Genomic DNA, 57671 nt, shown 5'->3' with positions numbered 1-57671 from the left:
GTTCGCGTGCCCGGTTCGCTGCGGTAGCGCGAGGCCGACACCAGCAGCTGGCTGCCACCCGCGTCCAGGTACTGGCTGTAGGCCAGACGCTGGTAATGCACCTGGTCATTCCCCGGTGGCAGCAACAAGCTGGCCTCGATCTGTTCGGCAAAGCGGGTCTGGGCGTGGCTGATTGCCGTCAGCAGCGCCTGCGCATCGTCGCGGTTGCCATCAGTCACGGTAACAGCAGCGCTGAACGGCTTACGTCGCGCATGCACGGTCAACCGCGCGGCACCATCAGCGGTTTGCGCCACGGCCAGCTGCGGCTCTAACGTCACCCCTGGCAGGCGCTCGGCCAGGCCCAGGTAGCGCTCCAGCGTTTCCCGGGTCAGCGGGCGCTCGGCTGCAAGCCGTTGCAGGAGCTGCTGCAGATAGGCGCTGGCCGGGCCGATATCGCCGTCTACGTGGTAATCACGGATATAACCTTCGACCAGTACCACATTGACCCGGCCCTCGGTCACCTCCTGCGGCGGCAGGTAGGCGTACGACAACAGGTAGCCTTCCTGCCGATAGCGCTGGGTCAGGCGCGCGGTGTATTGCTGCAGCTCGCCCAACGTGGTCTGGTGCCCGATCAGCGGTTGGTAGTGTTCGCGCAGCTCGCTCAGGGGGAACACCGTGCCGCCCTCGAAGCGCACTTTATGCAGCACCAGCCGGGTATCGGCAGGCGCCCAGGCGGCGCTGCCGCCATCCACCGCGGCCATCTGCAGGTGAGCGCTGACCGGGCGGTAGGCGTCTATCGGCAGGTTGGCGGCGGGCAGGCGACGTTCGTACTCATGGCTGTCGAGAAAACCCGGCAAAGGTTCGGCATGGGCCGCAAGCGCCCAAGGCAGCAACAACAGGGGCACGGCCAGAGGACGCATAGGGCGCTCCATGTTCCCTGGGGCTGCGTTGCAGCCCTTCGCGGGCGCGCCCGCTCCCACAGAGATCGCGCTTTCCTGAACCCAGCGCCAAACCTGTGGGAGCGGGCGTGCCCGCGAAGGGCCGCAAAGCGGTCCCAAATTGCTTGACTGACAGGCATCAGGGGCGCCAGCCGGTCACACCCGTTACTTGCAAGCGTAGGTGCTGCCTCGGCCCTCGTCGAACGGCTACTCACTGACCTGGAACGCCACGCGCGCGGTCTCGCCGCTTTCATCCAGCGCGCTGATTTCGGCCTGGCCTACCTGCTGGAAGCGCACCAGCAGGCTGTCCTGCCCCTGGGTTTCGCCCAATGGCTGGCCGTTGAGGAACCACCAGCGCCGACCGCCGCCCCCCAGCGCCGACACATATAGCTGCAACGGTTCGCTGCTGGTGGCCGGACGGCGAAGGTTGTCGCCCGGGCGCACGCCCACGATCGAAAGCGGTGGAGCGCTGGCCGGCACCTGCGGCGGGCAGGTCGGGTCGATGGCCGGCAGGCGCGCCGCACGCCGCTCCACGCGTGGCAGCCAAGGCTCCAGCGGCGCGGGCCATAGAGCGATGTCGCGGGCCTTGGCGCCCGGGCAACTGCCATCGACGCGCAGCCCCTGGCCGTTGACCCATACGCTTTCACGCAGGCCCAGGCCGAGTGGCTGGTCGGCGGCCTGCAGGGTTGGCGGCGTAGTGCCGTCCAGAGTCCAGGCGAAACGCTGTCGCCGGCAATTGGGGTCCTGCTTGTTCATTGGCTGGCCCAGCGGCCAACAGATCGCCGCCACACCGACATTCGCCGGCACCCGCTCCACCGGCACGCTGATGCCACGCTGGCTGTCACGGTTGCTCAGCAGGTCGTGCACCTGCAGCATCAGCGGCGCTGCCGAAGCCAGCCCGAATTGGCCGGGTACCGGTGTGCCGTCGGGGCGGCCGATCCATACGCCGATCAGGTAGCGCGGGCCCACGCCGATCGACCAGGCGTCGCGAAAGCCATAGCTGGTGCCGGTTTTCCAGGCCAGTTGCGGGCGTTGCACCAGCTCGGCATGCGGGTCGCGGTCGGGGCGCGCCTGGCCGCTGAGGATGCGCCGGATGATCCACGCAGCCCCCGGTGACAACAGGCGCCGCTCCAGCAACGGATCCTGCGGTTGCAGGCGCACCCGCGCACTGTTGCCACCCCGCGCCAGCGCAGCGTAGCCACCCACCAGATCCTCCAGGCGGCTACCCGCGCCACCCAGGATCAACGACAGGTTGGGCTCGGCCAGGGGCGGCAGTATCAGCGGCATGCCCGCCGTGCGCAGTTGCGCGGCAAAGCGTTTCGGGCCGTAGGCCTCCAGCAGCTGCACCGCCGGCAGGTTGAGCGACAGCGCCAGCGCCGAACTGGCCGACACCGGCCCGCTGAAGCCCATGGAGAAGTTGCCGGGGCGGTAGTCGCCATAGCGTCGCGGCACATCCTGCAGCAGCGACTCGGAATGGATCAGGCCGTCATCCAGTGCCATGCCGTAGAGGAACGGCTTGAGGGTAGAGCCCGGCGAGCGCAAAGAACGCACCATGTCGACATGCCCGAAGCGGCGCTCGTCGGCCAGGTCGATCGAGCCGAGGTAGGCACGCACCGCCATGGTTTGCGCATCGACCACCAGTATGGCGGCGGAGGTGCGCTCCGGCAGCCGCGCGCGCCAGCCCAGCAGCAGGTCTTCAAGGCGCCGCTGCAACGCGGCGTCGAGCGTGGTGCGGATCAGCGGCGGGCTGTCGGCGCTGTTCAGGCGCCGGGCCAGCAGCGGCGCCAGGGTTGGTTCCTGACGTGGCGCCAGCACCAGCGGTTCTTCGCCAGCCTCACGGATTTGCCGAGCCGGCCACACCTGGTATTCGGCCAGGCGTTGCAGCACTTTGTCCCGGGCGCGCTGGGCTCGTTCGGGGTGGCGGTCCGGGCGCAGGCGGCTGGGCGCCTGGGGCAGCACGGCCAGCAGCGCCGCTTCGGACGGGGTCAGGTGCATGGGCGACTTGCCCAGGTAGGCCCAGCTGGCGGCTGCCACGCCCTGCAGGGTGCCGCCGAAGGGCGCACGGTCCAGGTAGATCTGCAGGATTTCGCGCTTGGACAGATGCCATTCCAGCTGCGCCGTGCGCCACAACTGGCGCAGCTTGCCGGCCAAGGTGCGCTCATGCGGGTCGAGCAGGCGCGCGACCTGCATCGACAGCGTGCTGCCACCCGACACCACACGCCCGCCACGCAGGTTCAGCCAGGCAGCGCGGGCCAGGGCCAGCGGATTGACCCCGGGGTGGCTGTAGAACCAGCGGTCCTCGTAGGTGAGCAACGCCTGCAGATACAGCGGCGAAACCTCGTCGGGGCTGACCGGGTAGCGCCACACGCCATCGGCATCGGCGAAGCGCCACAGCGGCGTGCCGTCCTCGGCCAGCACCACCCGGGCCAGGTCGTCGCCGGGCATGGGCAGCGGCCAGAGGCGGTCGGCCAGCCACAACAGGCCGAACAGCACCACCAAGCCGATCACTGTGGCGCGCAACAGCCTGCCCGCACGGGTACGCGGCCGCGTTAAGCTTGGCATCGGGAACCGACCTGGCCAGGTGATGGCCAAAGGCTTGGGAACGGCAACATCGCCGATTCGTTCATCAGGAAGCAACTATGCATGTAGAAGGTTTTTTCGAGTGGCTGGGCCAGGCGCTGGGGTCGTTGATCCGCTTCATCGTCGACGCATTGAGCGGGCTGTTCAACCTGCTGGCCAATGCCGGTGGCAATTTCATCGATGGCCTGGCGCGCACCTTGGGCATGGACACCTCACTGCTCAGCATCCTCGCCCTGATCGTCGGGTTGGCGCTGCTGTATTCGGCCATCCGTGCGTTCATGCGCGCCTCGATCATCCTCGGGATCATCTGGCTGCTGCTGGGGTTGTGGGTTATGAGCTGGGTGATTCACTGACATTGAACTGCCCGGCGCAGGCCTGTGGGAGCGGCCTTGTGTCGCGAAAGGGCTGCGCAGCAGCCCCAGGATCTCAGCTCCGCCGCTTGAAATGCCGGGGCCGCTTTGCGGCCCTTTCGCGACACAAGGCCGCTCCCACATAGTGCGCGCAAGGCAGGTGCTTAGCGGGCTTTTACGGTCATCTCCCCTTGCCCATCCCCCACGGCCTGCAGGTTTGGCCGGTACATCGATTCGACCTGCGGCGGCGGCACGCGGTAGGTGCCCGGGGTCACCGCCCGTGCCAGGTAAAGCAGGTGGGTGGTGCCGTAGCTGTCCAGCTTGAGCGCCGCGACGTAACGGTCATCGCGATATTCCTGGTGCACAACGCTGGCGTTCTGCATCGACTCGCGCCATTCCTTCACCGCACTGCTGGCGTTGTCCAGGCTGGCGGCACTCTGCGCCAGGTTCTGGTTTTCCAGCTCCAGGCCTGCCGGTAGCAAGTCCACCACCAGCGCATCCGGCACCCTGTCTTCAGCCTTGAGCGCCAGGTGCACCAACACCAGGTCGCCGCTGCGCAGGTTGTGCAGGTCCAACGGCTGGCCATTCATGCCCAGGTACTCACGGCGGATCTGCATGCCGTTGCCGCTGGCAGCAGGCGCCTGGCGTGGGTAACCCGACAAGGTCAGTTGCTGGTACAGCGTCTCGCTGCCTTGGTTCTGCACGCTCAGCGGCGAAGCCAGCAACGGGCCTTCGAGCTTCATGCCGGACTCGGCATTGTTGAACTCGCGAACTTCGCCCGCGCTGTCCAGGCGCGCCTGCCACTGGCCTTCCGGCTTGCCCAGCAGGCCACGGCCGGCCAGGAACAGCGCATTGCGCTCCTGGGTCGACAGCCAGCGGTTGGCCGCCAGCTCATCCGACAGGGCGAACAGGCGCTGGTCGACCTGACGGCTGGCCAGGTTGCTTTCCTGCAGCAGCGCCAGGATCAGTGCCTGGTCGCGCAGAGCGCTACCATAGTCGGCCATCCAGCCTTTACCGCGGCTGATGCCCAGGCCCGCCTGCAGGGCCTGCTCGGCACGCGGCTTGTCGCCCATCTTGTCCAGCGCCACCGCCAGTTGCACCAGCGGCAGGCCAGAGCGGGCGTCGGCGCGGCGTTCGAACAGGCCACGCAAAGCGCCCAACGGCGCCTGCTGACTGCGCGACAGCACCAACGCCGCATAAGCCTGCACGGCGAACCGGGTGTGTTCGGCGTTCTCGCTGTAGTCGACTTCGATCAGGTTGCGCTCCTGCAGGTAGCGCAACAGGCGTTCGCTGGCCTTCTTCAGCGCTTCGGCCGGCACACCATAGCCTTGGTCACGGGCGCGCAGCAGGAAGTCGGTGACATAGGCGGTCAGCCAGTACTCTTCTTCGCTGTCCGAGCTCCACAGGCCGAAGCTGCCGTTGTAGCGCTGCATGCCCAGCAGGTGCTCGATACCCATCTCGATCTTGCGCTTGCGCACATCGGCAGGCTCGCCCTTGATGCCCAGGCGCTTCAGGCTGTCGGCATCGGCATACAGCGACGGGTAGAGGCCGCTGGTGGTCTGCTCCAGGCAACCGTAAGGGTAGGCTTCGAGGGCACGGATCTGCTCGGCCAGGTTCAGCGGCGGCCGGCTCGACAAGGCCAGGCTGGCTTCAAGCCCGGCGGGTTCGAAGGCGGCCAGGTCTGCTTCAGGCAGGGTCCATGGCTGGTCCTTCAAGGCCACGCGGTAGTGCTTGAGCATCGCCGGGTAGGCCGGGCGCACGCCCAGCGTCCACTCGCGCTCGAACGCGCCGGTCGGCTCGTTGGGCAGCTGCAGGCCAGTGACCCGCACATGCATCTTGCCTTGCCCCAGGCCACCCTGGGCCTGTACCGGGATCATCAACGTCGAGCGCTGGCCTTCAGCCAGGGCAACGTTCTGCACGGCGTTGGCCGCCAGACTCAGCTGACCTTCGGTACCGATTTCGACGTTCAGCTGCTGGGCACGCCCTGACAGGTTGGCGAGGTCCAGCGCCAGGCTGGTGCGGTCGCCACCGGCCAGGAAACGCGGCGCCGAGAGCTCGGCGATCAGCGGCGCGGCGACCACGGTCTTGCCTTCGGCCATGCCGAACTGTTCCTCGGTCCAGGCCTGGGCCATGAGCCGCAGTTCGCCATTGAAGTCAGGGATATCGACCGTGGCCTGGCCCTCGCCCTTGTCGTCCAGGGTCACCGGCAGGCTCTGCTGGGCGACGATGGTCACAGTGGTGTTGGGGCGCTTGCCACCCTTGGCCATCGCCGCGTCACCGCCAAATGCCAGGCTGGCCAGGCGGCCCTGGCCGGCTTCGATCAACTGGCCGTAGATATCCAGCTGGTCAGCACCGTAGGCCTTGCGCCCGAACAGGCTGGCGAACGGGTCGGGGGTCTTGAAATCGGTAATGTTGAGGATGCCCACATCCACCGCCGACAACAGCACATGCACCTGTTTGGGCACGCTGCCATCGGCATTTGCAGCCTTGATCTTCACGGTCAGCGGCTGTTTCGGACGCATTTTCTCCGGTGCCTGCAGGCTCACCGCCAACTTGCGTTCGGCGCGGTTCAGCGGCAGGTGCAGCACGCCTACCGCGCGTTTCGGCGTGGCGTTGGCCTTGCGCTCACCCGGGCGGATCACCAGCGCGCTGATGTACAGGTCGTGGCGTGCCCACTGCTTGTCCAGCTCCACGTCGAACGTCTTGCCCTCGGCGGGTACGTCAATCTCCTGCCACCACAGCGGGCCATCGCTGGACTCGATCATCAGGTAGCCACTGCCGGCTGCGGGCGGGGTGACGGTAACCTTGGCGGTAGCGCCGTCGGCGTAGGCCGGTTTGTCTAGCGCCAGCTTGACCTGGTCCGGCCGCACCGCACCGCCTTCGGCGTTGTCCTGGGCGCGATAGCCGGCCCAGAAGCGCGCGCTGGACACCAGGCCAGTCTGCGGGTCTTCCACCTCGACACGGTACGGGCCCCATTCCACCTGGAAGCTCAGCTTGGCAGTGGAGCCGGCCTTGACGCTGACGGTCTCTTCGCTCTGGGTGAGGAACTTCTCGTTGTAGGCGTAGCTCCAGCCATCGCTCTGCGAGTAGTTCCAGTAGTAGTCACGGCGCTCGCGTACCAGCCGCACCTTGAGGTCGTTGGCCGCCAGCTTCTTGCCGTTGCGGTCGGCCACCAGGAACTCGAACTCCACCGGCCCGTCACTGTCGGTTTCCTCGCCGTCGAACAGGCCGCGCAGGCCCGGCAGTCGCTCGGCCGGCCAGATGGGTTGTTCCAGGCGCCGGGTGATCGGCCGGCCACCCGACTCCTGCAGGCTGGCCTGCACGGTCAGTTGCAGCGGCGAGCGGGCTTCGGCCCAGCGGCTTTCGATGTCGACCACGGCCTTACCGGCCTGGTCGAGGGTGACTTCGTCCAGCTCCAGGTCCTGGTTCAGCTCGGTTTCGGTGACCGAGCCGAACTGGTAGCCAGGCAGCGCCGGTACCGCCTCGCGCAGCGGGCGAACATAGGCCTGGCCGCTCAGGCGGTTGCCGGCAGCCGGGGCGCCGTAGAGGTAACGGCCATTGACCTGGATGCGCGCACCCTGATCCGGAGACAACGGTTTGCTGCTGCCCTTGAGTTCCAGCGCCAGGCGCTCGGGCAGGAAATCTTCGACGAGGAATTCATACACCTGCTTGCGCCCGCCACCCAGGTCGAGCAGCAGTTGCCAGCGGCCGGTCGGGGCTTCGCCGGCCAACTGCATCTGGTACTGGTACAGGCCATTGCCGTCGGCTTCCCAGACGAACTTGCGGCTGACCTGCTCGTCCGGGCGGCGCACCTCCACGCTCACCGGCTGGGCCTTGACCGGCTTGCCGTCCTGGTCGCGCAGCAGGCCGTTGAGCAACACCGTTTCGCCTGGGCGATACAGGTCACGCGGGCCGAAGATGAAGAACTGCAGCGGGTTGGCCTGCGGGCCGGTGATGTCGAACTCGGCCAGGTCCAGCGCCGCGCTGCTCAGGCGCAGCAGGGTGGTGTGCACACCCTGGGTGGCGATCAGGGTGTCGGCCTTGGGCGTGATCGGCAGTTGGGCATGGCCATCGCTATCGGTGCTGGCCTGGGCCAGCAGCTTGCCCTTGTCGTCATGGATTTCCAGGTTCACGCCACTCATGGCCTTGCCGCCTTCCAGGGCCTGGGCGAACACATCGAGGCGGTCTCGGTAGCGGTGCGCGGACACGCCGATATCGCTGAGGGTGAACAGGGTCGCGGGTTGCGAGTAGTCGTAGGTGCCCGAGGCACGCATCACCGCCAGGTACACGCCTGGCTCCTGCAGCGGCTTGATACCGGCGATCGGCAGCAGCACGGTCTCGCGGGTGTTGCGTGCGGGGTTGAGGTCGAAGCGGCCGCTGTAGACCAGCTCGGCCATGTCCAGGGTTTCCTTGGACTGGTAGTAGTACAGGCTGCTGTTGCGCCCCCAGTTGGCCAAGAAAGTCGAGAGCATGTCCGGCTTCACGCGGAAGAATTCGACATCGACCTTGTCGACGTTGAGGGCGATCACCGGCAGGCCCTCGGCCAGCCGCGTGGGCAGCAGCGAACCGCGGCTGGCGAAGCCGATGGTCGGTTGCATGTCGCGGGTTTCCAGGCGGGTTATCGACTCGCTGTCCAGCTGCTTGCCGTTGACCGCCAGCAGGCCCTTGTCGACGGTCAGCACCAGCTTGCGCTGCGGCTCCAGGTGGCGCAGGCGCAGCTCCATCTGGTTGTCGGTAAGCTCCCAGGCGCCGTCGAGCTTGCCTTTGACGGTATCGACCAGATGCACTTTGCTGGCGAAATCCTGCTTGGCATCAAGCGGCGCGGAGAAACTGATCGACAGCGTTGCAGCGCCATCGAGCTGCACTTCGGAAACATCCAGCACCGTCAGCTCGCGGCCCTCGTAGCGTTTGGCGAGTACAGCCGGGTCTTCGCGCTGGGGAGCCGGGGTGGCGGCGGGCGCTGTGGCCGCCGGTTTTTCGGATGGCGCCGGCTTGTCCGGCGTCGAAGAGTCACAGGCACTGAGCAAAGCCAGCGCGCAGGCCAGCAACAATCCTTTGTTGAACATGGAGTAGAACTCTTAGGCAGCGTGTACGTGAGGGCAGCAACTATAGCGCAACTATGGTCGCGCGAATTAGCTGCATGGCCGGTACACTGCTGGCAATTTACAAAAGCGGGGCGCTTTGCGTCCCTTTCGCGACGCAAGGCCGCTCCCACAGGTACTGCACAGGCTTCCGGTTTACACGATCCCTGTGGGAGCGGCCTTGTGTCGCGAAAGGGCTGCGCAGCAGCCCCAGAATTTCCCAGGACACCCGATGACCTCACTGACCACCGACTGGCACCACCGCCCCACCCACCACAAGGTCTGGGCCCTGGCCGCGCCGATGATCCTGTCCAACATCTCCGTGCCGCTGGTAGCCCTGGTCGACAGCACGGTCATCGGCCACCTCCCTCACGCCCACCAGTTGGGTGCCGTGGCCGTGGGTGCCACGCTGTTCACCTTCATGGTCGGCCTGATGGGCTTCCTGCGCATGGGCTCCACCGGTTTCGCTGCTCAGGCCGCCGGCCGTGGCGACGGTGCAGCGTTGCGCCAAGTGCTGGTACAAGGGCTTTTGCTGGCAGTCGGCTTCGCCCTGCTGATCGGCCTGCTGGCGCTGCCCTTCAGCCAGCTGGCGTTGCACGCGATGCAACCCAGCGCGGCTCTGCAGCACGCCACCGAAGACTTCTTCCATACCCGCCTGCTCGGCCTGCCGGCGGCACTGGCCAGCTACGCCCTGGTCGGCTGGTTCCTCGGCACCCAGAACGCGCGGGCGCCGCTGGCCATCCTGCTGACCACCAACCTGCTGAACATCGCCTTGAACCTGTGGTTCGTGCTTGGCCTGAACTGGGGCGTGCTGGGTTCGGCGCGGGCGTCGGTGATTGCCGAATGGAGCGCTGCCCTGCTCGGCCTGGCCCTGACACGCCCGGCCTTGCGTGCCTACCCAGGGCAGATCGTATGGGCGGCGCTCAAGCGCTGGCAGGCCTGGCGGCCGCTGCTGGCGGTGAACCGCGACATCTTCCTGCGCAGCCTGGCGCTGCAACTGGTGTTCCTGCTGATAACCGTGCAGGGCGCACGCCTCGGTGAGGCTACCGTGGCGGCCAATGCCCTGCTGCTTAACGGCCTGCTGCTGACTGCCTATGCGCTCGACGGGTTGGCGCATGCGGTGGAGGCCCTGTGCGGCCATGCCATTGGCGCCCGCGACCGCGACACCCTGCGCCGCTCGCTGGTGGTGGCCTGTGGTTGGTCGATGATCACCAGCGTGGGGTTTGCCGGGTTGTTCCTGCTGGGTGGGCACCTGTTCATCGATTTGCAGACCGACATCGAGAGCGTTCGGGCAGCGGCTTATCCGTACCTGCCGTACCTGGCATTGCTGCCGTTGATTGCGGTATGGAGCTACTTGCTGGATGGGCTGTTCATTGGCGCGACCCGGGCGCGGGAGATGCGCAATGCGATGTTGCTGTCGGTGCTGATTGCGCTTCCGTTGGGCGTGCTCATGGGTGGGTTTGGCAACCATGGGTTGTGGTTGGCCTTCCTCGGGTTCATGGCGTTGCGGGCGGTGACGCTGGGGTGGGTGGGGTGGAAATTGAACCTGCAAGACAAGTGGGTGGCGGAGCAGGAGAACACAATATGAAAGAATTGCTCAGTTGACTGCATTAGATGGCTCAAGGCAAAAAAAGAGCTCTGCCCACGGAGGGGGCGTCATCTTCCATGCCATGAGCAAGGAGCCATCATGTACCCACCACCTGCACCTTCTGGCGTCTGTGTAATGAGCTACATGCATGCTGCCAGCCGAGAGCGTGATTACTTCAAAAATGGCGGCACCGGCTTTTTAATATCGTGGTTCTATTCCATGGTTCGAAATGGAGGTAAGTGGGACTACAAGCAACAAGGAAGGAAGTATGAGGCCTTGGGAAATTTCAATTACGGCGCAACCGGAACTGCTGCTGGTCTCTCGGAAGAATTCTTGTTGAGAGGCGCCGGGTGGGCGCAAAGCCGTGCTGGCACCAGTAACTCTACATTTGGCTCATGGTGGGGGGACCCGCCTTATGGTGACGATCCCGAAGATCAGGAATGGATCAAGGCAGGTATCAGATATGCGAAGACGTTCGGCTACTAAATGGCTGATAGCCGCCCTGCTTCTGCTCGCCCTCGGACAAGCCCTATGGATTCTCACCTCAGGCTCCAAACCTGTGTTGACCAAGGTTGTTTCTGTCACCCCTATTGGCAAACACAGCGCAGTCTATGAAGTGCTAAGCAATGACGGTGGGGCGACGGTGCCGCTGATTTATTTGTACTTTGTGGCTGAACAAACCCAGCGAGATGAGCAGGTACTACCGAATCTAGAGAGACTTAAACCTTTTCTGGTGACACGGCAATCTGGCGCGATAGAGCACGTGGAGGGTTTGAAAATAGCGGCCCGAACTCAGGATACGGTGTACAGCTATTCGAGCACATCGATTCTCAAAGAGAATGGTGCTGTTGTGCCAATCACTATCGAGCTCACGGCAACAGCTCACCCAAAGTAGAAAAAGAAGGGGCCGCATAGCGGCCCCTCTTGCAGTCAGGAAGACAGGTACGAAGACCGGGTCAGACCAAGGCGCAGGGCATCCAGGTACTGGGTCCGCTCACGCGCGGTGATCCTGGCGCTGGCCACCTTGTCACGGTAGTGCGTCATCAATTCCTCCGGCGACAGGTGCACGTAGCGCAGCATGTCTTCGATGGTATCGTGGGTCTCGATACCGGCGTGGTACACACTACCGTCGGCGTTCTGGTAGATGTTCACCGAGTCGGTGTCACCGAACAGGTTGTGCATGTCACCGAGGATCTCCTGGTAGGCACCGACCAGGAACACACCCAGCAGGTAATCCTCGCCCTCCTTCACCGCATGCACCGGCATGCTGGTCTCGATGCTCTGCTCGTCCACGTACTGGTTGATCTTGCCGTCGGAGTCGCAGGTCAGGTCCTGCAGCACGGCACGACGCATCGGCTCTTCGTCCAGGCGGTGCAGCGGGATGATCGGCAGTACCTGGCCGATGGCCCAGGTGTCCGGCAGGCTCTGGAACACCGAGAAGTTGCAGATGTACTTGTCGGCCAGCTTGTCGTTCAGCTCGTCCAGCACCTGACGGTGCGAGCGCTGGCGGGCTTTCAGCGAGTTGTGCAGGCGGCGGCACACGGCAAAGTAACACTGCTCGGCCAGGGCTTTCTCGGCCAGGCTGATCTTGCCATCGGCATACTGCGCAGCCACGTCACCCATGTAGTGGGTGGCGCGCCAGTAGGTCTCGGTCACCATCTCTATGTCGGTCGGGCCGAGCAGGTCGACCAGCCACTGCACGGTCTCGGGCAGGGCTTCCTTGTTCTCGATGGTCGGCACGTCGTCGTTGTGCTTCTCGACGTCGGTCACCTGGATGACCAGCATGGCGTGGTGCGCGGTCAGCGAACGGCCGCTCTCGGAGAAGATGTGCGGGTGCGGCAGGCCCTGCGCGTCGCAGAACTCCTTGAGCATGCCCACCACCACGCCGGCGTAGTCGTCCATGTCGTAGTTGATCGAGCTGGCATTGCGCGAGTGGGTACCGTCGTAGTCCACGCCCAAACCGCCGCCCACATCGATATGGTCGACCGGCAGGCCCAGCGCACGCAGCTCACCGTAGTAACGGATGGCTTCCTTGAAGCCGTGCTGGTAGTCGGCCAGGTTGGCAATCTGCGAACCCATGTGGAAGTGCAGCAGGCGGATACCCTGGTCCAGGCCGGCATCGCGGAAGCGCTGAACCACCGAAATCAGCTGGGCGGCGGACAAGCCGAACTTGGACTTCTCGCCGCCAGTGTCGGCCCACTTGCTCGAAGCCAGCGACGACAGCCGTACACGCAGGCCGACCTGTGGCTTGACCTTGAGCTCGGCGGCCTCCTCGATCACCAGAGCCACTTCCGACTCTTTCTCGATGACGATGAACACGTTGTGGCCAAGCTTCTGGCCCATCAGCGCCAGGCGGATGAACTCGCGGTCCTTGTAGCCGTTGCAGACGATGGTGCCGCCCTTCGGTGCCAGCGCCAGCACGGCCAGCAGCTCTGGCTTGGAGCCGGCTTCCAGGCCAATGGAGACGTTCTGCGTGGCGATGATGTTTTCCACCACCGCTTCCTGCTGGTTGACCTTGATCGGGTACAGCGCGGTGTACTTGCTCTGGTATTCCAGGCGCGCGATGTTGGCATCGAAGGCGCCGGTCAGCTGGCGCACGCGGTCCTGCAGAATGTCGGGGAAGCGCACCAGCAATGGCAGCGACAAGCCGCTCTGGCGCAATTCGTCGACCTGTTCGAACAGGTCGATCGGTGCGCTTTTCGGGCCGTTGGGGCGCACTTCGACGCGCCCGGCTTCATTGATGGCGAAATAACCAGCGCCCCAATGGCGGATACCATAAACACTGCGGCTGTCGGCCACGGTCCATTGGCTACCATCGTCTTTGCGTGTGCGTCGTACGGACATTCAAGTCCCCTATAGATAAGTCGAAGACACTGCCCCGCAAGGTGGCGGGCGCAGTGTAAAAGCCAAAAATGACGATTCGTCCGTGCCCTGGGGTAGACCCTGGTCATGGCAACGAGTTTAGAAAGCACTGGGCAAAAAATCGCGTGGCCGCATCAGCCGCCGGACTTTTTCGCCTTGAAGCCCTGTTTGGTCAGCTCACCGATCAGCAGCTCGACATGGTCGCCCTGGATTTCGATGACCCCATCCTTCAGGGCGCCACCGGTACCGCAACGGCGCTTGAGGGTAGCGGCCAGCTCCTTGAGCTGGTCGAGCGGCAGCGGCACGCCGGTGACGGTGGTCACGGTCTTGCCGCCGCGGCCCTTGCTTTCGCGGCGCACACGGGCAATGCCATCGCCTTCGGGGATGACCTGCTGCTTGCAGGTACAGGCATCCACCGGCTGGCCACAGTCGGGGCAGTGCCGACCGGCGTCGGTGGAGTAAACGAGACCGCCAAGGGCGGCGAAGGAAGAAGCTTTCTTGGCCACTTTTGTTCCTCTGTGCTGAGGACAAAAACTGGTCGGCCCCAGGGGGTTGAGCCCGACCGCGAAGCCCCACTCTGGCAGGGGCGGCGCTACCACCGCAAGACCTGCGGCAGCCCGAAAAGGGCGCGCAGTGTAACGATAAATCCGGCTGTTGCTAAGTACCGGAATGCGGCATTTTGCGAATGTTTTGCGACCCCTTCGCGGGTAAACCCGCTCCCACAGGTATTGCGCAGGTTTCACGGCCTGTGAAATCCCTGTGGGAGCGGGTTTACCCGCGAAGGGGCCGGCATGGCCCACGCATCTATTTGAGGCTGGCTTTATAGCGCTGCAACGCCGCCAACGAGTCCGGGCAATACGGCTTCGTCAGGCTTTCTTGCTCAGCCTGCTCCAGACCAATGAAGCGCGCCTCGATCACCTCTTCCGGCTGCAAGCGCAACGGCGCATTCGACACCGCCGAATACACCGCACACCACAAGTGGTTATCCGGCTGGTCAAAGTAGAACCGCTCATGAAAACGCAGCTCCACACCGTCGATCCCCAGCTCCTCGGCCAGCTCTCGCGCTGCCGAATCGGCATACGCCTCCCCGGCCGTCACCATGCCGCCTGCCGCCACATCCCAGTACCCCGGGTACAGCGCCTTGCTCAGGGTGCGCCGGTGCACGCACAGTTCACCGGCACTGTTGAACAGCAGAATGAACGTGCAACGCCCGATCAGGCCGCGCTCGCGCAGTTCGGCACGGGGCAAGGCCCCCAGCACCTGGTCGGCTTCGTCCACCCAGGTGACCAGTTCTCGGTCGGAAGCTGCCCGGTGGGCGGCCTCGTTCGGGCTGATAGCCATCATCAACCTTGCGACAGCAGCTGACGCAGGTCGATGACCGCCGCGTTGGCGCGGGAAATGTAGTTGGCCATGACCAGCGAGTGGTTGGCCCACATGCCGAAGCCGCTGCCATTGAGCACCATCGGGCTCCACAGTGCTTCCTGCGAGGCTTCCAGCTCACGGATGATCTGGCGCACGCTGACCGTGGCGTTCTTCTTCGCCAGCACGTCGGCAAAGTCCACCTCGATGGCGCGCAGCAGGTGCGACAGCGCCCAGGCCTGGCCACGGGCTTCGTAGAACACGTTGTCGATCTGCAGCCATGGGGTTTCCACCAGTTCCTCGTCCACCTGCGGCGCCTGGCCGGCGACCACCGACTCGGTCTTCAGCGTGGTGTTGAGCTTGACCCGGCCAACGCTGGCCGACAGGCGCTGCGACAGCGAGCCCAGGCGGGTGGCCACATCACCCAGCCAGTTGTTCAGGTTGTCGGCACGGGTGTAGAAGATCGCACCCTTGTCGCCGGCAGCCAGACGGGTCTGGTAGCGGGTAAGCGACTTGATGCCCTCTTCGAACTCCGACTCGCTCGACGGCAGGATCCAGCTCTTGTTGTCGAAGTTGAACCGCGGCTCGGCCTTGGCCAGGTCGGCGTCTTCGGTGGACTGCGACTGCGAACGTGCGAAGTCCTTGCGCAGGGCGCGGGACAGGTCGCGCACCTGGACCAATACGCCATATTCCCAGCTCGGCATGTTGTCCATCCACAGCCCTGGCGGGAAGCGGTCGTTGGAAATGTAGCCACCCGGCTTGTTCAGCAAGGTGCCGGCCACGGTCTTGAGGGTTTCGATAGTGGTGTAGCCCACCACCATCTGCTGGCCAGTGCGCTCGGCTGCAGCCTGGGCGCTCTGCTGCACCGGGAACAGCTCCGGCTCCTGGCTCCAGTACCAGCCAAGGCCGATACACACCAGCAGGTACAACCCGATCAGGGTCCCCAGGGCACGGCTCCAGAGGCCGCCAAGGTAGCTACGGGCAGCGGCGCCACGGCCGTCGACACGCTCGCGGGGCTCGGCTTTGGCCTCACGGTTTTTCCAGTCCAGCATGGCTTTGTCCTTAATCAGTCACGACGGTTCAGGGGCTTGGACCACAGGCCTGCGCCAGGGTGCCACGGCAAGCCCGCGTGGCAGCACTATAAAGCAGACACCGCCTTACGCATAAGCGACCAATCGGTCAGCAACTGAATAATCGTTCTGGCCGCTTTGTTGATGCAGGGCAGTCACGCGCCTGAAAAGAACTGCTAGCATAGAGCCATCATTGCCCCTGCACACCCCAACCTACAAGTAGCCAGGACATGAGCCAAGCAGCCGAGCCGAGCCCGCTGTGCCCCGCCCAACAGCTGACGCGTAGCGGCCTGCGCAAGGACGACCCGCTCGACCAGGTGCTGCTGCCGCCCCTGCGCAGGCCGGTGTACATCCTGCTGCAGGACCACGAGCGAGCCCAGCGCCTGGCCCAGCAACTGGAATTCTTTGGCCTGGTGGTGCAGACGCTTGCCAGCGCCGCAGCTTTTCTGGCCTCGATCAGCGAATATCCGCCCTCGGCCATCATCATGGATGTCGACTTCAATGGTGCCGGCCAAGGCCTGCTGCTGGCTGCCCAGGTGCAGCAGGGGCTGGCCCGACATATACCGCTGCTGTTCTTCAGCCACCACGAAACCGACACCCCGACCCGCCTGGCAGCAGTGCGCGCCGGTGGCCAGGACTTCCTCACCGGCACCCTGGAAGCCTCCAGCCTGCTGGAAAAGGTCGAACTGCTGACCAATACCACCCCGCACGACCCGTTGCGCGTGCTGATCATCGACGACTCGCGCACCCAAGCCCTGTACACCGAGCGTGTGCTGGCCAGCGCCGGCATGATCACCCGCAGCCTGACCGACCCGATCCGCACCATGGCCGAGCTGGCCGACTTCCAGCCCGACCTGATCATCCTCGACCTGTACATGCCAGCCTGCACCGGCCCTGAGCTGGCCAAGGTGATCCGTCACAGCGACCGTTATGTCAGCGTGCCGATCATCTACCTGTCTGCCGAGGACGACCTGGACAAGCAGCTGGATGCCATGAGCGAAGGCGGTGATGACTTCCTGACCAAACCGTTTCGCTCACGCCACCTGATCACCACCGTGCGCAACCGCGCCGCCCGTGCCCGGCACCTGAAGGCGCGCATGGTGCGCGACAGCCTGACCGGGTTGTACAACCACACCCACATCCTGCAACTGCTGGAAGACTGCAGCTTCCGCGCCCGTCGCGAGCAGCAGCCGTTGAGTTTTGCGATGCTCGACATCGACCACTTCAAGAAGATCAACGACCGCCACGGCCACCCCATGGGCGACCGAGTGATCAAAAGCCTGGCGCTGTTTCTCAAGCAGCGCTTGCGCAAGACCGATTTCATTGGCCGTTACGGTGGTGAAGAGTTCGCCATTGTCATGCCCAATACCGCACTGGACGCAGCGCACAAGGTGCTGGACGAAATCCGCCGGCGCTTTGCCGAGATACTCTACCCGGCGCAGCCGCGGGACTTGCAGTGCACCTTCAGTGCAGGGGTGGTGCAGCTGGATGAGGGGCTGGACGCGCTGACCATGGCCAGTGCGGCGGACGAGGCGCTGTATCGGGCCAAGCATGCCGGGCGTAATTGTGTGGTGCGTGTAGAGCCCTGAATCAAACTTTGCCTGTGCCGGCCTCTTCGCGGCTAAAGCCGCTCCCACAGGGATTGCGCAGTCCCTGTGGGAGCGGCTTTAGCCGCGAAGAGGCCGGCACAGGTTAGAATAGAGGCACTGTGCCACTTTTTTATGGCGCCAACCGCCTGTCGTCATCACCCCGTCACAAAATCGCAATAACTTCAGCCACCGACCTCTCCCCTCCCCCGCAGGAAGCTCGCGGCTATGCGCCTGAAGTGGCTGACCAATTTCAACACCCTGTTGCTGGTAACCGTGTGTATCGCCCTGGGCGCCACCTTGTGGTGGTCGCAGCGGGCCCTGGAGCGCCCCTACCAACTGATGGAGCGCTACCTGGGCCTGTCCCAGCAGTTCCAGAACCAGGCGGCCCGCAACATTCAGGCCTACCTGGGCAGCGGCGATGCCCTGCGCCACGCTGCGGCGATGGAGGCCAACCAGCAGCTGCAGGCCGCGCTGGCCGCATGGCCTGGCGAACTGGCCGACAAACTGCGCCCCAGCCTGGACAACCTGCAAGCCTTTACCGCCGAAGAGCTGCTGGCCGCGGGCAAGCTGGCCGGCGACCCGCAAGCGCTGCTGCTGCAGGCCGAGCGGGAACTGGGCGCCAACTTCGAACAACTGGCCGGCTACGCCCGCGACAGCGGCAGCGCCGACGCCAACCGCTACCTGGTGCCACTGCTCGACGCCACCGTGCACCTCGGGCGCCTGTCGCTGGCCCGGGACAAGTTGGTCAGCAGCGGCCGCCCGGAGCTGGCCGACGAAGTGGAGCGCGAGCTGCAACTGATCCGCGCCCAGGCCCAGGCGATCGATGCCTTGCCCTTGCTGGGCGTAACCCGCACCGCTGAATCCGGTGCCGACGACTTCGCCGCTTTGATGGGCCTGGAAACCCAGGCCAGCACCCAACAGGAAGACATTGCCGTTGGCCTCAAGCGCGAGCTGCAGAGCCTGCTCGGCCGCTACCCGTCCGAACTGCAGCGCACCCGCGAACAGATCGAGCGCCGCGTCGCCCTGGCCGCCAGCACCGGCCAGCGCCTGGAGGCCGTGCAGCAGGCCATTGCGGCGCTGGAGCCCGAGGTACGCGCCCTGCATGCGAAAATTGCCGCCGAAGTACGCATCATCCAGGGCCTGATGATCGGCCTGATCCTGCTTATCGCCCTGCTTATCGACACCTTGCAACGCCGCCTGGCGCGTACCCTTACCGGCCTGGCCCCAGCCCTGTCGCGCTGGGCCGAGGGTAACTTCGCCGAGGTCATTGCCCTGGGCAGGACCAACCGCGAACTGCGCGACATCCAGGAATCGCTCAACCGCCTGCGCCAGTACCTTGTGGAGCTGGTCGGCACCATCCGCCACAACGCCGAGCAGGTGGCTGGCAGCAGCCATGCCCTGGCCGGCATGAGCGCCGCCCTGCATGACGGCGCCGAACGCCAGGCCGGCGACACCGGGCAGATCCGCGATGCCCTGGGCGAACTGGAAGCGACCATCCAGCAAGTGGCCGGCGACGCCAGCGCCGCAGCCGATGCCAGCCGCGATGCAGGGCGTGCAGTGGAGCAGGGCCAGGCGGTGATCGGCCAGAGCCTGTCGGGTTTGCGTGAGCTGGTCGACGAGGTGCAGGGCAACGCCCGCATGATCGAACAACTGGCGGAGGAGTCTGCAACCATCGGCGGCGTGCTGACGGTGATCCGCTCGATCGCCGAGCAGACCAACCTGCTGGCGCTGAATGCCGCGATCGAAGCGGCCCGCGCCGGTGAAATGGGCCGTGGCTTTGCCGTGGTTGCCGATGAGGTGCGTTCGCTGGCACAGCGCACCACCGGGGCTACCGGCGAAATTCAGGCCCTGATCGACCGCTTGCAGCAGGCAGCCAGAAGTTCGGTGGCCGGGATGCGTGCGCAGCTTGAGCATGCCGAGGCCACGGCCAACCAGGCCCAGGCGGCGGATGGGGCGCTGGACGAGATTGTCTGCGCCATTCGCACCATTTCGGACACTGCGGTGCGGATTGCCGATGTCACGGCGCAGCAGAGTGGAGCCGTGAGCGAGATCCGCGACCACAGCGAGCGGATTCATGAGTTGGGTGAGGACAACCTGCAGCGCATTGGCGAGGGGCGCGAGCAAGGGGAGCAGTTGCTGAGCCTGGGGGGTGAGCTGAACCGGGCGGTGCGGGCATTCAGAGTCTAGGTTGGCCTGTGCTGGCCTCTTCGCGGGTAAACCCGCTCCCACAGGGTCAGCGCAGGGCTTGAAGCCCATGCGGTCGAGGTGGGAGCGGGTTTACCCGCGAAGAGGCCGGCACAGGCAGCACATGAGCCAGCGGCCATGTGTCGCCCCCGATACCAGCATGGCCCCAACCCGCACCAACTCCGCTATCATGCCCAGCACGTTCCACCTCGCGAGTCCGCCATGCGCCGCCTGTTTTTCCTGCTGTTCCTGCTGCTGGCCAGCCCTGTCTTCGCCGCGGGCCTGCTCGACAACCGCCCCAGCGCCACCCTCGGCGCAGCCTCGCTGGCCAACAACGCCGACTTCCTGCCGGTACACGAGGCCTTCAAGCTCAGCCTGGTCCAGGCCGATGCGCAAACCATCAAGCTGCGCTTCGTCGCTACCGACGGCTACTACCTTTACCGGCACCGTTTCCAGTTCCGCACCGAACCGGCCGACATTGCCCTGGGCACACCAAGCATCCCCGAGGGCGAAGCCAAGCACGATGAATTCTTCGGCGATGTCGAGGTGTACCACGGCGTGCTCGATATCGAGCTGCCGCGCAACGACCCGCGTGCCTTCACCCTGCTGGTGGGCTACCAGGGCTGCGCTGACAAAGGCCTGTGCTACCCACCGGAAACCGCACGCCTGAGCATTGATGGCGAAGGCCGCGCAAGCACCCCGGCCAGCGCTGAACACGCCTGGAGCTGGAAGTCGCTGCTGCTGTTCTTCATTGCCGGGGTCGGCCTGACGTTCACCCCCTGCGTGCTGCCGATGCTGCCGATCCTCTCCGGCGTGGTGCTGCGTGGCCAGGCCGGCGGCCTGCGCGGGCTGGCGTTGTCACTGGCCTACGTGCTGCCGATGGCAGCCAGCTTCGCGGTACTCGGAGCCCTGATGGGGTTGTTCGGCGCCGGCCTGAACCTGCAGGCGCGCCTGCAGTCGGCCTGGGTGCTGGTGCCCTTCGCGCTGTTCTTCGTGGTGTTCGCCCTGGCCATGTTCGGCCTGTTCGAACTGAAACTGCCGCAAGCCCTGAACAACCGACTGAACAATGTCGCCAGCCACACCCGAGGCGGCTCGCTGCTGGGCGCGGCAATACTGGGCGTACTCTCCAGCCTGCTGGTTTCGCCCTGTGTGTCGGCGCCGCTGGCCGGTGCGCTGCTGTACATCAGCGCCAGCGGCGATGCTCTGGGTGGCGCACTCAAGCTGTTCGCCCTGGGCCTGGGCATGGGCGCACCATTGCTGCTGGTGGCCACCGGCGGCGCAGCCTGGCTGCCGAAGAGCGGCCCTTGGCTGAACACGGTGAAAAACGCCATCGGCGTCCTGCTGCTGGGCTTGGCCATCGGCTTGCTCAGCCGAGTGCTGCCAGGCCCGCTGACCTTGCTGCTGGTCGGTTTCCTCGCCGCTGGCGTGGCGCTGTTCCTCGGCGCCCTCGAATTCGTGGTCAAGCCCGCGCGCCAGCGCCTGGCCCAACTGCTCGGTCTGGCCCTGCTGGTGTACGCCCTGGCCTGCTGGTACGGCGCCCTCAGCGGCCAGGGCGACCCGCTGCGCCCGCTGCCGCCGGCAACCCTGGTGGCCACCGGCAACGGGCCGGCGGTGCAGGCGGATAGCTGGCAGACCATCATTACCCCCGCCGCACTGGAAGCTGCGTTGGCCCAGGCCAAGGCCGCCGGCCAGCCAGTGCTGCTGGACTGGTACGCCGACTGGTGCATCAGCTGCAAGGTGATCGAACGTGAGGTGCTGACTGCCCCGCAGGTGCAAGCGCAACTGGCCGGCTTCAAACTGCTGCGTTTCGACATCACCGAAAGCAATGCCGAACAACGCAGCCTGCTCGACCGCTACCAGCTGTTCGGCCCACCCGCCCTGTTGTTCTTTGCCGCGAACGGTAGCGAAATAACCGCTGATCGGGTCATTGGCGAGATAAATACCGGTGAATTTGCGCAAACGTTGACACGCGTGCGCGGCAAAGTCGGTCTATAACTTCCCGCGTGCTGTGAAAAAACCTCAAATCAGTGACCGAATTTAAATATTTGGTCACATACTTCGCGCGAACCTCGGACATCGTGCTGGCTATTGCCGGGAACTGGACACTTGCCGTCGCTTTACGGCACACTCGCCGCGCTGTGTCGAATTGCCCTACAAATCCAAGGAATCCGCAGATGGCAACGCTACTGGTGCTTCACGGCCCCAACCTCAACCTGCTCGGTACCCGCGAGCCTGGCCACTACGGCGCCGTGACCCTGGCCCAGATCAACCAGGACCTGGAGCAACGTGCCCGCGCCGCAGGCCACCATCTGCAGTACCTGCAGAGCAATGCCGAATACGAACTGATCGACCGCATTCACGCCGCACGCAACGAGGGTGTGGACTTCATCCTGATCAATCCGGCTGCTTTCACCCATACAAGCGTCGCATTACGTGACGCAATGCTTGCGGTGAGCATCCCATTCATCGAAGTGCATCTGTCCAACGTGCACAAACGCGAACCGTTCCGCCACCACTCCTACTTTTCCGATGTTGCCGTAGGAGTGATCTGCGGCCTGGGCGCCAGCGGTTATCGCCTGGCCCTGGAGTCCGCGCTGGAACAACTGGCTGCCAACGCACAGCCCAAATGATGAAAACCCTGGCCTCAGTGGGCCAGGGTTCGAGAGAAACGTTTCAGATACGTTTTTTTGTATTTCGCCCCCTGACCGAACCTTTGGGAGTTGATGATTAATGGATATCCGTAAAGTCAAGAAACTGATCGAGCTGCTGGAAGAGTCTGGCATCGACGAGCTGGAGATCAAGGAAGGCGAAGAGTCGGTCCGTATCAGCCGTCACAGCAAGACCCCGGCTGCCCAGCAGTTCTACGCACCTGCCCCGATGGCTGCCGCTCCTGCTGCTGCCCCGGTTGCCGCTGCTGCCCCTGCCGCCGAAGCCGCTGCCGCCGCCCCGGCTCTGAAAGGCACCGTGATCCGCTCGCCAATGGTAGGTACCTTCTACCGCAAGCCTTCGCCGACCTCGCCGAACTTCGCTGAAGTTGGCCAGACCGTGAAGAAAGGCGACACCCTGTGCATCGTCGAAGCCATGAAGATGATGAACCACATCGAAGCCGATGTTGGCGGTGTCATCGACGCCATCCTGGTAGAAGACGGCCAGCCGGTTGAGTTCGACCAGCCGCTGTTCACCGTCGTTTGAATCGCGGAGAGCCAACGATGTCTGGGAAGCTCGAAAAAGTCCTGATCGCCAACCGCGGGGAAATTGCCCTGCGGATCCTGCGTGCCTGCAAAGAGCTGGGTATCAAGACAGTCGCCGTGCACTCCACCGCCGACCGTGAACTGATGCACCTGGGGCTGGCAGACGAGTCGGTCTGCATCGGCCCTGCATCGTCCAAGGATTCCTACCTGCATATCCCGGCGATCATCGCTGCCGCCGAAGTGACCGGCGCCACCGCGATTCACCCGGGCTACGGCTTCCTGGCGGAAAACGCCGATTTCGCCGAGCAGGTGGAAAAATCCGGTTTCGCCTTCATCGGCCCGAAAGCCGACACCATTCGCCTGATGGGCGACAAGGTTTCGGCCAAGGACGCGATGATCAAGTCGGGCGTACCGACCGTGCCGGGCTCCGATGGCCCACTGCCGGAAGACGAAGAGGTCGCCCTGGCGATCGCTCGTGACGTCGGCTACCCGGTGATCATCAAGGCCGCCGGTGGCGGTGGTGGTCGCGGCATGCGCGTGGTGCACAAGGAAGAGGACCTGATTGCCTCGGCCAAGCTCACCCGTACCGAAGCCGGCGCCGCCTTCGGCAACCCGATGGTCTACCTGGAGAAGTTCCTGACCAACCCACGCCACGTGGAAGTACAGGTACTGTCCGACGGCCAGGGCAACGCCATCCACCTGGGCGACCGTGACTGCTCGCTGCAGCGCCGTCACCAGAAGGTACTGGAAGAAGCGCCAGCCCCGGGCATCGACGAAAAAGCCCGTCAGGAAGTGTTCAAGCGCTGCGTCGATGCGTGCATCGAGATCGGCTACCGTGGTGCGGGTACTTTCGAGTTCCTGTACGAGAACGGCCGCTTCTACTTCATCGAGATGAACACCCGCGTGCAGGTTGAGCACCCGGTGTCGGAGATGGTGACCGGTATCGACATCGTCAAGGAGATGCTGAGCATCGCCGCTGGCAACAAGCTGTCGTTCCGCCAGGAAGACGTGGTCATCCGTGGCCATGCGCTGGAATGCCGTATCAACGCCGAAGACCCGAAGAAGTTCATCCCGAGCCCAGGCAAGGTGAAGCACTTCCACGCCCCGGGCGGCAACGGCGTACGTGTGGATTCGCACCTGTACAGCGGTTACTCGGTTCCGCCGAACTACGACTCGCTGATCGGCAAGCTGATCACCTACGGCAAGGACCGCGACGAAGCCATGGCGCGCATGCGCAATGCCTTGGACGAGATCGTCGTCGACGGCATCAAGACCAACATCCCGCTGCACCGCGACCTGGTGCGTGATGAAGGTTTCTGCAAAGGCGGCGTCAACATTCACTACCTCGAGCACAAACTGGCTAACGAAGAGTGATCGAGTAGTGTGATGTACCGAAAACCCCGGACTTGTGCCGGGGTTTTTTATTGCCTGCCAGGGCCTCGTCGCGGTCCTACAGGATGCATGCTGCCCTTGAGGTTTGTGCGGTAGCTGTGGGAGCGGGTTTACCCGCGAAGAATGCGACGCGGTGCATGGCACCGGCTTCGCCGGTGTTCGCGGGTGAACCCGCTCCCACAGGTATCGCGCATACCTCAGGAGCGACGCCGTTCTTGTAGGAGCGGCCTTGTGTCGCGAAAGGGGCGCACAGCGCCCCCAGGGCCCTACCCCTTCATCCGCGGCATCTCGATGTGATGCTCATGCACCCGCCGGTACAAGGTCGCCCGCGAGATCCCCAGAGCCCGCGCCGCATCAGCCGGCTTCCAGCGATGGCGGATCAGCGCATCCAGCAACAACTGCCGGGCCGGACAAGACGTGCTGCTTTCAGCCGAAGCGACCACCTCGCCGCGTACTTCCTGCGGCAGGTCCTGCACCTGCACCCGACCGCCCTCACTCACCGCACAGGCATAGCGCAACACCTGCCGCAGCTGGCGCAAATTCCCCGGCCAGCGATAAACCAGCAGCGCCTGCAGCGCATCATCCGCCAACACCACCTCGACCCCGCAGGCATCTGCCTCTTCGGCCAGCAACTGGTGAATCAACCCCAGGCGGTCCTCTCGCTCGCGCAGCGGTGGCAACTCGAAGCGGGCATTGGCCAGGCGGAAGTACAAATCCTCACGAAAACGCCCATCCTCCACCATCGCCGACAAATCGCGATGGGTCGCGCAAATCACCTGGATATTCACTCGCTCCCGCCGCGCCGCGCCCAGCGGCGCCACTTCACCCTCGGCCAGCACACGCAGCAACCTGGTTTGCAGGTTCAGCGGCATGTCACCGATTTCGTCGAGGAACAGCGTGCCGCCATCGGCCTGCTGCAACAGCCCCTGCATACCTTTGCTGGAAGCCCCGGTGAAAGCACCGGCCACATAGCCGAACAGTTCACTCTCGATCAGGCTTTCCGGGATGGCCGCGCAGTTCAGGGTGACGAACGGGCCATCGCGACGCAGGCTTTGCTGATGCAGCTGGCGGGCGAACACCTCTTTGCCAGCCCCCGTCTCGCCTTGCACCAGCACCGCCAGGTTGCAGTCCTTGACCCGCGTGGCCAAGCGCAGATGCTGCTCGATGCGGGCGTCCTGGGCCTGACGCAACGGCTGCGCACGCTGGCGCTGGCTGGGTGCACTGACCCGGCCGTACAGCCCACCCAGGCCCGGCAGGCGTTGAGCGGACGATGCATTCACGCGGCGCAGCTGGTCCATGTCGAACAGTTCGCCAATGTGCTCGGGCAAACGCCCCAGGTGCTCCACCAGGCGCTGCCGAGCCAGGCTGTTGATCGCCTGCAGGCGGCCATCAGCGTCCCAGGCCAGCAGGTAGTCGGGCTGGCTTTCCACATAGCCCGGCGTGCCATGAGCACGCATCACCCAATGGCCCTGGGCACTGTGCATGAAGAAGGCATTTTCGATCTCGCGAGCAGTCTGCTCGACCAGTTGGCGGATCAGGTGCTGGCTGCGGCGGTCATCCGGCGATTGCAAGGCCGAGACATCCACCACGCCCAGCAACTCGCCCAACGGGTCGAACACCGGTGCCGCCGTACAGGTCAGGCCAATGAACGCAGCGCGGAAGTGATCGCGCTTGTGCACCGTGACCGGCGCTTTGCTGGTCAACACCGCCGCCACGCCGCAGGTGCCCTCCTCGCCCTCCGACCAGCAGGTGCCCAGGTACAACCCGGCCTTGCGGCAGTCGTTGCGGATGGCCGACTCGACCCGGTAATCGATGGTGCGCCCCAGGGCATCGGTAAGCAGCACGCAGTAATCGGCACCGCGTACCCGCTCATGCAGGCGGGCCACGGCATCGCTGGCGATGCGCAGGAACAGTTCGGCGCGTTCGCGGCATTCGTTGAGCAGGCTTTGAGACAGGATGCGCGGCCCCTGCTGGGAACCGGGGTCGAGGCGGTACAGCTCCATGGAACGGCGCCATGAATCGAGGATCAGCGGCGGCACCGGCGCCTGCGGCAGGCGGTCGGCATTCTTCAGCACCCTGCTGACACAGTCGACATGGGCTCGGGAGTTCGCGGCAAGCATTCGGGCCCTCCGGTTCTCGTTGCTGTTTTTATCGTTGTCCGGCCATTAAGCGCCTCCTGGCATGCCTCGACAAGCACTGCGTGATTACCGGGCGGCTTGAGACGCAGCGTCTCAGCGTCTCGGTCATGCCGGCCCGGCGTTGGCACCCGGCGTCTCGCCGGCGCCGCCCTGGCTGCGCGCCTGAATGCCAACCAACCCCTCTAACGCGCCATTTTCGGCCACCCGAAAGAAAGCTGGCACCGGGCTTGCTCCTGCCTTGGCAAACAAGAATACGAGGTGCGCCATGCCGCTGCCCGCCCCGACCGTCGGGATCATTGCCAACCCTGCCTCTGGCCGCGACCTGCGCCGCCTGACCGCCAATGCCGGGCTCTATTCGAGCACCGACAAGGCCTCGGCGATCCAGCGCCTGCTGGCCGCCTTCGGTGCCACCGGCATCGGCCAGGTGCTGCTGCCCAGCGACATGACCGGCATTGCCGCCGCCGTGCTCAAGGCCGGCCAGGGCCCGATCGCCCGTGACCAGCACTGGCCAGCCATCGAGATACTTGACCTGCCGCTGACCCAGACTGTTGCCGATACCCGCCTGGCCACCCGCCTCATGGTCGAGCGCGGTGTGGCGATGATCGCCGTGCTCGGTGGCGACGGCACCCACAAGGCAGTCGCCGCCGAGGCCGGTGACGTACCGCTGCTGACCTTGTCCACCGGCACCAACAATGCCTTCCCCGAACTGCGCGAAGCCACCAGTGCCGGCCTGGCTGGCGGCCTGCTTGCCAGCGGCCGGGTACCGGCCAGCATCGGCCTGCGCCGCAACAAGCGCTTGCTGGTTAAGGTGCCCGAACAACATCTTGCCGAATGGGCCCTGGTGGAGGTGGCGGTGTCGCCCCAACGCTTCATCGGCGCTCGGGCCCTTAGCCGCAGCGAGGACCTTTGCGAAGTCTTCGCCTGTTTCGCCGAACCCCATGCCATCGGCCTGTCGGCCCTGTGCGGCCTGTGGTGCCCGGTGTCGCGCCAGGACCCGCACGGCGCCTGGGTACGCCTGAACCCCGGTGCCGAACAAGCACTGTTGGCACCGCTGGCACCCGGCCTGCTGCAAGGCTGCGGCATCACCGCCAGCGGCCCGCTGACGCCTGGCGTTGCCCATCGCCTGAGCCTGGCCAGCGGCACGCTGGCGCTGGACGGTGAACGCGAAATCGAATTCGCCGAACACGACACCCCCACCATCACCCTCGACCACCAAGGCCCGTTGAGCGTGGACGTCGAGGCCGTGCTGGCGCATGCCGCTCGCCATCACCTGCTGGCGGTACCTCGCGGCCACCGGTTGCACCCTGCAAACCCGTGTTGAGACAACCCTGGAGAACAACAAGATGTCCAATCAACTCAGTACCGAACAATTGCTGCATGCCTATGAAGTGATGCGCACCATCCGCGCCTTCGAAGAACGCCTGCACGTGGAGTTCGCCACCGGCGAGATCCCCGGCTTCGTCCACCTGTATGCCGGCGAAGAAGCTTCCGCCGCCGGGGTCATGGCCCACCTGCGTGACAGCGACTGCATCGCCTCGACCCACCGCGGTCATGGACACTGCATCGCCAAGGGCGTGGATGTGTACGGCATGATGGCCGAAATCTACGGCAAGAAGACCGGCGTGTGCGGGGGCAAAGGCGGCTCGATGCATATTGCCGACCTGGAAAAAGGCATGCTCGGCGCCAACGGCATCGTCGGTGCCGGTGCCCCCCTGGTGGCCGGGGCCGCACTTGCAGCCAAGATCAAGGGGCGTGACGACGTGTCGGTGGCCTTCTTCGGCGATGGCGCTTCCAACGAAGGCGCGGTGTTCGAAGCCATGAACATGGCGTCGATCATGAACCTGCCGTGCATCTTCGTCGCCGAGAACAACGGTTACGCCGAAGCCACCGCCTCGACCTGGTCGGTGGCCTGCGACCATATCGCCGACCGCGCTGCAGGTTTCGGCATGCCCGGGGTCACTATCGACGGTTTCGACTTCTTTGCCGTGTACGAGGCCGCCGGCGCTGCCATCGAACGCGCACGCTCCGGGCAAGGCCCGTCGCTGATCGAGGTCAAGCTCAGCCGCTATTACGGCCATTTCGAAGGCGATGCACAAACCTACCGCGCCCCTGATGAAGTGAAGAACCTGCGTGAATCCCGCGACTGCCTCATGCAGTTCCGCAACAAGACCACCCGCGCCGGCCTGCTCACGGCTGCGCAACTGGACGCCATCGATGCCCGCGTAGAGGACCTGATCGAAGACGCCGTGCGCCGCGCCAAGTCCGATCCCAAGCCACAGCCCGCCGACCTGCTCACCGACGTCTACGTCGCCTACCCCTGAGCCGCGGATTACAAGAACAACAGGAGAACCACCATGGCAAGAAAGATCAGCTACCAGCAGGCCATCAACGAAGCCCTGGCCCAGGAAATGCGCCGCGACAACACGGTGTTCATCATTGGCGAAGACGTTGCCGGCGGCGCCGGTGCCCCTGGCGAAGATGACGCCTGGGGTGGCGTGCTGGGCGTGACCAAGGGCCTTTACCACCAGTTCCCGGGGCGTGTACTCGACGCGCCGCTGTCGGAAATCGGCTACGTCGGCGCCGCCGTCGGCGCTGCCACCCAGGGCCTGCGCCCGGTGTGCGAGCTGATGTTCGTCGACTTCGCCGGCTGCTGTCTGGACCAGATCCTCAACCAGGCCGCCAAATTCCGCTACATGTTCGGCGGCAAGGCGGTCACCCCCTTGGTGATGCGCACCATGTACGGTGCCGGCCTGCGCGCGGCGGCCCAGCACTCGCAGATGCTCACCTCGCTGTGGACGCACATTCCCGGCCTGAAGGTGGTGTGCCCCTCCTCGCCGTACGATGCCAAGGGCCTGTTGATCCAGGCCATACGCGACAACGACCCGGTGATCTTCTGCGAGCACAAGCTGTTGTACAGCATGCAAGGCGAGGTGCCGGAAGAGGTCTACACCGTGCCGTTCGGTGAAGCCAACTTCCTGCGCGATGGTGACGATGTGACCCTGGTTACCTATGGCCGCATGGTGCATGTGGCGCTGGAAGCAGCCAACAACCTGGCCCGCCAGGGTATCGACTGCGAAGTGCTGGACCTGCGCACCACCAGCCCGCTGGATGAGGACAGTATCCTGGAAAGCGTGGGAAAGACCGGCCGCCTGGTGGTGATCGACGAAGCCAACCCGCGTTGCTCCATGGCCACCGACATCAGCGCGCTGGTGGCACAGAAGGCCTTCGGCGCGCTCAGGGGCCCGATCGAAATGGTCACCGCCCCGCATACTCCTGTGCCGTTCTCCGATGCCCTGGAAGACCTGTACATCCCCGACGCGGCAAAGATCGAGGCTGCGGTACGCAAAGTGATCGAAGCCGCAAGGAGTGCCGCATGAGCCAGATCCATACCCTGACCATGCCCAAGTGGGGCCTGTCGATGACCGAAGGCCGGGTGGACACCTGGCTCAAGCAGGAAGGTGACGAAATCAACAAGGGCGACGAGGTGCTGGACGTCGAGACCGACAAGATCAGCAGCAGCGTCGAAGCCCCGTTCAGCGGTGTGCTGCGTCGCCAGGTGGCCAAACCGGATGAAACCCTGCCGGTCGGTGCGCTGCTGGCGGTGGTGGTGGAAGGTGAAGCCGAAGAAGCTGAAATCGATGCCGTGGTGCAGCGTTTCCAGGCCGAGTTCGTCGCCGAAGGTGGTGCCGACCAGGCCCAAGGCCCAGCCCCGCAGAAGGCGGAAGTGGGCGGTCGCCTGCTGCGCTGGTTCGAACTGGGCGAAGGCGGAACGCCGCTGGTGCTGGTGCACGGTTTTGGTGGCGACCTGAACAACTGGCTGTTCAACCACCCGGCACTGGCTGCTGAACGACGGGTAATCGCCCTCGATCTGCCGGGCCATGGCGAGTCGGCCAAGGCCCTGCAACGAGGGGACCTGGATGAGTTGAGCGAAACCGTGCTGGCCCTGCTCGACCACCTGGATATCGCCAAGGCCCACCTGGCCGGCCACTCCATGGGTGGCGCGGTCAGCCTGAACGTGGCGCGCCTGGCACCGCAGCGGGTTGCCAGCCTGAGCCTGGTGGCCAGTGCCGGGTTGGGCGAGGCGATCAACGGGCAGTACCTGCAAGGCTTCGTCGCTGCCGCCAACCGCAATGCCCTCAAGCCGCAGATGGTGCAACTGTTTGCCGACCCGGCACTGGTCACCCGGCAGATGCTGGAGGACATGCTCAAGTTCAAGCGCCTGGAAGGGGTAGACGATGCGTTGCGACTGCTGGCATCGGCCATCGCCGACGGCGACCGGCAGCGCCATGACCTGCGCGGGGTACTGGGGCAACACCCGGCCCTGGTGGTGTGGGGCGGCAAGGACGCGATCATCCCGGCCAGCCATGCCGAAGCGCTGGAGGCTGAGGTGCTGGTGCTGCCCGAGGCTGGGCACATGGTGCAGATGGAGGCGGCCGAACAGGTCAACCAGCAACTGCTCGCGTTCCTGCGCAAGCACTAAGCCCTTTCCGTGAGCCTGGAGAACAACAATGAATGACCTGAGCCACACCCACATGCGCGCCGCCGTCTGGCATGGCCGCAATGACATTCGCGTCGAACAGGTGCCCCTGCCGGCCGACCCTGCGCCCGGATGGGTGCAGATCAAGGTGGACTGGTGCGGCATCTGCGGCTCCGACCTGCACGAATACGTCGCCGGCCCGGTATTCATCCCGGTAGAGGCACCACACCCGCTGACCGGCATCCAGGGCCAGTGCATCCTCGGCCACGAGTTCTGCGGTCAAATTGCCAAGCTGGGTGAAGGCGTGCAAGGTTTTGCCGTCGGTGACCCGGTGGCTGCGGACGCCTGCCAGCATTGCGGCACTTGCTACTACTGCACCCACGGCCTGTACAACATCTGCGAGCGCCTGGCCTTCACCGGCCTGATGAACAACGGCGCCTTTGCCGAACTGGTCAACGTGCCCGCCAACCTGCTGTACAAGCTGCCGCAGGGGTTTCCGGCGGAGGCCGGGGCGCTGATCGAGCCGCTGGCAGTGGGCATGCATGCGGTAAAGAAGGCCGGCAGCCTGCTTGGCCAGACAGTGGTGGTGGTCGGTGCCGGCACTATCGGCTTGTGCACCATCATGTGTGCCAAGGCGGCTGGCGCGGCGCAGGTGATCGCCCTCGAAATGTCCTCGGCGCGCAAGGCCAAGGCCAAAGAGGTGGGCGCCAGCGTGGTGCTCGACCCCAGCCAGTGCGACGCCCTGGCGGAAATCCGCAAGCTGACTGCCGGGCTGGGGGCGGATGTAAGTTTTGAATGCATCGGCAACAAGCACACGGCCAAGCTGGCCATCGACACCATCCGCAAGGCCGGCAAGTGCGTGCTGGTGGGGATATTCGAGGAGCCTAGCGAGTTCAACTTCTTCGAGCTGGTTTCCACCGAAAAGCAGGTACTGGGGGCGTTGGCCTACAACGGCGAGTTCGCCGATGTGATCGCTTTCATCGCTGACGGCAGGCTGGACATTCGCCCGCTGGTGACCGGGCGGATCGGGCTGGAGCAGATTGTCGAGCTGGGCTTCGAGGAATTGGTCAACAACAAGGAGGAGAATGTAAAGATCATCGTTTCGCCGGGCGTGCGCTGAGCCGCACAGGCAGCGCACAACCCTGTGGGAGCGGGCGCGCCCGCGAAGCAGGCAACTCGGTGCATGGCACCGGCTTCGCCAGTGTTCGCGGCTAAAGCCGCTCCCACAGGTATTGCGCAAAGCTGAAGTCCCACAAGGATCGCGTTCGCTGTTTCAGGATCCCATTCTGCGGCATACTCGGCAAACCTATTGCCCGGTTCTCGCCATGCGTCCACTGCTCCCCATCACCCTGGTCCTGCTGCTCGCCGCCTGCGGCGATGGCGAATCGCTGCTCCCGCCGGACGCGCGCCTGCCTGACGGCGGGCGGTACCGGGGGCAGGTGGTCGATGGCCTGCTGCAAGGCGAGGGGCGGATCGACTACCCCAACGGCAGCTGGTACGCCGGTACGTTCAAGGACGGCCAATGGCACGGCCAGGGAGAATGGCACGGCCGCAACGGCGAGGTGTACCGCGGCCAGTTCGCCGCAGGGCTGTTCCAGGGGCTGGGTGAGCTGACCACCCCAGGCAGCCACTATGCCGGCACCTTCAGCCACGGCCGCCGCGACGGCGAAGGCACCCTCAAGCAAGCCGACCAGACCTACCGCGGCCAGTTCAAGGACGACCTGTACGAAGGCGCCGGCGAGCTGGAGCTGGCAGACGGCAGCCGCTACCAGGGCCTGTTCGCCAAGGGCAAGCCCAACGGTGCCGGGGTGCGCAGCGATGCCAGCGGCAACCAGTTCAGCGGCCACTTCATCAATGGCCAGCTGGAAGGCAGCGGCACCTACGACAGCGTCGACGGCGAGCAATACATCGGCGAGTTCAAGGACAACCGCCTCGAAGGCCGTGGCCGCTACGAAAATGCCGATGGTGATGTGTGGATCGGCGAATTCAAGGACGGCTCGCTGGTCGGCGAAGGCGAACTGCTGGGCAGCGATGGCAGCCACTACAAGGGCACCTTCGCCGACTGGCGCCTGTCGGGCCAGGGCAGCCTGCAGCTGGCAGACGGCAGCAAATACATCGGTGGCTTCCTCAACGATGCCTACCACGGTCAGGGCCGGCTGATTCTGGCCAACGGTAAGGTCGAAAGCGGCACCTGGAGCAACGGCGTGCGCGTGCGCGACCAGAACGGCAAGCTGTTGCCCGACCCGCTGGACCTGGCGTTGCTCAACCAGGGCCGTTTGCTCGACGAAGCGCTGGCCCGGGTACCGCGCTCGGCGCCACCGGTCCAGTTGTACAGCCTGGTAGTGGCCGGCGATGGCCAGCAGAGCGTGTTCCTGCGCGAAGCCGATTACGTCAGCAACATGCTCAAGGTACGCTTTGGCGCCCGCGGCCAAGTGACCTTGGTCAACCACCGCGACCACATGACCACCCGCCCCATGGCCACGCGTGAAAACCTTACTCGCGCCGCCCGCACTCTGGCCGAGCGCAGCGGCCCCGAAGACCTGGTGTTCATCTACCTCACCAGCCATGGCAGCCACGACCATCAGCTGGTGTTCGACCAGCCGCGCCTGCAGCTGGCCGACCTGTCCGCCGACGAACTGGCCAGTGCCCTGGCGCCGCTGAAGGACCGCGACAAGGTCATTGTCATATCCGCGTGCTATTCCGGGGGCTATATCGCCCCGCTCAAGGATGAGCGCACGCTGATCATGACCGCCGCCCGGGCCGACCGCGTGTCCTTCGGTTGCTCTGAAGAAGCCGACTTCACCTACTTTGGCGACGCCCTGTTCGCCGAAGCGCTGAATCAGACCGACGACCTTAAACAAGCGTTTGAACTGGCGCGCGCCAGCGTTGCCGAAAGAGAACAAAGGGAAGGTTTCGAGGCCTCCGAACCGCAGCTGTGGGCGCCGCCAAGCGTGCTGGAGCACTGGCAGCACCTGCGCCGGCAACAGGCCGAAGAAGCATTGCGTAACGCCGCACAGGCCGATGTGGGGGAACAGGCGCAAACGCCACCCAGCCACTAAGCTTGTGTGTAACAAGGGAGAGACATCATGTATTTGACGCCTCAGCATGTCCTGCTTGCCGGTGCCACGGGTCTGACAGGTGAACACCTGCTCGACCGCCTGCTCAACGAGCCCACCATCACCCGCGTCCTGGCGCCTACCCGCCGGCCACTGGCCGAGCACCCGCACCTGGAAAATCCGGTGGGTGACCCGGCGGTATTCCTGCCGCAGCTGGCCGGGCGGGTCGATATCGCCTATTGCTGCCTGGGTACCACGCTGAAGCAGGCTGGCTCCGAATCGGCTTTCCGCGCGGTGGATCTGGACATGGTCGTGGCATTCAGCAAGCGGGCCCGGGAGTTGGGCGCGCGGCATCTGCTGGTGGTCAGTGCGTTGGGCGCCGACCCGAAATCATCGATTTTCTACAACCGGGTCAAGGGCGAGATGGAAGAGGCACTCAAGGCGCAGGATTGGCCGCAGCTGACCATCGTGCGGCCGTCGTTGTTGCTGGGCGAACGGATTCAGCCACGGCTCAGTGAACGGCTGGCTTCGCCGTTTGCCAAGCTGATACCTGGGAAATATCGGGGGATCGAGGCTTGTACACTGGCCCGGGCGCTGTGGCGGCTGGCGCTGGAGGAAGAGGACGGGGTGCGGATTGTGGAGTCGGATGAGTTGCGCAGGTTGGGCAAGAAGTAGGCTTTACCTGCCAGGGCCTCTTCGCGGGTAAACCCGCTCCCACAGGAGTTGCACCGATCTCAGGCCTGGTGCAGTACCTGTGGGAGCGGGTTTACCCGCGAAAGGGCCCTTACAGGCCACCGGTGGCCTGGAAGCCTACACCGGCTGCCGTGAGCAACGACAACGGCAGCAACAGAGTATCGAGCAACATGCTCCCCGGCAGGTCCAGCCCCGGATACGCCGGTGCATCAGCCCCATAATGATCCCGCGGGCAGCAGCCGCCATTGATCACATACAAGTCCAACCGGGTACCGGCATATACCACTGGCGCCCCAGGCTTGTTGGCATCCAGCGTGCGCACAGTGGCGCAGCCACCGAGCACCACCAGCGCCAGCAAGCCCGCCAGCGCTCGCTTCAATCATCCACCCCGAAGTGGTGCTCACCCCAGCGCGGCAACATGTCCTGGGGAATGTTCAGCAGGTTGAGAATGCGCGCCACCACGAAGTCGACCAGATCGTCGATGGTCTGCGGCTGGTGGTAAAAGCCGGGCGCCGCCGGCAGGATCACCGCGCCCATCTGCGACAGCTTGAGCATGTTTTCCAGGTGGATGGTGGAGAACGGCGCCTCGCGCGGCACCAGGATCAACTGGCGACGCTCTTTGAGGGTAACGTCGGCAGCACGTTCGATCAGGTTGTTGCAGGCACCGGTGGCAATCGCCGACAAGGTGCCGGTGGAACAGGGCACCACCACCATCGCCGCCGGAGCGCCGGAGCCCGAGGCCACCGGCGACATCCAGTCTTCCTTGCCATACACGCGGATCTGCCCGTCGGCAGCGCCGGTATATTCGGTGAGGAAGGCCTGCATCGCCTGTGGCTTGGCCGGCAGCACCACGTCGGTCTCCGTGGCCATCACCAGTTGCGCGGCCTTGGAGATCAGGAAGTGCACTTCGCGGTCCTCACGCACCAGGCAGTCGAGCAGGCGCAGGCCATACTGGGCGCCAGAGGCGCCCGTCATGGCCAGGGTGATGCGTTCCGGCCCGCTCACTTCAGTGCCTCGGCCAGCTTGCCGTGCAGGCCGCCGAAGCCGCCGTTGCTCATGATCACTACATGGGTGCCTGGGCGGGCCTGGCCCTTGACCCGCTCGATGATCGCTTCGAGGCTGTCGGCCACCACGCTGGGCACTTTGCATTGCGCGGCGGTGGCAGCCAGGTCCCAGCCAAGGTTGGCCGGGGCGTACCAGATCACCTGGTCGGCGTCGTTGACGCTTTCCGGCAGGCCATCGCGGTGGGCACCGAGTTTCATCGAGTTGGAGCGCGGCTCGATCACGGCGATCACCGGGGCCTCGCCGACGCGCTTGCGCAGGCCGTCGAGGGTAGTGGCAATGGCGGTCGGGTGGTGGGCGAAGTCATCGTAGATGGTCACGCCCTGCACTTCGGCAACCTTCTCCATGCGCCGCTTGACGCTCTTGAAGGCGCTCAGGCCTTCGATGCCCATGGCAGGCACAACGCCTACATGACGCGCCGCTGCCAGGGTGGCCAGGGCGTTGGCGACGTTGTGCTGGCCAGTGAGTGCCCAATCCACCACGCCCTGCGCTTCGCCGTCGAACAGCACTTCGAAGCGCGAGCCGTCAGGGCTGAGCAGGCGAGCTTTCCACTGGCCACCTGCGCCGGTGGTTTGCACCGGGGTCCAGCAACCCATGCCGATCACCCGTTCCAGCGCCTGCTCGGTGGTGGGGTGGATGACCAGGCCTTCGCTGGGGATGGTGCGCACCAGGTGGTGGAACTGCCGCTCGATCGAGGCCAGGTCGGGGAAGATGTCCGCATGGTCGAACTCAAGGTTGTTGAGAATCGCCGTGCGCGGGTGGTAGTGGACGAACTTCGAGCGCTTGTCGAAGAAGGCGCTGTCGTACTCGTCGGCTTCGACCACGAAGAACGGCGTATCGCCCAGGCGCGCCGAAACCGAGAAGTTCTGCGGTACACCGCCGATCAGGAAGCCCGGGCTCATGCCGGCATGTTCCAGCACCCAGGCCAGCATGCTGCTGGTAGTGGTCTTGCCGTGGGTACCGGCAACGGCCAGCACCCAGCGGCCCTGCAACACGTGGTCGGCCAGCCACTGCGGGCCGGAAACATAAGGCAGGCCCTTGTTCAGCACGTACTCTACCGCCGGGTTGCCACGCGACATGGCGTTGCCGATGACCACCAGGTCTGGCGCCGGGTCCAGCTGGGCCGGGTCATAGCCTTGGGTCAGCTCGATGCCCTGGGCTTCGAGCTGGGTGCTCATCGGGGGATAGACGTTGGCGTCCGAGCCGGTGACGCGGTGGCCAAGTTCCTTGGCCAGCACCGCCAGCGAGCCCATGAAAGTGCCGCAAATACCGAGAATGTGAATATGCATGGTCGACCTCGCAAAACATCGAGGCAGGGTAGCCCAGGGCGCGACAAATCGCACCAGATGTTTCGCTCAGTCGGCCCTGGTAATGCCGTGTTTGCGCAGTTTTCGATACAAGGTATTGCGGCTGATGCCCAAGTGCTCGGCGACACGGGTGAGGTGCCAGTGTTTTGCCTGCAAGGTCGCCAGCAGTGCATGACGCTCGGCATCCTCCAACGCAGCTGGCCCTATCGCCGGCAAGCCGGCTCCCACAGGGTTTGCACAGGGCTTGAAGCCAGTGCCGTCAAGGTGGGAGCTGGCTTGCCGGCGATCGAGGGCGCAGCCCTCGCGAACAATGGCGGGGAGATCAGGGAACATGATCCGGGAGTCTTCGCAAAGTGCCACCAGGGTACGCAGCACGTTGCGCATCTGCCGCACGTTGCCCGGCCAGGCGAAGTCGAGCAGTGCCTGGCGCGCCCTCGGCTCGATATCGATCGGTTCTCCCTGTGCCTCCTGACGCAGCAGAAAGTCCAGCAACTGTGCCTTGTCACTGCGCTCGCGCACCGCCGGCAATGCTACCTCCAGGCCATTGAGGCGGTAATACAGGTCCTCGCGGAAACTACCCTGCTCCACCCGTTCCAGCAGGTCACGGTGGGTAGCGCTGACGATGCGCACGTCAACCGCCTGCGGCTCGCCACCAATCGGCACCACCTGGCGTTCCTCCAGCACGCGCAGCAGGCGGGTTTGCAGGGCCAGTGGCATGTCGCCAATCTCGTCCAGCAGCAAGGTGCCGCCGTCGGCCTGCAGCAGCTTGCCGCGCATGCCCTCCTTGCGCGCACCGGTAAAGCTGCCGCCGCGGTAGCCGAACAGTTCGCTCTCGATCAGGCTCTCCGGTATCGAGGCACAGTTGATGGCGACGAACGGCTTGCCGCGCCGCTCGCTGGCCTGGTGCACGGCCTGGGCAAAGGCCTCCTTGCCGCAGCCGGTCTCGCCGCGCAGCAGCAGCGGCACATCGCGCTCGAACACCCGCACGCTGCGGCGGAAGTCGTTCTGCAAGGCCGGGTCGAGCAGGCAGACAAGCGGCTCCACTTCCCGCGCGGGTCGCGGCTGGGCAGCCGGCACCGACCACACCGGGGCGCGCGCCTGGCCACGCAGGCTGGCGAACACCTGGCGCCCGTCCAGGGTATGCAGCGGCCAGGCCGTGCTGCCGCCGGGCGTGGCGCGGCTGAACAGTTCGTCGTGGCTGCAAGCGAAAAAGCGTTCCAGCGGTTTGCCTAGCACGCCACCACGCACCGTGCCCAGCAGGTTCAGCGCGCTCTGGTTCGCGGCGCAGATGCGCCCGTCACCGTCGAACGCCAGCAGGCCTTCGCTGAACAGGCCGACCGACTCGGCCTGCAGGTGAAAACGCAGCAGCCATTGCTGTTCGAAATGGCGCAGGAAGTAGCAGCTTTCGATCATCTTCGCCGACAGGTTGACCAGGGCCATGGTGTGGAACTGGCTCTGCCGGGAAACGTCGGGCCGTGCCGAAGACACATCCAGCACTGCCAGCAACTCGCCATGCGGGTCGAACACCGGGCTGGCCGAGCAGGTCAGGCCGGTGTGGCGACCACGGAAGTGCTCGTTCTGGTGAATGGTCAGCGCCTGGCGCTCGACCAGGCAAGTGCCAATGCCGTTGGTGCCCTCGCGCGCCTCGCTCCAGTCAGCGCCCAGCCACAGCCCGGCACGCTCGAAGCTGCGCCGCTCGGTCGGCGCGCTGACACAATTGAGGATCACCCCCCGGGCATCGGTCAGCAGCACCGCATGGCCGGCCCCGGAAAGCTGCTGGTGCAGGCTGTTCATTTCATGGTCGGCAATCTGCAGCACCTGGCGCAGGCGCTCGCGGCTTTCCAGCAGGCGCCCATGCTCGAGCACCACCGGGGCCTCGATCACCGACGGGTCGAGGTGGTAGTCCTCCAGGCAGCGCAGCCAGGAGCGGGCGATGGACGGGTCACTGCCGCCCTCCCCGGCGCCACCATGGGCGACGGTATGGACTTGCTGGGCATGGCGACTGAAATGATTGCTCTGCATTGTTGTAGTTCTCCGCAGATAGAGAGTCCCGCCAGCATCCTCCACCCGGGAGGGCTTTGCAATGCACCCTCCGGTTACGTGTCGCAAATGGCACAAAGTGTCACCCCCGCGCGTACCGGCGCTGGCACAGCGACGGTGGGCCAGGCCCCGGCAACCGAGCCAAGTCATTGATTTGCCTGGTGCTCGCAACGCTGGCCCAACCTTTGCTCTACGCTTTCCAACTCCCTAACAAACACAATAGCCAGGAGACACCCCATGCGTTACGCACATCCCGGTACCGAAGGCGCGAAGGTTTCCTTCAAGAGCCGCTACGGCAACTACATCGGTGGTGAGTTCGTTCCTCCGGTAAAGGGGCAGTACTTCGAAAATACCTCCCCGGTGAATGGCAAGCTGATCGCTGAATTCCCTCGCTCCACTGCCGAAGACATCGATAAAGCCCTGGATGCCGCCCACGCTGCGGCCGATGCCTGGGGCCGCACTTCAGTGCAGGACCGCTCCAACGTTCTGCTGAAGATCGCCGACCGTATCGAGCAGAACCTCGAACTGCTGGCCATTACCGAAACCTGGGACAACGGCAAGCCGATCCGCGAAACCCTCAATGCCGACATTCCGCTGGCGGTCGACCACTTCCGTTACTTCGCCGGCTGCATCCGCGCCCAGGAAGGCGGCGCCGCGGAAATCAACGAAGGCACCGTGGCCTATCACATCCACGAGCCGCTGGGCGTGGTCGGGCAGATCATCCCGTGGAACTTCCCGATCCTGATGGCCGCCTGGAAGCTCGCCCCGGCACTGGCCGCAGGCAACTGCGTGGTGCTCAAGCCGGCCGAACAGACCCCGCTGGGCATCACCGTGCTGCTGGAGGTGATCGGTGACCTGCTGCCAAAAGGCGTGCTCAACGTGGTGCAAGGCTATGGCCGCGAAGCCGGTGAAGCACTGGCCACCAGCAAGCGCATCGCCAAGATCGCCTTCACCGGCTCGACCCCGGTCGGCTCGCACATCATGAAATGCGCCGCCGAGAACATCATCCCTTCAACCGTCGAACTGGGCGGCAAATCGCCGAACGTGTATTTCGAAGACATCATGCAAGCCGAGCCAAGCTTCATCGAGAAGGCGGCAGAAGGCATGGTGCTGGCGTTCTTCAACCAGGGCGAGGTATGCACCTGCCCTTCCCGGGCACTGGTACAGGAGTCGATCTACCCGCAGTTCATGGAAGTGGTGATGAAGAAGGTGCTGCAGATCAAGCGCGGCGACCCGCTGGACACCGACACCATGGTCGGCGCCCAGGCCTCGCAACAGCAGTTCGAGAAGATCCTGTCGTACCTCGACATCGCCCAGAAAGAAGGCGCCGAGCTGCTGACTGGCGGCAAGGTCGAGAAACTGGAAGGCTCGCTGGCCACCGGTTACTACATCCAGCCGACCCTGCTCAAGGGCAACAACAAGATGCGCGTGTTCCAGGAAGAAATTTTCGGCCCGGTGGTCAGCGTCACCACCTTCAAGGACGAAGCCGAAGCCCTGGCAATCGCCAACGACACCGAGTTCGGCCTGGGTGCCGGCGTGTGGACGCGCGACATCAACCGTGCCTACCGCATGGGCCGGGGGATCAAGGCCGGGCGCGTGTGGACCAACTGCTACCACCTGTACCCGGCGCATGCCGCGTTCGGTGGCTACAAGAAGTCGGGGGTCGGGCGTGAGACGCACAAGATGATGCTCGACCACTATCAGCAGACCAAGAACCTGCTGGTGAGCTACGACATCAATCCGTTGGGCTTCTTCTAAACCGCGTCGCCTTCTTCGCGGGTAAACCCGCTCCCACAGGTACTGCGCCTGCTTAAGGTGCTGTACACCCCCTGTGGGAGCGGGTTCACCCGCGAAGAGGCCAGGCCTGCTTACACAAAACCCAGAGCGGCAACCGTGCACCAACCGCTCTGGCTCGCTTCCTGCAGTAACCATCACCATCGGCCCGGAACCCGTCCGGCCACCAAGAAAAACAACAGGTGAATCTATGCCAAGCGATCACTCCGCCGGCTCGCCGGCAGGCTCTTCCGTCGACTTCGAAAAGGTCGGCTCGGACTATTTCCAGCAACGTGAACTGAAAAAAGGCGCCGCCGGCTGGGTCCTGCTGGTCGGCCTGGGCGTGGCCTACGTCATCTCTGGCGACTATGCCGGCTGGAACTTCGGCCTGGCCCAGGGCGGATGGGGCGGCATGTTCCTCGCCACGCTGCTGATGGCCACCATGTACCTGTGCATGTGCTTCTCGCTGGCCGAGCTGTCGTCGATGATCCCCACCGCAGGCGGCGGTTACGGCTTTGCCCGCAGCGCCTTCGGCCCTTGGGGCGGCTTCCTCACCGGGACGGCGATCCTCATCGAATACGCCATCGCCCCCGCCGCCATCGCAGTGTTCATCGGTGCCTACTGCCAGTCACTGTTCGGCATCGGCGGCTGGATGATCTACCTGGCGTTCTACATCGTGTTCATCGGCATCCACATCTTTGGCGTGGGAGAGGCGTTGAAGCTGATGTTCATCATCACCGCCATCGCCGCCATCGCCCTGGCCGTGTTCCTGGTGAGCATGGTGCCCCATTTTGATGCAGCCAACCTGTTCGACATCGCCAAAACGGACGCCGTGGGCGCCAGCAGCTTCCTGCCGTTCGGCTATGTCGGCGTGTGGGCGGCCATCCCCTACGCCATCTGGTTCTTCCTCGCCGTCGAGGGCGTGCCGCTGGCTGCCGAAGAGACCAAGAACCCCAAGCGTGACCTGCCACGCGGCCTGATCGGCGCCATGCTGGTGCTGCTGGCCTTCGCCCTGCTGATCCTGGTGGTCGGCCCTGGCGGCGCAGGCTCCGAAGCACTGAAAGCGTCCGGCAACCCACTGGTGGAAGCCTTGTCCAAGGCCTACGGCGGTAGCACCTGGATGGGCGGCTTCGTCAACCTGGTCGGCCTGGCCGGGCTGATCGCCAGCTTCTTCTCGATCATCTACGCCTACTCCCGGCAAATCTTCGCCCTGTCCCGCGCCGGTTACCTGCCGCGCAAACTGTCGGAAACCAACAAGAGCAAGGCCCCGGTACTGGCCCTGGTCATCCCCGGGATCATCGGCTTTGCCCTGTCGCTGACCGGCCAGGGTGACCTGCTGATCCTTGTGGCGGTGTTCGGCGCTACCCTGTCCTACGTGCTGATGATGGCCGCGCACATCACCCTGCGCATCCGCCGACCGAAGATGGAGCGCCCATACCGTACCCCCGGTGGCATCTTCACTTCGGGCCTGGCCCTGGTACTGGCTTGCATCGCTGTGGTCGCCGGTTTCCTGGTCGACCCAAGGGTGGTGATTGGCGCCGCAGTGATCTATGCGGTATTAATTGCCTACTTTGCTTTCTACAGCCGCCACCACTTGGTCGCGGGCACACCGGAAGAGGAATTCGCCGCGATCCAGAAGGCCGAAGAGGCCTTGCACTGATCGCCGCCACCCGCCGCGGGGCAACCCGCGGCTCTGGAGAGTCTGTATGGCAAGTTTCGTACACACGGTCGGCCATCTGGTCTACCGCTTCGACAGCCTCAAGGAAGTGATGGCCAAGGCCAGCCCCGCCCGCTCGGGGGACTACCTGGCGGGCGTGGCGGCCAGCAACGACGGCGAACGCGTCGCCGCGCAGATGGCCCTGGCCAATATCCCGCTGTCCCATTTTCTCAACGAAGCGCTGATTCCTTACGAAGAGGATGAAGTCACCCGCCTGATCCTCGACACTCACGATGCCCAGGCCTTCGCCCCGGTCAGCCACCTGACCGTAGGTGGCCTGCGCGACTGGCTGCTGAGCGAAGAGGCCGACGAGGCCAGCCTGCGCAGCCTGGCGCCCGGGCTGACGCCGGAAATGGCCGCAGCGGTGTCGAAGATCATGCGCGTGCAGGACCTGGTGCTGGTGGCACAAAAGATTCGCGTGGTCACCCGGTTCCGCGGCACCATGGGCCTGCGCGGGCGCCTGTCGACCCGGCTGCAGCCCAACCACCCGACCGACGAGCCGGCCGGCATCGCCGCCAGCATTCTCGACGGCCTGCTGTACGGCAACGGCGATGCCATGATCGGCATCAACCCGGCCACCGACAGCATCGCTTCGATCTGCGCCTTGCTGGAAATGCTCGACGCCATCATCCAGCGCTACGACATCCCCACCCAGGCCTGCGTGCTGACCCATGTCACCACCTCGATCGAGGCGATCAACCGTGGCGTGCCACTGGACCTGGTGTTCCAGTCCATCGCCGGCACCGAAGCGGCCAACGCCGGGTTCGGCATCAACCTGAACGTGCTGCAGGAAGGCTACGAAGCGGGCCTGTCGCTGCAACGCGGCAGCCTCGGGCAAAACCTGATGTACTTCGAAACCGGCCAGGGCAGCGCCCTGTCGGCCAACGCCCACCACGGCGTCGACCAGCAGACCTGTGAAACCCGCGCCTATGCCGTGGCCCGCCACTTCAAGCCGTTCCTGGTCAACACGGTGGTAGGTTTCATCGGCCCGGAGTACCTGTACAACGGCAAGCAGATCATCCGCGCCGGCCTCGAAGACCACTTCTGCGGCAAGCTGCTGGGCGTGCCGATGGGTTGCGACATCTGCTACACCAACCACGCCGAAGCCGACCAGGACGACATGGACACCCTGCTGACCCTGCTGGGCGTGGCCGGGATCAACTTCATCATGGGCATCCCCGGCTCCGACGACATCATGCTCAACTACCAGACCACCTCCTTCCACGACGCGCTGTACGCACGTCAGACCCTGGGCCTGAAGCCCGGGCCGGAATTCGAGGCATGGCTGGCCCGCACCGGCATCTTCACCCAGGCCGATGGCCGGGTGCGCTTTGGTGACAACCTGCCGCCGGCCTTCCGCCAGGCCTTGGCACAGCTTGCATAGGGATGACCATGGACCACCGCACGCCTACCCCCGACAACCCTTGGCTGGCCCTGCGCAACCTGACCCCGGCACGCATCGCCCTGGGCCGCACCGGCACCAGCCTTCCGACCGGGGCGCAACTGGACTTCCAGTTCGCCCATGCCCAGGCTCGCGACGCCGTGCACCTGGCCTTCGACCATGCTGGCCTGGCTACCCAGCTGAGTGACCGCGGGCGCGAAAGCCTGGTGTTGCACAGCGCCGCCAGCGACCGCAACCAGTACCTGCAACGCCCGGACCTGGGGCGACGGCTGAACGAAGATTCGGTTGCTGCGCTGCGCCAGCACGCCCAAGCCAACCCCGGCGGAGTCGACCTGGCCATCGTCGTCGCTGACGGCCTCTCGGCACTGGCCGTGCACCGTCACACCCTGCCCTTCCTGGCGCGCTTCGAGGAACAGGCCGCCGCCGACGGCTGGACCAGCGCCCCGGTGGTGCTGGTGCAGCAGGGCCGCGTGGCAGTGGCTGACGAGGTCGGTGAACTGCTGGGCGCACGGATGACAGTGATGCTGATCGGCGAACGCCCGGGGCTCAGTTCGCCCGACAGCCTTGGCCTGTATTTCACCTATGCACCGAAGGTCGGCCTGACCGATGCCTATCGCAACTGCATTTCCAATATCCGCCTGGAGGGGCTGAGCTATGGCATGGCGGCGCACCGCTTGCTGTACTTGATGCGCGAAGCCTGCCGGCGCCAGCTATCCGGGGTGAATCTGAAGGACGAAGCCGAGGTCCATAGCCTGGAGAGTGAACACAGCACCGGCCAGAAAGGTAACTTCCTGCTCGGCAAAGGGTAAAAAACATGTCACGGAAGGCGGATTGCACTCGCATCGCGCATTGGGCAGCATGCCCTTGAAAGCTGCAGGCAATCCGCTGTTTCCCCCTAATGGACTCTGAGGGCCGCACATGCGCATCATCAAGGCAACCCTGGAACACCTCGACCTGCTCACGCCGATGTTCGTCAAATACCGTGAGTTCTATGGGCAGCTACCCTACCCCGACAGCTCGCGCAGCTTCCTGGAAAAGCGCCTGAAGCGGGATGAGTCGGTGATCTACCTGGCGCTACCCGATGATGATGACGGCAAACTGCTGGGCTTCTGCCAGCTGTACCCGAGTTACTCGTCGCTGTCGCTGAAGCGGGTATGGATTCTCAACGATATCTATGTGGCCGAGGATTCGCGGCGCATGCTGGTGGCCGACCACCTGATGCGCGAGGCGAAGAAAATGGCCAAGGAAACCAACGCCGTGCGCATGCGGGTGTCGACCAGCGCGGACAATGAAGTAGCGCACAAGACTTACGAATCCATCGGGTTTCGTGAGGATAACGAGTTCAAGAGCTACATCCTGCCGATCAGCCAGGATTGACCTGTGCTGGCCTCTTCGCGGGTAAACCCGCTCCCACAGTGATAGCAACGCATCTGAAATCGGTGCTGTACCTGTGGGAGCGGGTTCACCCGCGAAGAGGCCGGCACAGGAATACCCCTCCCGTAACCCCCCGCTACAAACTCCCCGGGCATGTTCCTGACTTAGCCGTATAATGGCCCACCTGTCATGTGTGAAAATTTACCCATCGCCAGGTAACCGAGCCTACGCCCAAGAACACAGGTGCTGTACATGGATTTCAACCCGCTGGACCTTATCCTGCATCTCGATGCCTACCTCGATCTGCTGGTCACCAACTACGGTCCCTGGATCTACGCCATCCTCTTCACCGTGATCTTCTGTGAAACCGGGCTGGTGGTCATGCCCTTCCTGCCCGGCGATTCGCTGCTGTTCATTGCCGGCGCCGTAGCCGCCGGTGGCGGCATGGACCCGTTGCTGCTGGCCGGCCTGCTGATGGCCGCCGCAATCCTCGGCGACAGCACCAACTACGTGATCGGCCGCACGGCCGGCGAGCGGTTGTTCAACAACCCCAACTCGAAGATCTTCCGTCGCGATTACCTGCAACGTACCCACGACTTCTATGAACGCCACGGCGGCAAGACCGTGACCATGGCGCGCTTCCTGCCCATCCTGCGCACCTTTGCACCCTTCGTCGCCGGCATCGCCCACATGCACTACCCGCGCTTCCTCGGCTTCAGCGTCGCCGGTTCGCTGCTGTGGGTCGGCGGCCTGGTGACCCTGGGCTACTTCTTCGGCAACGTGCCGTTCATCAAGCAGCACCTGTCGCTGATGGTGGTGGGGATCATCATCCTGTCGCTGGTGCCGATGATCCTCGGCCTGCTGCGTGGCCGCCTGGGCCGCACGGCCAAGGCGCACTGAAACCTGCCGATGTGGTCGTTCAGCGCCTGGCGGCGCAAGCGCACCCTGGCGCGCTACCCCATCGCCCCCCAGCAATGGCAGGCCGTGCGCGAGCGCCTGCCGATGCTGGACGGCATCACCGACGAAGAGGACCGCTGGCTGCGTGAAGCCTGCATCCTGTTCCTGCTCGACAAGCACCTCACCTGCCTGCCCGGCGTCGACCCGGACGACGAGCAGCGCCTGGTGCTGGCCGCCCAGGCGCAGTTGCCGCTGCTGCACCTGGGCGAGCTGAACTGGTACCAGGGTTTCCACGAAATCATCCTCTACCCCGACGACTTCAAGAGCCCCCAGCGCCACCGCGATGCCAGTGGCGTGGAGCACGTATGGGACGGCGAGCACAGCGGCGAGGCCTGGCAGCAGGGCCCGATCATCCTTGCCTGGAACGGCGTGCTGGCCAGTGGCGGCTGGGAAGCCTACAACCTGGTCATCCATGAACTGGCGCACAAGCTCGACATGCTCAATGGCGACGCCAACGGCCTGCCGCCGCTGCACAGCGGCATGCCTGTGGATGAATGGGCAACCGCCATGCAACAGGCCTATGACGACCTCAACCGCCAGCTGGACGCCAACCCCGACGCCGAAACCGCCATCGACCCGTATGCTGCGGAGAACCCCGCGGAGTTCTTTGCCGTAACCAGCGAGTACTTCTTTAGTGCTCCCGACCTGCTGCAACAGGCTTATCCACAGGTCTACCGCCAGTTGTCGCTGTTCTACCACCAGGACCCGCTGGCGCGCCTGTGCCGGCTGCAGGCCGAACACCCGCAATACCGCGAAAGCCACGCCTGACGGGGCCGCACATCAGGCCAGGCGTGGCATGCCCATGCAGAATGTGCCTATAATCGCCGCCACTTTTTTGGTCAAACACGGGGGCACTGCCCAATGAGCTACAGCAAGATTCCGGCGGGCAAAGACCTGCCGAACGACATCTACGTCGCCATCGAGATCCCGGCCAACCACGCGCCGATCAAATACGAGATCGACAAGGACAGCGATACCCTGTTCGTCGACCGTTTCATGGCTACCCCGATGTTCTACCCAGCCAACTACGGCTTCATCCCGAACACCCTGGCCGATGACGGTGATCCGCTGGACGTGCTGGTCGTTACCCCTTACCCGGTAGCCCCAGGTTCGGTTATCCGCGCCCGTCCGGTCGGCGTACTGAACATGACCGACGACGGCGGCGGCGACGCCAAGGTCATCGCTGTTCCTCACGACAAGCTGTCGCAGCTGTACGTCGACGTGAAGGAATACACCGACCTGCCAGCCCTGCTGATCCAGCAGATCGAACACTTCTTTGCCAACTACAAAGATCTCGAGAAGGGCAAGTGGGTCAAGATCGAAGGCTGGGAAGGCGCTGATGCCGCCCGTGCCGCGATCACCAAATCGGTTGCCGCCTACAAGGGCTGATACCGGTTGCATGAAGAACCCCGCCTTGGCGGGGTTTTTTATGCCTGATGGATGGTTGGCTTCGCCACCCGTTGTAAAGACGGATTGTGGGGGCGCCCGCTCTCATAGAACTACACATAACTCATTGAATTAGCAGGGACACTGTGGGAGCGGCTTTAGCCGCGAACACCGGCGAAGCCGGTGCCATGCACCGCGTTGGGTTCTTCGCGGCTGAAGCCGCTCCCACAGGTACGCAGACCGCTTGCGAATTCAGTTCTCTGTGCGACAGCGCAGCCCAAAGGGCTGGGTGATCTCACACAGGAACCGCGCACTTGCTTGGGGGAGTAAAAAATCCTACGCAGTCCTACTCCAGCGCCCTACAAACAGGCCCTTTTCACACAAGCCCCGTCAACATCCGGTTCATATCCTTGCTGGCACACCGCCGCTACACTCGCCGCCATGAACACATCTGGCGACCGACTCAAAGCCCTCCTCCACGAATGTGGCCTGACCCCTTCCGATTTCGCCGCCCAGCGCCGCGTTACTCCCCAGCACGTCAACAACTGGTTCAAGCGCGGCGTACCCCTGGCCCGGCTGGACGAAATGGCCGACTTGTTCTGCGTGCATCGCCGCTGGTTGCGCACCGGCGAAGGCCCCAAACACCACAGCCCGATCCTGCGCAACAGCCCGCCAGGGCCGCCGCCCGCCAACCCACACACGCCGCTGTCGGCGCAAGGCGGCCGGGCACGCAAGGTGCCGTTTTACGAAATGCACAACGGCCTGCTGTCGCCCGTGGTCGGCAAACACCTGTGCCTGCCCGCAAAATCCCTGAAAGGGTTGGGTGTGCAGGCCTGTAACGCCATATGCCTGGCCATGCCCGCCAGCAACATGACCCCGCTGATTCCGCTCCAGGCCATCCTCGCCGTCGACCTGGGCATGACCCAGGTGGTCGAGGGCGAAACCTATGCCCTGTTGCACAACGGTGTGCTGAGGGTGAACAACCTCAGCCTCGGCCAGCACGACACGCTGTACCTGCACAGCCATGATCGGCGCAACTACGCGGTCGAACGTTACACCGCCGCCCAGCGCCAGACACAGGGGCTGAAAATCCTGGGCTGGGTGTTCCACTGGTCACATTTCCGCCAGCAACGGCCTGGCTGAAACAACCTGTGCCATTTTTTGCTGGGCATCCTGCGCGCGCCCTTGTATGCTACGCCGCACATTCAGCCCCGGCCGGCGCAAGCCGCGTTCCAGAGGGCTCGGCGATATCCCACACGGGCATCTGCCATCTCTTTCAGGCCCTTGATGGCCACACAGTTAAGGCGATTGCGGCTTACCATAAATTAGTCGGAAGCGTCCCCGAGAAGCCGGCCACAAGCCGGCTTTTTAATGCCCGCCATTCTCATCCCCTGAAACTTTCTGCAGCCTTCCCATGGCCGGAAATCGCCGCTGCGTGAGCGAAAAAAATCTCATTCGCCATTTATATGACACTAGACTAACGATCATCCGTAAATCGTCGGATAAATGACGTTTCGCATGGTGCTTTCACCCTCCTGGATCTAGGCTCAAGCCATATGGGAGGAGGTGTAGTCCATGCGCAAATTATTGATTGGCTCGTCGATCCTGGCTTGTCTCGTGGTGTTGGGCGGCTGGTTGAGTCGACCGCAGCCGTTACCGGTCAGGCTGCTGGGAGTTGAGCGAGGGCCGGTGGAGACGGTGGTAGCCAACACGCGCGCGGGTACGCTGAAGTCCTGTCGACGCTCGCACCTGTCCTTCAATGTCGGAGGTCAGGTTGCCGAGTTGCTGGTCAGCGAGGGCCAACGGGTCCAGCCGGATCAGGTGCTCATGCGCCTGCGGCAGGACGAGCAACAAGCCAGGCTACAGGAGGCCGAAGCGCGGCTGGAGGCCCAGCGCAACACCCGCGAACAGCGCTGCCAGCAAGCTCTTCTGGACCGGCGCGACCTTGATCGCCTGGGCCAGTTGGCCGACCGCAAGTTGATTGCCGCCGATCGCCTCGACCAGGCCGCAACCAAGGCCAACCTGGCGAAGCTGATGTGCAGTGCCAGTGCCGTGCTGATCCGCGAGGCCGACGCCAGCCTGCAGTTGCAGCGTTCGCTGCTGGAACAGACGACCCTGCGTGCGCCATTCGCCGGCATCGTCGCAGAAATCAACGGCGAGCTCGGCGAGTTCGTCACCCCTTCACCGCCGGGTATTCCCACGCCGCCGGCAGTCGACCTGATCGACGACAGCTGCCTGTATGTAGAGGCACCGATCGATGAGGTGGACGCTGCCCGCGTTCACCCCGGCACAGCCGTACGGATCAGCCTGGATGCCTTCCGTGGCCAGCATTTCACCGGCCGCGTCAGCCGCATCGCGCCCTATGTGCGCGAACTGGAGAAGCAGGCGCGCACCGTCGATGTCGAGGTGCGCTTCGACAAGCCGCCGGCAGACCTGGCCCTGCTGACCGGCTATAGCGCCGATGTCGAGATCCTTCTGGAGCAGCACGCAGGGGCCCTGCGCATCCCCACCGAGACCCTGCTGGAGGGGCAGCGTGTGCTGCGTTATGACCCGAGCGCCCGGGTGTTGCGCGAGGTGCAGGTGCAAACCGGGCTGAGCAACTGGCGCTGGACCGAGGTGCTCGCAGGGCTGGACGAGGACGCACGCATAGTCGCCAGCCACGAGCAGGAAGGGCTCAAGGATACTGTGGCGGTGATCCCGGTGGATGCTGCGGAGACCGAGAAATGATCTGCCTGCGCGGCGGCAGCCGCAGCTTCCAGCTGGGCGAACAGCAGGTGATGGGCCTGGACGGCCTGGACCTGGACATCGCCGCTGGCGACTACATGGCGGTGATGGGCCCGTCGGGCTCAGGCAAGTCGACCTTGCTGAACATCCTCGGCCTGCTCGACGCGCCGAGCGCCGGCGAATACTGGCTGCAAGGCGAGGCCACTGCGGCGCTGAGCGAGGCGCGCCGCGCCCAGTTGCGCAGCCGGCTGATAGGTTTCGTGTTCCAGTCCTACCACCTGATCGCACGGCTGACGGTGCTGGAAAACATCGAGCTGCCGATGGTTCTCGCCGGCATCGGTGCGGCACAACGGCGCAAGCGCAGCAGCCAGTTGGTGGCACGCCTGGGGCTGGGCGAGCGCATTGCCCATCGCCCGGCCGAGCTGTCCGGTGGCCAGCGCCAGCGCGTCGCGATCGCCCGGGCGATGGCCATGCAACCGGCGCTGCTGTTGGCCGACGAGCCCACCGGCAATCTCGATAGCCAGGCCGGCGCAGAGGTTTTCAGCCTGCTGGAAGAGCTCAATGGCGAGGGCCTGACCCTTATAGTGGTGACCCACGACGCCAGCCTGGGCGCCCGCGCACAGCGCCAGCTACACATGCGTGACGGGCGCATCCACAGTATTGCGCCGCAGCGGGCGCTGGCCTGATGCGCGCTGCCGATGCCCTGGGCTTCTGGCTCGGCGCCTTGCGTGGGCATCGCTCGCGCAGCCTGATGCTACTGCTGGCCATCGCTATCGGGGTGGTCGCGGTCAACCTTCTCACCGGTCTCGGCGCGGGGGCACGGGCCTTCGTCCTGAACGAGTTCTCGCTGCTCGGGCGCGACATACTCATTGTTTTCCCGGGGCGCAAGGAAACCACGGGGCGAATGCCGCCGCTCACCGGGCTGACGCCGCACGAGTTGACCTTGCAGGATGTCCAGGCCATCACCCGGTTGCCGGGCATACGCCGGGTCGCGCCGCAGCAGGCCGGGCAGCTGGAGGTGATAGTCGGCAACCGCAACCGTGAGGTACTGGCTCTGGGCACCACCCGGGACTTCTTCGCCATTCGTCAATTGACGGTCGTCCAGGGCCAACCCCTGCCGACGCTGGACCCGGGGCAGGCCGAAGCCGTCTGTGTGATCGGCGGCAAACTCCGACGCGAACTGTTCGGGGCTCGCCCGGCCTTGGGTGAATGGTTGCGCGCCGGTGACCGGCGCTTCCGGGTGGTTGGCATTCTCGGTGAGCGGGGCGAATCGCTGGGGATGGATTTCGCCGAAATGGTGATCATCCCGGTGGCCAGTGCCCAGGCCTTGTTCAATAGCGAGGGGTTGTCGCGGGTGTTTGTCGAAGTGCATGGTCCGAGCTTTCTCGACCGTAGCAAGCGGCTGATACTCGCCGCGCTCAAGGAGCGCCACGAGGGTGAGGAGGACATTACCCTGGTCAGCCAGGACAGCCTGCTCAGCGCCTTCGACCAGATACTCGCGGTGCTGACCCTGGCGGTAGCCGGCATCGCCGCGATCAGCCTGCTGGTGGCTGGCATCCTGATCATGAACGTGACCTGGATTGCAGTGAGCCAGCGCAGCGCCGAGATCGGCCTGCTCAAAGCCATAGGCGTGACGGCGGCGCAACTGCGCCTGCTGTTCCTTGGCGAGGCAGCGCTGCTGGCCCTGACAGGGGCGCTGGCAGGGCTGCTGCTGGCCGAAACCTTGCTCTGGCTGGGGCGCCTGGCGTTCGATCTGCCGCTCTATGCCCCCTGGTGGGCGCGGGCGGGTGCCGTGCTGCTGGCACTCGGCACGGCGCTGCTGTTCGCCTGGCTGCCGGCCGCTCGGGCCTCGGCACTGGAGCCGGTGGCAGCGCTACGCCCACCGGGGGCGCACTGATGCGCTGGCAAGATGGTTTGCGGCTGACCAGCTCGGCGCTGACCTGCCGCCCGCTGCGCAGCCTGCTGACCCTGCTCGGGGTAGCGATCGGCATAGCCGCCGTGGCGCTGCTCACGGCCATAGGCGAAGGCGTGCGCGGCTATGTGCTGGAGAACTTCTCGCAGTTTGGCACGCGGATCATCACCGTGCGCCCGGGCAAGACCCAGACCAGCGGCCTCGGCGGCCTGCTTGGCAGCGTGCGGCCACTGACCATCAGTGACACCGACGCCCTGCGGCGCTTGCCGCATGTCGAGGCGGCGGTGCCGATCATTCAGGGCAGCGGGAATATCCAGTTCGGTCAACTGAGCCGGCGCAGCGACATTCTCGGTGGCGGCCATCAGATGGCGCAGGCCTGGCGCATGCAACTGAGCCTGGGCGAGTTCCTGCCCCCGGCGCGTGACGGCCGTTCGCCGCCCTATGTGGTGCTCGGCCATCAGCTGCGTACCGAGCTGTTCGGGGCGCGCAACCCGCTGGGTGAGCTGATCCGTGTCGGCGGCGTGCGTTTCCGGGTGATCGGCGTGATGGCGGAGAAAGGCCAGTTGCTCGGCTTCAACCTCGACGATGTCGCCTACATCCCGGTTGACTGGGCGCAAAGCCTGTTCAACCGCACCGGTGTGGTCAAAGCCCATGTGGTGTTTGGCGCAGGTACCACTTCACGGGCGTTGAGCCGGCAGATTCGCGAAGTGCTCGGCGAACGACACGGCGTTGAGGACTTCAGCCTGACCACCCAGGACGACATGCTGCGCAGCTTCAACCGCGTTCTCGGCACCCTGAGCCTGGCCATTGGTGCCTTGGGGGGCATTTCGCTGCTGGTCGGCGCCGTCGGCATTCTCACCATCATGACAACCACTGTGGGCGAGCGCACGGCAGAAATCGGCCTGTTGCGGGCGATTGGCGCCAGCCCGCGGCAGGTACTTGGGTTGTTTCTGGCTGAAGCGACGCTGCTGTCCCTGGCTGGTGGCTTGCTCGGCCTGCTGTTAATGGGCCTGCTGCTGGGGCTACTGCACCTGGCCATGCCGAGCCTGCCCCTGGCGCTGCAACCGCTGTTTCTGCTGCTGGCACTCCTGCTGGCGGCGGTGCTCGGCATTCTCGCCGGCCTGGCCCCGGCCGTGCGGGCGGCCCGCTTGCATCCGGTGGCGGCGCTGCGCATCGAGTAGCGGCCAGGCCAAATAGCCCCTTGATGGGGCTGCTTTGCAGCCCTTCGCGGGCACGCCCGCTCCCACAGAATACATAACCCAAAGATTTCGCAGGGCACTGTGGGAGCGGGTTTATCGAAGCGTCGAACCGCCGCGAACACCGGCAAAGCCGGTGCCATACACCGCATCGCATTCTTCGCGGGTGAACCCGCTCCCACAGGGTGCGCGGCGTGCTTGCTGAACTCGACCCACCGCAAGCTGACAGAAAAGTAATCTGAACCTCAGCCAGCTGACAGCGCAGACCCGCTAGCGTTAAGGAAGATGGTGGGGCTTCTCGCCCCCCGAGCTGGCATTCAACCGCCCGAACAACAGCAACTTTTCGACTGACTGGACGCAACGGCATGCAAAGCAAAACCACCAGACGCTCCTTCGTCAAAGGCCTGGCCGCTACCGGACTGCTTGGCGGGCTGGGCATGTGGCGCGCACCGGTCTGGGCCGTGACCAGCCCCGGCCAACCGAACGTGCTGAGCGGCACCGACTTCGACCTCTACATCGGTGAGCTGCCGGTCAACATTACCGGCGCTGCGCGCACAGCAATGGCAATCAATGGCTCCATTCCCGGGCCCATCCTGCGCTGGCGCGAAGGCGACACCGTCACGCTGCGTGTGCGCAACCGCTTGCAGCAGGACACCTCCATCCACTGGCACGGCATCATCCTGCCGGCGAACATGGACGGCGTGCCGGGCCTGAGCTTCCATGGCATCGCGCCCGACGGCATGTACGAGTACAAGTTCAAGGTCCAGCAGAATGGCACCTACTGGTACCACAGCCACTCCGGTTTCCAGGAGCAGGTCGGGGTGTATGGTGCTCTGGTCATCGATGCGAAAGAGCCTGAGCCGTTCACCTATGACCGCGATTACGTGGTCATGCTCAGCGACTGGACGGATGAAGACCCTGCACGGGTGCTGTCCAAGCTCAAGAAGCAGTCCGACTACTACAACTACCACAAGCGCACGGTGGGTGATTTCGTCAACGATGTGAGCGAGATGGGCTGGTCCGCCGCGGTAGCCGACCGCAAGATGTGGGCCGAGATGAAAATGAGCCCCACCGATCTCGCCGATGTGAGCGGCTACACCTACACCTACCTGATGAACGGCCAGGCCCCGGACGGTAACTGGACGGGGGTGTTCAAGCCGGGCGAGAAAATTCGTCTGCGCTTCATCAACGGCTCGGCAATGACGTATTTCGATGTGCGAATTCCCGGCCTGAAGATGACCGTTGTCGCAGCGGACGGGCAGCATGTCAAACCCGTTGCGGTCGACGAGTTCCGCATCGCCGTCGCCGAAACCTACGATGTCATCGTCGAGCCCGAAAGCGAGCAGGCTTACACCATCTTCGCTCAATCCATGGACCGTACCGGGTATTCCAGGGGCACCCTGGCCGTTCGCGAAGGCTTGCAAGCCCCTGTTCCAGCTGTTGACCCACGGCCGACCATTTCCATGAGCGATATGGGCATGGACCATGGCGGCATGAGCGGCATGGACCACGGCAGCATGGCTGGCATGGATCACGGTGACATGGCCGGCATGGACCATGGCGACATGGCTGGCACCAGCGCGCCCATGCAGAGCCACCCAGCCTCCGAGACGGACAACCCCCTGGTCGACATGCAGACGATGACCCCGACGCCAAAACTGGGCGATCCGGGCATCGGCCTGCGCGACAACGGCCGCCGTGTACTGACCTATGCAGACCTGCGCAGCACCTTCCCGGACCCGGACGGCCGCGCGCCAGGTCGCACAATCGAACTGCACCTCACCGGTCACATGGAAAAGTTCGCCTGGTCGTTTGACGGCATCAAGTTTTCCGATGCCGAGCCTCTGCGCCTCAAGTATGGCGAGCGCCTGCGCATCACCCTGGTCAACGACACCATGATGACTCACCCCATCCACCTACATGGCATGTGGAGCGACCTGGAGGATGAGAACGGCAACTTCATGGTGCGCAAACACACAATCGACATGCCGCCTGGCTCGAAACGAAGCTATCGCGTCACGGCAGACGCCTTGGGGCGTTGGGCCTATCACTGTCACCTGCTGTTCCACATGGAAATGGGCATGTTCCGCGAAGTTCGTGTGGACGAATGAACTGGAGATCCGAGATGAACAAACCAATGAAACGAAGCGCGTTTTTCCTTTCTGCAGTAATGGCGGGCCTGTTCACCGTTTATGCCCCGTCGTCGTGGTCCGGCGACAACAATCAGCAGCCTGCCGATGCCGCAAAAGCCAAGAGCACCCAAGGCATGGACCATGGTGCGATGAAGGGCATGGATCACGGCGCCATGAAAGGGATGGATCACGGCTCGATGAAAGGTATGGACCATGGCGCCATGAAGGGTATGGACCATGGCTCGATGCAAGGCATGGACCACGACAAGATGATGGAATCGCATGGCCGCGACAAAGCTAAGGCAGGGAAAGATGCTCAATAGCCTGGCACGACCATCGCTGCTGGCATTGACCGTGTCGCTCAGCGCGCTGGGTGCCACGCCCAGCTTCGCTGCTGAAGAAATGGACCATTCGATGATGGACCACGGCAAGATGAATCATGGCAGCATGCAGGGCATGGAACATGGCGCCATGGATCATGGAGCTATGGATCATGGAGCTATGGACCATGGCGCTATGGATCACTCGACAATGAACCACGGCTCGGCGGATACGCCGACGACCAGCCGTACCCCGATCCCGGTGCTGACCGATGCCGACCGCCAGGCGGCCTTCCCCCCGCTGGGCGGGCATCATGTGCATGACAGCGCGATCAACAGCTTCTTTCTGCTGGATCAGCTCGAGTACCAGGATGCCGATGAAGGCAGCACGCTGGCCTGGGATGCCTCTGGCTGGATAGGCGGCGATATCAACCGGCTGTGGATCCGCTCCGAAGGCGAACGTACCAACGGTGTCACCGAGGATGCCGAATTGCAGTTGCTGTACGGCCGCTCGATCAGCCCGTGGTGGGATGTGGTTGCCGGGGTGCGCCAGGACCTCAAGCCTGAATCCCCACAGACCTGGGCGGCGTTCGGTATCCAGGGCATGGCGCTTTACGACTTCGAAGCCGAGGCTACCGCGTTCATTGGCGAAAACGGCCAGACTGCCGCCCGCCTGGAAGGCGACTACGACATTCTGCTGACCAACCGCCTGATCCTGCAGCCGACCGCTGAAGCCAATTTCTATGGCAAGAACGACCCGGAGCGCGGTGTGGGCTCGGGCCTTGCCAATACCGAAGTCGGGCTGCGCCTGCGCTACGAAATTGTCCGCCAGTTCGCCCCCTACATCGGCATCACCTGGAACCGCTCCTACGGCAAAACCGCCGATTTCATCCGCGACGAGGGTGGTGATGTGGATGAAGCGCGTTTCGTTGCCGGTATCCGCATGTGGTTTTGAGAACCAGACATGAAAAGAACAATAACAACGCTTGTTGCAGCAGGCGCAGTGGCCAGCGTGGCCGTGCTTGGCGCTGCATACTCCGGCTTGGTCAACGTCGGCGCCGATGATCCCCATTTCCCCGCCGTGCATGCCTTTCTGGCCATGGCACGGGACCGCTCGATCGCCGTGCGGGCCAGGGACATCGAGGTACCAGACCTGAAGGATGAAGCGCTGATTCGTACCGGCGCCGGTAACTACAACGCCATGTGCATCGGTTGCCACCTTGCCCCAGGCGTCGAGAAGACCGAGCTCAGCCAGGCGCTGTATCCATCGCCCCCCAACCTGACCAAAAGCGGGATCGGTGACGACCCCGCTGCGGCGTTCTGGATCATCAAGCACGGCATCAAGGCCTCTGGCATGCCGGCCTGGGGCAAGAGCATGGGCGATGAGTACATCTGGGGCATCGTCGCTTTCCTGGATCAGCTACCCCAGTTGAACGCCCAGCAGTACCAAACGATGGTCGCGGCCAGTGGCGGCCACCAGCATGGTGGTGGCGAAAGTGAAATGCATGACCATGAAGGCCAGCATGGCGACAACATGCCTGGTCACCAGGGTGAGCGGGCCTCGGGCGCAGGCCAGCATGATGAGGGGCATTCAAAGGCGCATACTCATCGCGATGGCAAGCAGCACATGCATAAAAACTGAAGGCAGGATACGTATGCCGACAGGTTTGCAGCGCCTATGAGACCGAGCGCCGCCCGCGCGGCGCTTCGCGGGGCAAGCCCGCTCCCACATTTGTTGCAACGTACCAAACCTGTCAGGCCATGGTTGCCCGCTTTGTTGGACTGGCGATATCTCCCCGTTGGCGCTGCTGCCGCCCCACCGATCTTGAATCTTGCGCCAAG

The 57671-nt window shown here is 64.4% G+C and carries 46 protein-coding genes (1 of these 46 running past the window's edge); 34 read left to right on the top strand and 12 right to left on the bottom strand.

All coding sequences use genetic code 11. The annotated features are described in order from the left end of the window. Both J5M58_RS17225 and pbpC read right to left on the bottom strand, forming a co-directional pair. Nucleotides 1-899 carry the 5' portion of a ShlB/FhaC/HecB family hemolysin secretion/activation protein gene (locus J5M58_RS17225; protein ID WP_207878854.1) on the bottom strand. 766 nt of this gene lie to the left of the window's left edge, so 899 of the gene's 1665 nt are visible here — the first part of the coding sequence; it begins with the start codon at nucleotides 897-899; its stop codon lies off the left edge, out of view. A gap of 225 nt (nucleotides 900-1124) precedes the next feature. Further along, the gene (pbpC, locus tag J5M58_RS17220) at nucleotides 1125-3479 is read right to left on the bottom strand and encodes a peptidoglycan glycosyltransferase PbpC (RefSeq protein ID WP_112254145.1); all 2355 of its coding nucleotides are present in this window, start codon (nucleotides 3477-3479) and stop codon (nucleotides 1125-1127) included. Nucleotides 3480-3556: 77 nt separating this feature from the next. On the opposite strand from pbpC, the gene J5M58_RS17215 reads away from it, so the two are divergent. Further along, nucleotides 3557-3850, top strand: coding sequence for a hypothetical protein (locus J5M58_RS17215; protein WP_112254144.1), 294 nt, complete (start codon nucleotides 3557-3559; stop codon nucleotides 3848-3850). Nucleotides 3851-4011: 161 nt separating this feature from the next. Here the strand turns inward: J5M58_RS17215 and J5M58_RS17210 are convergent, their stop codons facing one another. Continuing rightward, nucleotides 4012-8913, bottom strand: coding sequence for an alpha-2-macroglobulin (locus J5M58_RS17210; protein ID WP_207878852.1), 4902 nt, complete (start codon nucleotides 8911-8913; stop codon nucleotides 4012-4014). A 247-nt stretch (nucleotides 8914-9160) separates the two neighbouring features. Here J5M58_RS17210 and J5M58_RS17205 point away from each other — a divergent pair, with 247 nt between their 5' ends. The 3 genes from J5M58_RS17205 (at nucleotide 9161) to J5M58_RS17195 (ending at nucleotide 11411) form a co-directional block, all read left to right on the top strand. Then, nucleotides 9161-10516 carry an MATE family efflux transporter gene (locus J5M58_RS17205; protein ID WP_112254142.1) on the top strand — a complete coding sequence of 452 codons (1356 nt, stop codon included), beginning with the start codon at nucleotides 9161-9163 and terminating at the stop codon, nucleotides 10514-10516. Nucleotides 10517-10615: 99 nt separating this feature from the next. Next, nucleotides 10616-11002, top strand: a complete 387-nt coding sequence (locus J5M58_RS17200; RefSeq protein ID WP_207878850.1) for a polymorphic toxin type 44 domain-containing protein — start codon at nucleotides 10616-10618, stop codon at nucleotides 11000-11002. After that, nucleotides 10980-11411 (top strand): hypothetical protein, encoded by a 432-nt coding sequence (locus tag J5M58_RS17195; protein WP_112254140.1) that lies wholly within the window; start codon nucleotides 10980-10982, stop codon nucleotides 11409-11411. The genes J5M58_RS17200 and J5M58_RS17195 overlap by 23 nt, the downstream gene beginning before the upstream one ends. A gap of 35 nt (nucleotides 11412-11446) precedes the next feature. Here J5M58_RS17195 and speA read toward each other — a convergent pair whose 3' ends face one another. The 4 genes from speA to J5M58_RS17175 all read right to left on the bottom strand — a co-directional run bounded on the left by speA (nucleotide 11447) and on the right by J5M58_RS17175 (nucleotide 15789). Continuing rightward, nucleotides 11447-13360 carry an arginine decarboxylase gene (gene speA, locus J5M58_RS17190; protein ID WP_112254139.1) on the bottom strand — a complete coding sequence of 638 codons (1914 nt, stop codon included), beginning with the start codon at nucleotides 13358-13360 and terminating at the stop codon, nucleotides 11447-11449. 152 nt (nucleotides 13361-13512) lie between these two features. Further along, nucleotides 13513-13884 carry a translation initiation factor Sui1 gene (locus tag J5M58_RS17185; protein WP_112254138.1) on the bottom strand — a complete coding sequence of 124 codons (372 nt, stop codon included), beginning with the start codon at nucleotides 13882-13884 and terminating at the stop codon, nucleotides 13513-13515. Between the two features lie 298 nt (nucleotides 13885-14182). Beyond that, nucleotides 14183-14719, bottom strand: a complete 537-nt coding sequence (locus tag J5M58_RS17180; protein ID WP_112254137.1) for an NUDIX hydrolase — start codon at nucleotides 14717-14719, stop codon at nucleotides 14183-14185. Nucleotides 14720-14721: 2 nt separating this feature from the next. Continuing rightward, nucleotides 14722-15789 (bottom strand): DUF2333 family protein, encoded by a 1068-nt coding sequence (locus J5M58_RS17175; protein WP_112254136.1) that lies wholly within the window; start codon nucleotides 15787-15789, stop codon nucleotides 14722-14724. 248 nt (nucleotides 15790-16037) lie between these two features. Here J5M58_RS17175 and J5M58_RS17170 point away from each other — a divergent pair, with 248 nt between their 5' ends. The 6 genes from J5M58_RS17170 (at nucleotide 16038) to accC (ending at nucleotide 24145) form a co-directional block, all read left to right on the top strand. Next, nucleotides 16038-17396: a diguanylate cyclase gene (locus J5M58_RS17170; RefSeq protein WP_207878848.1), complete on the top strand. Its 1359-nt coding sequence runs from the start codon at nucleotides 16038-16040 to the stop codon at nucleotides 17394-17396. A gap of 225 nt (nucleotides 17397-17621) precedes the next feature. Then, nucleotides 17622-19583, top strand: coding sequence for a methyl-accepting chemotaxis protein (locus J5M58_RS17165; protein WP_207878846.1), 1962 nt, complete (start codon nucleotides 17622-17624; stop codon nucleotides 19581-19583). 219 nt (nucleotides 19584-19802) lie between these two features. Beyond that, complete coding sequence (locus J5M58_RS17160) at nucleotides 19803-21575, top strand: protein-disulfide reductase DsbD (RefSeq protein ID WP_112254133.1); 1773 nt, start codon at nucleotides 19803-19805, stop codon at nucleotides 21573-21575. A 179-nt stretch (nucleotides 21576-21754) separates the two neighbouring features. Then, nucleotides 21755-22210, top strand: a complete 456-nt coding sequence (aroQ, locus tag J5M58_RS17155) for a type II 3-dehydroquinate dehydratase (RefSeq protein ID WP_207878844.1) — start codon at nucleotides 21755-21757, stop codon at nucleotides 22208-22210. A 100-nt stretch (nucleotides 22211-22310) separates the two neighbouring features. After that, the gene (gene accB, locus J5M58_RS17150) at nucleotides 22311-22772 is read left to right on the top strand and encodes an acetyl-CoA carboxylase biotin carboxyl carrier protein (RefSeq protein WP_112254132.1); all 462 of its coding nucleotides are present in this window, start codon (nucleotides 22311-22313) and stop codon (nucleotides 22770-22772) included. Nucleotides 22773-22789: 17 nt separating this feature from the next. Further along, a complete protein-coding gene (gene accC / locus J5M58_RS17145) occupies nucleotides 22790-24145 on the top strand; it encodes an acetyl-CoA carboxylase biotin carboxylase subunit (RefSeq protein ID WP_112254131.1) in 1356 nt (451 codons plus the stop codon). A gap of 284 nt (nucleotides 24146-24429) precedes the next feature. Here the strand turns inward: accC and J5M58_RS17140 are convergent, their stop codons facing one another. After that, nucleotides 24430-26283 carry a sigma-54-dependent Fis family transcriptional regulator gene (locus tag J5M58_RS17140; protein WP_207878842.1) on the bottom strand — a complete coding sequence of 618 codons (1854 nt, stop codon included), beginning with the start codon at nucleotides 26281-26283 and terminating at the stop codon, nucleotides 24430-24432. Nucleotides 26284-26566: 283 nt separating this feature from the next. Between J5M58_RS17140 and J5M58_RS17135 the strand changes: the two genes are divergently transcribed. The 7 genes from J5M58_RS17135 (at nucleotide 26567) to J5M58_RS17105 (ending at nucleotide 34509) form a co-directional block, all read left to right on the top strand. After that, entirely contained in the window at nucleotides 26567-27622 is a 1056-nt protein-coding gene (locus tag J5M58_RS17135) for an ATP-NAD kinase family protein (protein WP_207878840.1), read from the top strand. 22 nt (nucleotides 27623-27644) lie between these two features. Next, nucleotides 27645-28622: a thiamine pyrophosphate-dependent dehydrogenase E1 component subunit alpha gene (locus J5M58_RS17130; protein WP_015268810.1), complete on the top strand. Its 978-nt coding sequence runs from the start codon at nucleotides 27645-27647 to the stop codon at nucleotides 28620-28622. A 33-nt stretch (nucleotides 28623-28655) separates the two neighbouring features. Next, nucleotides 28656-29678 (top strand): alpha-ketoacid dehydrogenase subunit beta, encoded by a 1023-nt coding sequence (locus J5M58_RS17125; RefSeq protein ID WP_112254126.1) that lies wholly within the window; start codon nucleotides 28656-28658, stop codon nucleotides 29676-29678. After that, the gene (locus J5M58_RS17120) at nucleotides 29675-30781 is read left to right on the top strand and encodes an acetoin dehydrogenase dihydrolipoyllysine-residue acetyltransferase subunit (RefSeq protein ID WP_207878838.1); all 1107 of its coding nucleotides are present in this window, start codon (nucleotides 29675-29677) and stop codon (nucleotides 30779-30781) included. Before J5M58_RS17125 ends, J5M58_RS17120 begins: the two co-directional genes overlap by 4 nt. Before the next feature lie 52 nt (nucleotides 30782-30833). Beyond that, nucleotides 30834-31898: a 2,3-butanediol dehydrogenase gene (locus tag J5M58_RS17115; RefSeq protein WP_243432387.1), complete on the top strand. Its 1065-nt coding sequence runs from the start codon at nucleotides 30834-30836 to the stop codon at nucleotides 31896-31898. A 205-nt stretch (nucleotides 31899-32103) separates the two neighbouring features. Beyond that, complete coding sequence (locus J5M58_RS17110) at nucleotides 32104-33837, top strand: C13 family peptidase (RefSeq protein WP_207878836.1); 1734 nt, start codon at nucleotides 32104-32106, stop codon at nucleotides 33835-33837. A 27-nt stretch (nucleotides 33838-33864) separates the two neighbouring features. Next, nucleotides 33865-34509 carry an oxidoreductase gene (locus tag J5M58_RS17105; protein WP_112254122.1) on the top strand — a complete coding sequence of 215 codons (645 nt, stop codon included), beginning with the start codon at nucleotides 33865-33867 and terminating at the stop codon, nucleotides 34507-34509. Nucleotides 34510-34618: 109 nt separating this feature from the next. Here J5M58_RS17105 and J5M58_RS17100 read toward each other — a convergent pair whose 3' ends face one another. From J5M58_RS17100 to J5M58_RS17085, 4 genes are all read right to left on the bottom strand, one after another. After that, complete coding sequence (locus tag J5M58_RS17100; RefSeq protein WP_112254121.1) at nucleotides 34619-34906, bottom strand: YceK/YidQ family lipoprotein; 288 nt, start codon at nucleotides 34904-34906, stop codon at nucleotides 34619-34621. Next, nucleotides 34903-35532 carry a flavin prenyltransferase UbiX gene (gene ubiX / locus J5M58_RS17095; RefSeq protein ID WP_013970698.1) on the bottom strand — a complete coding sequence of 210 codons (630 nt, stop codon included), beginning with the start codon at nucleotides 35530-35532 and terminating at the stop codon, nucleotides 34903-34905. Before ubiX ends, J5M58_RS17100 begins: the two co-directional genes overlap by 4 nt. Continuing rightward, nucleotides 35529-36878 carry a UDP-N-acetylmuramate:L-alanyl-gamma-D-glutamyl-meso-diaminopimelate ligase gene (mpl, locus tag J5M58_RS17090; protein ID WP_207878834.1) on the bottom strand — a complete coding sequence of 450 codons (1350 nt, stop codon included), beginning with the start codon at nucleotides 36876-36878 and terminating at the stop codon, nucleotides 35529-35531. Before mpl ends, ubiX begins: the two co-directional genes overlap by 4 nt. 66 nt (nucleotides 36879-36944) lie before the next feature. Continuing rightward, entirely contained in the window at nucleotides 36945-38918 is a 1974-nt protein-coding gene (locus tag J5M58_RS17085; RefSeq protein ID WP_207878832.1) for a sigma-54-dependent Fis family transcriptional regulator, read from the bottom strand. A 255-nt stretch (nucleotides 38919-39173) separates the two neighbouring features. Between J5M58_RS17085 and J5M58_RS17080 the strand changes: the two genes are divergently transcribed. From J5M58_RS17080 to J5M58_RS17000, 17 genes are all read left to right on the top strand, one after another. Next, nucleotides 39174-40694: an aldehyde dehydrogenase family protein gene (locus J5M58_RS17080; protein WP_003257045.1), complete on the top strand. Its 1521-nt coding sequence runs from the start codon at nucleotides 39174-39176 to the stop codon at nucleotides 40692-40694. Between the two features lie 226 nt (nucleotides 40695-40920). Next, nucleotides 40921-42369 carry an ethanolamine permease gene (eat, locus tag J5M58_RS17075; protein WP_025337550.1) on the top strand — a complete coding sequence of 483 codons (1449 nt, stop codon included), beginning with the start codon at nucleotides 40921-40923 and terminating at the stop codon, nucleotides 42367-42369. Nucleotides 42370-42415: 46 nt separating this feature from the next. Further along, on the top strand, nucleotides 42416-43810 hold the full coding sequence (locus tag J5M58_RS17070) for an ethanolamine ammonia-lyase subunit EutB (protein WP_112254117.1): 1395 nt from the start codon (nucleotides 42416-42418) through the stop codon (nucleotides 43808-43810). 8 nt (nucleotides 43811-43818) lie between these two features. After that, nucleotides 43819-44637, top strand: a complete 819-nt coding sequence (eutC, locus tag J5M58_RS17065; RefSeq protein WP_025337548.1) for an ethanolamine ammonia-lyase subunit EutC — start codon at nucleotides 43819-43821, stop codon at nucleotides 44635-44637. Between the two features lie 109 nt (nucleotides 44638-44746). Beyond that, complete coding sequence (locus J5M58_RS17060; protein ID WP_003257044.1) at nucleotides 44747-45205, top strand: GNAT family N-acetyltransferase; 459 nt, start codon at nucleotides 44747-44749, stop codon at nucleotides 45203-45205. Nucleotides 45206-45454: 249 nt separating this feature from the next. Then, a complete protein-coding gene (locus tag J5M58_RS17055; protein WP_025337547.1) occupies nucleotides 45455-46102 on the top strand; it encodes a DedA family protein in 648 nt (215 codons plus the stop codon). A 9-nt stretch (nucleotides 46103-46111) separates the two neighbouring features. After that, nucleotides 46112-46927, top strand: coding sequence for a zinc-dependent peptidase (locus tag J5M58_RS17050; protein ID WP_207878830.1), 816 nt, complete (start codon nucleotides 46112-46114; stop codon nucleotides 46925-46927). A gap of 93 nt (nucleotides 46928-47020) precedes the next feature. Further along, entirely contained in the window at nucleotides 47021-47548 is a 528-nt protein-coding gene (gene ppa, locus J5M58_RS17045) for an inorganic diphosphatase (protein ID WP_003255365.1), read from the top strand. 438 nt (nucleotides 47549-47986) lie between these two features. Continuing rightward, nucleotides 47987-48688, top strand: a complete 702-nt coding sequence (locus tag J5M58_RS17040; protein WP_207878828.1) for a helix-turn-helix transcriptional regulator — start codon at nucleotides 47987-47989, stop codon at nucleotides 48686-48688. A 432-nt stretch (nucleotides 48689-49120) separates the two neighbouring features. Beyond that, nucleotides 49121-50272 (top strand): efflux RND transporter periplasmic adaptor subunit, encoded by a 1152-nt coding sequence (locus tag J5M58_RS17035; RefSeq protein WP_112254114.1) that lies wholly within the window; start codon nucleotides 49121-49123, stop codon nucleotides 50270-50272. After that, the gene (locus tag J5M58_RS17030; RefSeq protein ID WP_207878826.1) at nucleotides 50269-50955 is read left to right on the top strand and encodes an ABC transporter ATP-binding protein; all 687 of its coding nucleotides are present in this window, start codon (nucleotides 50269-50271) and stop codon (nucleotides 50953-50955) included. Before J5M58_RS17035 ends, J5M58_RS17030 begins: the two co-directional genes overlap by 4 nt. Next, nucleotides 50955-52166: an ABC transporter permease gene (locus J5M58_RS17025; RefSeq protein WP_112254112.1), complete on the top strand. Its 1212-nt coding sequence runs from the start codon at nucleotides 50955-50957 to the stop codon at nucleotides 52164-52166. Before J5M58_RS17030 ends, J5M58_RS17025 begins: the two co-directional genes overlap by 1 nt. Beyond that, nucleotides 52166-53362, top strand: coding sequence for an ABC transporter permease (locus J5M58_RS17020; protein ID WP_112254111.1), 1197 nt, complete (start codon nucleotides 52166-52168; stop codon nucleotides 53360-53362). Before J5M58_RS17025 ends, J5M58_RS17020 begins: the two co-directional genes overlap by 1 nt. 380 nt (nucleotides 53363-53742) lie before the next feature. Continuing rightward, nucleotides 53743-55488, top strand: a complete 1746-nt coding sequence (locus J5M58_RS17015) for a copper resistance system multicopper oxidase (RefSeq protein ID WP_112254110.1) — start codon at nucleotides 53743-53745, stop codon at nucleotides 55486-55488. Between the two features lie 14 nt (nucleotides 55489-55502). Next, nucleotides 55503-55832: a hypothetical protein gene (locus J5M58_RS17010; protein ID WP_112254167.1), complete on the top strand. Its 330-nt coding sequence runs from the start codon at nucleotides 55503-55505 to the stop codon at nucleotides 55830-55832. Beyond that, on the top strand, nucleotides 55822-56784 hold the full coding sequence (locus J5M58_RS17005) for a copper resistance protein B (protein WP_207878824.1): 963 nt from the start codon (nucleotides 55822-55824) through the stop codon (nucleotides 56782-56784). Before J5M58_RS17010 ends, J5M58_RS17005 begins: the two co-directional genes overlap by 11 nt. Before the next feature lie 9 nt (nucleotides 56785-56793). Beyond that, on the top strand, nucleotides 56794-57471 hold the full coding sequence (locus J5M58_RS17000; protein ID WP_112254108.1) for a c-type cytochrome: 678 nt from the start codon (nucleotides 56794-56796) through the stop codon (nucleotides 57469-57471). Nucleotides 57472-57671: the final 200 nt, after the last annotated feature.

The sequence above is a fragment of the Pseudomonas sp. 32_A genome, from assembly GCF_017490905.1.
Classification (GTDB): Bacteria; Pseudomonadota; Gammaproteobacteria; order Pseudomonadales; family Pseudomonadaceae; genus Aquipseudomonas; species Aquipseudomonas inefficax.
The sequence above is the reverse complement of the archived record's forward strand: the minus strand, read 5'-3'. Positions and strand labels throughout refer to the sequence as shown.

Coding starts and splice junctions, on each gene's coding strand:
- J5M58_RS17000 (WP_112254108.1), top strand. CDS start 56,794: ATGAAAAGAACAATAACAACGCTTGTTGCAGCAGGCGCAGTGGCCAGC.
- accB (WP_112254132.1), top strand. CDS start 22,311: ATGGATATCCGTAAAGTCAAGAAACTGATCGAGCTGCTGGAAGAGTCT.
- J5M58_RS17180 (WP_112254137.1), bottom strand. CDS start 14,719: ATGGCTATCAGCCCGAACGAGGCCGCCCACCGGGCAGCTTCCGACCGA.
- J5M58_RS17055 (WP_025337547.1), top strand. CDS start 45,455: ATGGATTTCAACCCGCTGGACCTTATCCTGCATCTCGATGCCTACCTC.
- speA (WP_112254139.1), bottom strand. CDS start 13,360: ATGTCCGTACGACGCACACGCAAAGACGATGGTAGCCAATGGACCGTG.
- J5M58_RS17205 (WP_112254142.1), top strand. CDS start 9,161: ATGACCTCACTGACCACCGACTGGCACCACCGCCCCACCCACCACAAG.
- J5M58_RS17130 (WP_015268810.1), top strand. CDS start 27,645: ATGTCCAATCAACTCAGTACCGAACAATTGCTGCATGCCTATGAAGTG.
- accC (WP_112254131.1), top strand. CDS start 22,790: ATGTCTGGGAAGCTCGAAAAAGTCCTGATCGCCAACCGCGGGGAAATT.
- J5M58_RS17140 (WP_207878842.1), bottom strand. CDS start 26,283: ATGCTTGCCGCGAACTCCCGAGCCCATGTCGACTGTGTCAGCAGGGTG.
- J5M58_RS17120 (WP_207878838.1), top strand. CDS start 29,675: ATGAGCCAGATCCATACCCTGACCATGCCCAAGTGGGGCCTGTCGATG.
- eutC (WP_025337548.1), top strand. CDS start 43,819: ATGGACCACCGCACGCCTACCCCCGACAACCCTTGGCTGGCCCTGCGC.
- J5M58_RS17030 (WP_207878826.1), top strand. CDS start 50,269: ATGATCTGCCTGCGCGGCGGCAGCCGCAGCTTCCAGCTGGGCGAACAG.
- J5M58_RS17160 (WP_112254133.1), top strand. CDS start 19,803: ATGCGCCGCCTGTTTTTCCTGCTGTTCCTGCTGCTGGCCAGCCCTGTC.
- J5M58_RS17125 (WP_112254126.1), top strand. CDS start 28,656: ATGGCAAGAAAGATCAGCTACCAGCAGGCCATCAACGAAGCCCTGGCC.
- J5M58_RS17195 (WP_112254140.1), top strand. CDS start 10,980: ATGCGAAGACGTTCGGCTACTAAATGGCTGATAGCCGCCCTGCTTCTG.
- J5M58_RS17135 (WP_207878840.1), top strand. CDS start 26,567: ATGCCGCTGCCCGCCCCGACCGTCGGGATCATTGCCAACCCTGCCTCT.
- J5M58_RS17005 (WP_207878824.1), top strand. CDS start 55,822: ATGCTCAATAGCCTGGCACGACCATCGCTGCTGGCATTGACCGTGTCG.
- ppa (WP_003255365.1), top strand. CDS start 47,021: ATGAGCTACAGCAAGATTCCGGCGGGCAAAGACCTGCCGAACGACATC.
- eat (WP_025337550.1), top strand. CDS start 40,921: ATGCCAAGCGATCACTCCGCCGGCTCGCCGGCAGGCTCTTCCGTCGAC.
- J5M58_RS17165 (WP_207878846.1), top strand. CDS start 17,622: ATGCGCCTGAAGTGGCTGACCAATTTCAACACCCTGTTGCTGGTAACC.
- J5M58_RS17210 (WP_207878852.1), bottom strand. CDS start 8,913: ATGTTCAACAAAGGATTGTTGCTGGCCTGCGCGCTGGCTTTGCTCAGT.
- pbpC (WP_112254145.1), bottom strand. CDS start 3,479: ATGCCAAGCTTAACGCGGCCGCGTACCCGTGCGGGCAGGCTGTTGCGC.
- J5M58_RS17085 (WP_207878832.1), bottom strand. CDS start 38,918: ATGCAGAGCAATCATTTCAGTCGCCATGCCCAGCAAGTCCATACCGTC.
- J5M58_RS17110 (WP_207878836.1), top strand. CDS start 32,104: ATGCGTCCACTGCTCCCCATCACCCTGGTCCTGCTGCTCGCCGCCTGC.
- J5M58_RS17070 (WP_112254117.1), top strand. CDS start 42,416: ATGGCAAGTTTCGTACACACGGTCGGCCATCTGGTCTACCGCTTCGAC.
- J5M58_RS17060 (WP_003257044.1), top strand. CDS start 44,747: ATGCGCATCATCAAGGCAACCCTGGAACACCTCGACCTGCTCACGCCG.
- mpl (WP_207878834.1), bottom strand. CDS start 36,878: ATGCATATTCACATTCTCGGTATTTGCGGCACTTTCATGGGCTCGCTG.
- J5M58_RS17170 (WP_207878848.1), top strand. CDS start 16,038: ATGAGCCAAGCAGCCGAGCCGAGCCCGCTGTGCCCCGCCCAACAGCTG.
- J5M58_RS17115 (WP_243432387.1), top strand. CDS start 30,834: ATGCGCGCCGCCGTCTGGCATGGCCGCAATGACATTCGCGTCGAACAG.
- J5M58_RS17040 (WP_207878828.1), top strand. CDS start 47,987: ATGAACACATCTGGCGACCGACTCAAAGCCCTCCTCCACGAATGTGGC.
- J5M58_RS17020 (WP_112254111.1), top strand. CDS start 52,166: ATGCGCTGGCAAGATGGTTTGCGGCTGACCAGCTCGGCGCTGACCTGC.
- J5M58_RS17215 (WP_112254144.1), top strand. CDS start 3,557: ATGCATGTAGAAGGTTTTTTCGAGTGGCTGGGCCAGGCGCTGGGGTCG.
- J5M58_RS17200 (WP_207878850.1), top strand. CDS start 10,616: ATGTACCCACCACCTGCACCTTCTGGCGTCTGTGTAATGAGCTACATG.
- J5M58_RS17015 (WP_112254110.1), top strand. CDS start 53,743: ATGCAAAGCAAAACCACCAGACGCTCCTTCGTCAAAGGCCTGGCCGCT.
- J5M58_RS17105 (WP_112254122.1), top strand. CDS start 33,865: ATGTATTTGACGCCTCAGCATGTCCTGCTTGCCGGTGCCACGGGTCTG.
- J5M58_RS17035 (WP_112254114.1), top strand. CDS start 49,121: ATGCGCAAATTATTGATTGGCTCGTCGATCCTGGCTTGTCTCGTGGTG.
- J5M58_RS17080 (WP_003257045.1), top strand. CDS start 39,174: ATGCGTTACGCACATCCCGGTACCGAAGGCGCGAAGGTTTCCTTCAAG.
- J5M58_RS17010 (WP_112254167.1), top strand. CDS start 55,503: ATGAACAAACCAATGAAACGAAGCGCGTTTTTCCTTTCTGCAGTAATG.
- J5M58_RS17050 (WP_207878830.1), top strand. CDS start 46,112: ATGTGGTCGTTCAGCGCCTGGCGGCGCAAGCGCACCCTGGCGCGCTAC.
- J5M58_RS17175 (WP_112254136.1), bottom strand. CDS start 15,789: ATGCTGGACTGGAAAAACCGTGAGGCCAAAGCCGAGCCCCGCGAGCGT.
- J5M58_RS17025 (WP_112254112.1), top strand. CDS start 50,955: ATGCGCGCTGCCGATGCCCTGGGCTTCTGGCTCGGCGCCTTGCGTGGG.
- aroQ (WP_207878844.1), top strand. CDS start 21,755: ATGGCAACGCTACTGGTGCTTCACGGCCCCAACCTCAACCTGCTCGGT.